The organism is Haloferax sp. S2CR25, assembly GCF_031624535.1.
GTDB lineage: Archaea > Halobacteriota > Halobacteria > Halobacteriales > Haloferacaceae > Haloferax > Haloferax massiliensis.
On sequence record NZ_JAMQOO010000004.1, the window covers coordinates 271020 to 327136 of the forward strand.

Sequence of the window (56117 nt, forward strand, 5' to 3'; positions counted from 1 at the left end):
GTCCCCACTCCTCGGAGGCCTACCGCGCCGAGATTCAGCAGTTGCTGTTGAAACTCGAAGAGAACCACCCCGGCACCCGCCACTCCATCATGGCGGGCTACGAGGAGTTGGCCGAACTGACCGCCCGCGAGTACCGCGGCGAGGGCCGCGTCGACCTCAACGACTGCGAGCGCTGCGGGTCGAAGACCGCCGGCGACGTCTGTCGGAAGTGCCGGCTCATCGAGTCGATAGAAGCGGTCTGAGCGGGACGGACCTCGTTTTCGGCGCGTGTCTTACGGGTCGGACAGCGCCGGGTGTGGAGTCGCATCGACCGAGTCGGCGGCAGCGCTCACGGTCGAAAACACCACGTCAGCAAAAAGAACCCACGAAACCCGACGGGCGCGGCGGCGTCCGCGCGGGTCGGACGGGGCGTTACCGGATGACGTCGAGACCGTTGTTCTTCTCGACTTCGTCGCGGCCGCCGTCGGACCACGTGCCGCTCTGCGCCGTCTGGGCTCGTTCCGAGCTATCGAACTCCGAACCCGAACCCGAGTGCTGTTGTTGTGACTCGCGCGACTGGATGCTCTGACGCGACTTGTCGGCCTGCTTCTGCGTCGTCGGGCCGAGGACCTGCGCGGACTGGACGCCCGTCATGATGGCCATGACGCGGACTTTCCCCTTGTACTCGTCCTGAATGCGAGCGCCCCAGATGACGTTCGCGGCGGCTTCCAGTCGTTCGGTGATGTTGCTCGCGATTCCCTCGGCCTCCTTCAGCGTGAGGTCGGGACCGCCCGTGATGTGGACGAGACCGCCGGACGCACCGCGGTAGTCCACGTCCAAAAGCGGGTGGTTCATCGCGTCGTTGACCACCTCTTGGGTCTTGTTCTTGTCTTGGGTCTCGCCGACGAGCATCACCGCGACGCCGCCCTGATTCATGATGGTCGACATGTCGGCGTAGTCGAGGTTGATGAGCGACGGTTGGGTGATGGTCTCCGAGATGCCCTTGACGGTCTCGGCGATGATCTGGTCCATGACCGAGAACGCCTTGCCGATGGGCAGGTTCGGGACGTAATCGAGGAGGCGGTTGTTGTCCAGCACGATGATGGAGTCGGCCTCGTTCCGGAGGTTTTCGAGTCCCTCCTCGGCCTTGACCGTCCGGGCGCGCTCGACGTTGAACGGAGTCGAGACCATGCCCACGACGATTGCGCCCTGCTCCTTTGCGATCTTCGCGACGACGGGGGCCGCACCGGTCCCGGTGCCGCCGCCCATCCCCGCGGTGACGAACACGAGGTCGGCGTCGCCGAGCACGTCCTTGATCGTGCCCTGTGCCATCTCGGTTGCACGTTCACCCATCGACGGGTCACCACCGGCACCGAGACCCTGCGTCAGGGACTTCCCGACGAGGATTTTCGTGTCCGCTTCGATCATCTTCAGGTGCTGCTTGTCGGTGTTGATGGCGACCGTGTCGGCCCCCTCGACACCGATGTTGTACAGGCGGTTGATGGTGTTGTTGCCGGCACCACCGGCGCCGACGATGACGATTCGCGGGTCACCGAACTGGTCGTCGCTGTCGTCGAGCGACGACTGCGTCTTGCGCTCGGCCTCGTCCCGTTCCATCGCCTCGCGAACGATATCCTGCATAGTTACACCTTTGCCCAGCCGCGCTTGCTGGTAGATTCGCGCTGTCGCTTGTCTGTCGTCTGTTCATTGAGCATCTCGCGAACGGCGGAACGGATTGCTTCGGATCGGTTCGGGAACTCTCCCGTCTCGACCATCCGCTCGACCTCCTCGATCTGCTGCTTCGGAATTCGTAGTGTCACACGCTCCATGTTTACATTCCCCCGGTAAGACGGCGCGCCGCACTCGTGTGCGTGTGTCTTACACCCGGAAACCGACGGACGACGCCGGGTTTCGGGCCGTCGTCGGGTGGCTGTAAGACAACCGTCTTACGCGATAATCACCACAGAGGGATAGAATATAAATGTAACGGCGATTGTAAGACAGGAGCTGAATATCCCGTATAGGGGGCTTTAATCGCCGGTTATGCTTGTTCCAGAACGTCGGCCGCGGGTGTCCGACGGCCGCAGTCGGGGCAGAACGCCCAGTCGGAGCGGAGCTCGTCCCCGCATTCACAGAACACGCGGTGGGACGTCTTCTCGCCGCAGTTCGGGCAGTACACGTGGTCTGGACCCACGGATTCGCCACATTGGCTACAGCTCATCTCGGAGCCGTCCGCGTCTGCAGACTCCAGTTCGTTCCGTGTCTTACGAACCGTATCCGGGGTCGATTCGCCGTCGACGCCCGCGTTTACGCGGGATTCGTCGCTCGAACCATCGACGTTGATGTTGACGTTCAACTCCGAGGGCGTCGGACGTTCGGCCTCGCGGGCCGCCGCGGCTTCCTCGACGAGCGACGGGAGGCGTTCGTCCAGTCGGTCGTCGACGAGTTCCTCGACCCGCGCCGAGAGCGCACCGTCCAGCCCGTCGTCCCCGGCGGCGGTGTCGGACGCGTCGCCCGCGGCGTCGTCACGTTCCAACTCGTCGAGGTACTGACGGAGCGCCTCGCGCATCACCTCGCTTTTCGAGGTGTCGAGGCGGTCCAGACGCTCGACGAGGGCGTCGTCGGCGCGGAACGTGATTTTACTCATTACTCGGGGATTATCTCGGCGGCATATCAATGTTCGCACGTGTCTGACACACAGCACACGCACGCGGCGGCGAGAATGATAATGGTTAAACGCGTCGACCGGATAGCAGTCGGTGACCGCTCTTAGCTCAGCCTGGCAGAGCAGCCGACTGTAGATCGGCTTGTCCCCCGTTCAAATCGGGGAGAGCGGATTGAATTTCAACACCCACGAGCGGAGCGAGCGGTGTTGTACGTGAAGGACGTCTCGACCCGATTTGAGCAGCGAGCAACGCGAAGCGTTGCGAGTGAGTTCAAATCGGGGAGCGCGGGCCATCGTCGAGAGGGGACACGGCCACACTCGTTTTCGATTCTCCGCCGCCAAATCCCTCACGAACAATCGGAGTATATCTCGCCGCGACCCCGTGATTTACTGCCGTCTACCCGCAACCCGACAGCATGAATCTTCGACCGCTCGGCACGACCGGATTCGACGTCTCTGAAATCGCGCTGGGTACGTGGCAACTCGGCGGAAGCTGGGGTTCGGTGACCGACGAGGAGGCGTACGACGCCATCGAGGCCGCCCTCGACGCGGGCATCAACTTCCTCGACACCGCGGACGTGTACGGCGACGGCGACAGCGAGCGCCGAATCGGAGACGTGCTCGCCGACCGCGACGACGACGTCACCGTCGCCACCAAGGCGGGGCGTCGGCTCGACCCGCACGAGGCCGACGGCTACAACCGCGAGAACCTCGAACGGTTCGTGGACCGAAGCCGGGACAACCTCGGCGTCGACTCGCTCGACCTCGTACAGCTTCACTGCCCGCCGCGGGACGTGTACTACCGACCCGAGGTGTTCGACGCGCTCTCGGAGCTCCGCGACGCCGGGAAGATAGACCACTACGGCGTGAGCGTGGAGAAGGTCGAAGACGGGCTCAAGGCCATCGAGTACGACGGCGTGGAGACGGTCCAGATTATCTTCAACCCGCTTCGACAGCGACCCGCGGAGCTGTTCTTCCGGGAGGCCGAGCGCCGGAACGTCGGCGTCATCGTTCGCGTCCCGCTCGCGTCGGGGCTGCTCACCGGTGCCCTCTCCGAGGACGCCGAGTTCGGCGAGGACGACCACCGGAACTTCAACCGACACGGCGAGGCGTTCGACGTGGGCGAGACCTTCGCCGGAATCCCGTTCGAAGACGGCCTCGCCGCCGCGGACGCGATACAGGAGGTCGTCCCCGAGGGGGTGTCTCTCGCGCAGTTCACGCTCCGCTGGATTCTCTCGTTCGACGCCGTGAGCACCGTCATCCCCGGGTCGAAGTCGCCCGAACACATCCGCGACAACGTCGCCGCGGCGTCGCTCCCGCCGCTGTCGGCCGACCAGTTCCAGCGCGTCGAAGAGGTCTACGACGCGTACGCGCGAGAGCACGTTCACCATCGGTGGTAAGCTAGCCCAGTCGCGGGCTCGGGGTGTGACTCCGCGGTTCCGTGGACGGACGGATAGTTGCTACCCTCCCACAGAAGACACTTACCACCCGACACGTTCGGTTCCGGTAGTGCCCTCCCGCAAGACGCTTCTTTTGGCAGTCGCCGTTGGGGTCGCGCTCGTCGGCGGGTCGGTTGCGCTCGACGCGACGACCCCCGACAGGACGTACACCTACGAGGCGAGAGAACTGTCTCCCGCTCCTGAGGACGCTGCCGAGGCCGTCGTGGACGACACCACGGTCGACCCGGCGGGGCCGTCGGCGGTGTTCGTCGCCAGCGACGGTCCCGGTGACCGACCGGAACGGACGGCACTCCGCGATGCCGCAAACGGGTCTCGAACGAAGGCAGAGTTCCCCGACTCGCTCGTCGACCGCCGGTACGCCGTCGTCGGGACTAGCGGCATCACCTCGGACGTCGATGAGGTCTACCGCCTCCACGAACGCGAGGACGATGGGACGGTGCGAGTCACCGCCGAGCGAGTCGCGTTGCACGCGTTCTACGACGAGCTCGCGGTCTCCGCCACCACCCCGCGACGACGCGAACTCGTTCGAACGGGGGAACTTCGGACACACGAACGCCTTACTGCGGTTCTCATCGCGTACGACGGGCGGTACTACCGCGTGACCCAGCCACCGCTATCAGTCCGATTCGAGGGTGTGAGAACCGACCTCCACAACGCGGGGTACGTGCTCGGAAACGGGATTGTACTCGTCGCGGGGGTGTGGTACGTCCTCGAACGGTGGGGGCGATACGTCTGGGGAGATGGCCCCGAGGTCCGTCGCTGACGGCCAGCGAGAAACCCGGCGAGACCGGGACGGCCGAACCCCCCGCTTCGCTATATTCAAGTACAGTTTCGCCAATGAAATTCTAGTGGCAGTCACGTTCGACCTCTTCGGTACGCTCGTCGACGCCGAGTACCCGTCAGACCCCGGTGCGGCGGTCGCAGACGCGCTCCGCGAGTACGGCGTCGCCGTCCCCGACGACTGGGACGACGCCTACCGCGAGGTCCACATCGACGCGCCCGAGGGCGCGGAAGTCCCGCTTCCGGCCCACGTCGCCGCGGCGCTCCGCTCTCGGGGCGTCGACTCGCCGGACAACGCCGCCCGACGAGCAGTCATCACGGCGTTCGACCCCGAGGTGACCACCCGTCCCGGCGCGGTCGACGCGGTCGCGGCTGCCCGCGAGGCCGGCGCGGTCGGCCTCCTCTCGAACTGCTCGGTCCCCGAACTCGTCGCTCGGACGCTCATCCGGTCGGACCTCGACCGGCGCGGCTTCGACGACATCACGACGAGCGTCGCCTGCGGGTGGCGAAAACCCCACCGGCAGGCGTTCGAGGCGGCCGCCCGCGGCCTCGGCGTCGACGCGGCCGAGCTGGTCCACGTCGGCGACGACCCGGACGCAGACGGCGGTATCGAGGCGGTCGGCGGCCGGTTCGTGAACCTGCGGGAGACGACGCTCGAATCGGTCGCGGCGAGACTGCGCGCCGGGGAGGACCCGTGCCCGTGACCGCCGCGGCCGCCGTCGTCGCCGCCGCGGCGCTGGACAGGGGCTTCGCCGAACCCCCAGCACGTATCCACCCGGTCGCGCTGTTCGGCCGACTCGTCTCGCCCGTCGACCGCGAGTGGTCCCGTCCGACGCTGGTCGGCGGGGTCGCCGCGGTCGCGCTTCCGGCGCTCGCCGCGGGCGTCACCGCGGGTGCGACGTGGGCCGCGACGCTCGCCTCGCCGTGGCTCGGCGCGGCCGTTGCCGCGCTCGCGCTGTTTTCGACCACGAGCCTTCGCATGTTGCTCGACGCGGCCGAGACGGTCGTCTCGGCGACGGCAGACGAGTCAGACCTCGACGCGGCCCGGTACGAACTCCGGGCGCTGGCCGGGCGCGACCCGTCGTCGCTCTCGGCGGCCGACATCCGGAGCGCCGCCGTCGAGAGCGCCGCGGAGAACCTCGCCGACGGCCTCGTCGCCCCCTTGCTCGCGTTTGCGCTCCTCGCGCCCGTCTCGCTCTCGCTCGCGGTCGGCGCGGCCGCGTGGGTGAAAGGCGTCAACACGCTCGATTCGATGCTCGGTTACCGACACAAGCCGGTCGGCCGCGTTCCGGCCCGCCTCGACGACGCGGTGATGTGGGTCCCGGCGCGCGTCTCGGCGGTCTTACTGGCCGTCGTCGCCGGCGCGCCGGCCGCGGTGACGCGGGTCGGCGAGCTGGCGCGGCGGCCGTCGTCGCCCAACTCGGGGTGGCCGATGGCGACGCTCGCGGTCCTCCTCCAAACGCGACTGGAAAAGCCCGGTCACTACCTGCTCGACGGGGGGCCGGAGGCTCCCGACGCGGCGACCGCCGCGCGGGGCGTCCGACTCGTCTCGCGGGCCGGCCTCCTCGCGTTCGCAGTCGCGGGGGTGGTCGCGTGGTTCTGACCGCCCTCCGCGGCGCGCTCGGCTTCCTCACCCGCCTCCCCGTCGGCGGCGACGAGTCCAACTGGGACGCGTTCAGGCGCGCGCCCGCGACGTTCCCGCTCGCCGGCTACGTCGTCGGCGCGCTGGCCGCGCTCCCGTTTTTGCTCCCCCTGCCGATACCGACCGCGGCCGCGCTGTACCTCGTGACGCTGTACCTCGTGACGGGCGTCACCCACGCCGACGGCCTCGCGGACCTCGGCGACGCCGCGGTCGTCCACGGCGACGCCGACCGCCGGCTGTCGGTCCTGAAAGACTCGCAGACGGGGGTCGGCGGCCTGCTCGCGTTCGGGCTGACGCTCGTCGTCCTCGCGCTCGGCGCGTTCGGCCTCGCGGGCGCGGGGGGTCGCGTCGGCCTCACGGCCGCCGTCGCAATCGCGCTCGCCGCCGAGGTCGGCGCGAAAGCCGGCATGGCGACGCTGGTGTGTCTCGGCGCGCCCGCCCACGAGGGACTCGGCTCGGCGCTCGTCGGCGAGAACAGCCCGTCGGGGCTCCTCGCCGTCGCCGTGGCCTGCCTCCCGGTCGTCGCGCTCGCGCCGGTCACGGGCGGTCCCGCCGTCGTCGCGGCGCTCTGCTGCGGGCCGGTCGTCGCGCTGCTCGTCCGCTCGTGGGGTCGCGCCCGACTCGGCGGCGTCTCGGGCGACCTGCTCGGCGCGACGAACGAACTGGCCCGCGCCGCGGCCGTCCACGCGGGGGTGGTGACGTGGACGCTCTCGTGATGTGCGGCGGCCGCGGCACCCGCCTCGACGCGCCGGTCGAAAAGCCGCTCGTGGACATCTGCGGGCGGCCCATGCTCGACCGAGTCGCCGCGGCGCTCCGCGATTCGAGCGTCGGGACCGTCCGCGCGGTCACCTCGCCGCACACGCCGAACACCCGCGACCGCGCCGCCGACCTCGGTCTCGACCCCATCGAGGCGCCCGGCGACGGCTACGTCTCGGACCTCGGATACGCGTTAGACCGCGTCTCTCGGCCGGTCGTCACCGTCGTCTCCGACCTGCCGCTCGTCGCTCCCGAACACGTCGACGCGGTCGTCGCGGCCGCGGACGGCGGGGCCGCCACCGCGTGCGTCCCCGTCGAACTGAAGCGCGACCTCGGAGCCAGCATAGACGACGCGCTCGTGTTCGACCACGAGGGGACCGCCGTCTGCCCGACTGGGCTGGGCGTCGTCGGTCCCGCGGGCGCAGACGCCGATATCGACGCCGAGACGAACGCCGGCACTGACACCGACGCAGACACAGACACCGATTCGACCATGTACCTCTCCGCAGATTCCAGACTGGCACTCAACGTGAACCGCCCGACAGACATCGCGCTCGCGGAGGACCGATGCGAGTAGTCCTCGTCGCCGGCACGACCGAGACGGCGAAGATTCCCGGCATCAGCGCCGCGGGCGCGGACCCGTCGCTCGTCGGCCACACGCCGAGCGCCGACGCCGAAATCATCGAGTACGGCGAGCCCGTCCGCTCGCCGGTGACGCCGGTCAGTCCGACGGGCTGTCCGACGCCCGCGGCCGTCACCCGCGCCGTCAAACAGCTCACCGGGTTCGACGTGCTCACCGTGGACGCCGGCCTCGCCAAGCCGAGCGCCGCGCCGACCATCGACGTGGGCGCGCGACCCGGCCGCGACATCCGCGAGAGCGAGCCGGTCCCGACCGCGCCCGGCGCGTTCGAGGCGGCCCGCCGGATGGGCCTCGCGCTCCCCGAAGACGAACTCGTCATCGGCGAGACCGTCCCCGGCGGGACGACCACCGCGCTCGCCGTGTTCCGCGCGCTCGGCGAGGAGTTCCCCGTCTCGTCGTCGCTCCCGGACAACCCGACGAGCCTGAAAGAGGATGTCGTCGCCGAGGCGTTCGAGGCCAGCGACGTCGAACCCGGCTTCGCGGCCCACAAACCCCGGCGCGCCGCCCGCTATCTCGGCGACCCGGTGCTCCCGGTCGTCGCCGGCCTCACCGTCGGCGCGCTCGAAAACGGCGTCGACGTGACGCTCGGCGGCGGGACCCAACTGCTCGCGGCCGCCGCGCTCGCCCGCCACGCCGGCGCGAGCGGCGACCTGACGCTCGCCACCACGTCGTACCTCGCCGAGGACGTGCCCGAACTGGCCGACGCCGCCGAGGCGTTCGACCTCGAACTGACCGTCACCGACCCCGGCTTCGAGACGCACCCGCTGGACCGCTACGCCGCGGGCGAGGCCAAGGAGGGCGCGGGCATGGGCGGCGCGCTCATGCTCGCCGACCGGATGGGCGTCCTCGACGACGTGGAGGCGGCCACGCTCGACGTGCTCTCGACGCTGGACCCCGAGGCAGTCGAGACCGGGACCGGAACCGGAACCGCGGCGGCCGACGCCGGCGGCGCCGACGCCGACATCGACGATGGACCCTGAATCCGTCCGCGCGGGGAGCCGCGTCCCCCACGGCGGGACCACCGACCCGACCGTCCTCGACTTCAGCGCGAACACCAACCCCGAGCGACCCGACGACGTCGAGGCCGTGTATCGGGAGGCGTTCGACGCCGCGACCCGCTACCCCGACGACGACTACGCCGACTTCCGGGCGGCCGCCGGCGACTACGTCGGCTGTGTCCCCGAAGCGGTCGTGCCGACCGCGGGCGGCCTCGAAGCCCTGCGGCTCGCGTTCGAGGTGACGCTCTCGCCGGGCGACACCGCGCTCGTCCCCGAACCGAGCTTCGGCGAGTACGACCGCGAGATTCGCCTGCAGGGGGCGGAGCCGGTGGCGGTCGCCCACGACGAACTCCTCGACGCCGACCCCGCGGGCCACGCGGTCGCGGTCGTCTGCACGCCCAACAACCCGACGGGTGAACTCGCGTCCGCGTCCGACCTCCGGGCGTTCGCGGCGCGCTGTCGCGAGGCCGACACAGTTCTCGTCGTCGACGAGGCGTTCCTCGACTTCACCGACGAGCCGAGTCTCGCGGGCACATCCGGCGTCGTCGTCGCCCGGTCGCTGACGAAGATGTTCGGCCTGCCGGGCATCCGCGCCGGGTTCGCCGTCGCCGTCGGCGACCTCGGCGACCGACTCGCCGTGGCCCGGCGGGCGTGGTCGCTCTCGACGCCCGCGGCCGCCGTCGGCGCGCACTGCATGCGGGACGAGGCGTTCGTCTCGCGCACCCGAGCGCGCGTCACAGACGAACGCGAGCGACTCCGCGAGACGCTGTCTGAGGCCTTCGACGTCTCCCCGTCGGACGCGCCGTTTCTCCTCGTGGACGTCGGCGACCGCGACGTCGACGCGGTGGTCGAGACCGCCCGCGACCGCGGCGTCGCCGTCCGGGACGCGACGACGTTTCCGACGCTCGACTCGCACGTCCGCGTCGCGGTGAAACGCCCGGACGAGAACGACGAACTGCTCCGGGCGCTCGCCGCTGTCGCCGACGATGTTTGAGGCGACGCGCCGCGACGGCGTCTGCCGGCTGGTTCGCCCGGAGACGCGCTGGCTCTCGACTGGCTACGCCGGCGGCGAGTCGCGGGCCGACGCCGCGTTCAACGTCACCGTCCCCGAGGGCTGGCCCGAGACCGACCTCGACGCGTATATCGAACGGCGGCTCTCGGCGGCCGGCTTCGACGAGCGCGGACCGACGCTCCTGACTGGCGTGGGGCAGGAACACGCCCGGCGCGCCCGGTTCGGCCCGGTCGAAGTCGTCGCCACCGCGGGCGTGTCGAACCCGGCGGAACTGCCGATAGACGGCGAGCCGAGCGACTGGGACGACGCGTCGCCCGCCTCGGACGCGGCGGCCGGCGACGACCGAGAGGAGCGGGACGACCCGGTCGGAACGGTCAACGTCCTCGTCGGGACGACGCGGTCGCTGGAGCCGGGCGCGCTCGCCAACCTCGTCGCCGTGGCCGCCGAGGCGAAGGCGGCGACGCTCCTCGCGCGCTGCGGCGCGCCGGGGACGACGACCGACGCGGTGGTCGCCGCGTGCGACCCCGCCGGCGACCCGGTGACGTTCTCGGGGAGCGCGACCGAGGTCGGCAACGCGGCGCGGGTCTGCGTCCGCGACGCGGTGCGCGCGAGCCTCGATTCGCGGTACGACGCCGACTCGATTCCGCGGGGCGTCGGCGAGGCGAGTTACGGCGTCGTCGCCGACGAGCGCGCGACCGTCTCTCCGATCTGAGAACTGCCGGCCAAACGCCTTCTCGGCCGAGAAATCGACGCTGGTAGCTAAGTGGTTCCCGCAGAAGCCTTGATTATGGTCGGTAGCTAGCACGTTGGTATGGACCCCGGTTCCGTTTCCGACGTCGGCCACGTGACCCACGGCGGGACCGCCGACCACTCGCTCGTCGATTTCAGCACCGGCTCGAACCCGGAGCGACCGTCCGGTCTCGCCGGCGTCTACGAGTCGGCGCTCTCCACGGCGCGGCGGGACTCGCTGGACGACTTCTCGCGGTTCCGCGTCGCCGCCGCGGAGTTCGTCGGCTGTAACCCCGACGAGGTCGTCCCCGCCGCGGGCGTCGTCGAGGCGATGCGGCTCGCGGTGGGCGTGACCGTCTCGCCGGGTGACAGCGTGGCGCTTCCGGCTCCCTGCTGTGGCGAGTACGCCCGCGAAATCCGGCTCCAAGGGGGCGAACCGGTCCACGTACCGCACGACAGACTCTTGGAGCGCGTCGACCCCGCCGCGCACGCGGCGGTGGTTCTCAGCTACCCCGCGAACCCCGTCGGGACGGCGTACCCGAGAGGCGAGCTTCGGGCGTTCATCGACGACTGTCGCCGGGCCGACACGCCCGTCGTCGTCGACGAGTCGTACCTCGGATTCACGCGCCTCCCGAGCACGGCCGGCCTCGACGGCGTTATCGCGCTCCACTCGGTGACGAACGTCTTCGGCGTCCCCTCGCTCCGAGCGGGCTTCGCGGCCGCGACCGGCGACCTCGGCGACCGGCTCTCGCGGGCGCGCTGTACGCGGGTGCTGTCGGCCCCCGCGGTGGAGGTGGCGACCTTCTGTCTCGAACAGGACGACTTCCTCGAAGCGACGCGCGACCGGGTCGAGCGGGAGCGCCCGCGGATACTCGCGGAGTTGGACCGACTCGGCTACGACCCCCACCCCGCCGACAGCGCGCTCGTGTTGTTCCGCGCCGCCGACGTCGACCGCGTGCTCCGCGAGACTCGGCGGCGCGGCTTCGCCGTCCGCGACGCCCGCGACTATCGGGGTCTCGACTCGCACGTCAGAATCAACGTCCGCCGCCCGGACGAAAACGACAGCCTGCTCGACGCGCTCGCCGAGGCGGCCTGAGCGCCGCGTCGACGCCGCCGACCCGACTCACGGGCGCGAGCCGCACCGACCGACGGTCTCAGCTTCGTTCCGGGCGGGGCGCGAGACTCGTTTGCACGCCGTGATTCGAACAGACGTCACCGATTCAGGTACACGATGAACGCGATGGCGAGGAGGGTCGCGTACACCGCGAACGTCGAGTCTTCGACCACGAAAGCGAACGATTGGATAACTATTCTGAACATCGGTGGTCGTTTCACACCATGATGTCCTCGCTATTAATGTTCGTTACCTATTGACACGATGTTCGTCGGCGCGCGTCCATCCCGTTCCGAACACTTATGCGAAATCGCCGGACACGTGGGGGCATGGTCGAGGCGTTCGCCGTCGCCAGCGGGAAGGGCGGCACCGGGAAGACGACGAGTACGCTCGCGCTGGGGATGGCGCTCGCCGAGGACTACGACGTGACCGTCATCGACGCGGACACGGGCATGGCGAACCTGCTTTTCCACGCCGGATTGGACGACGCCGACGTGACGCTCCACGACTTACTCGTCGACGAGCGCGACGCCGCGGTGTCCGACGCGGTGTACGAGCGATTCGGCATGTCGGTCGTCCCCTGCGGGACGAGCCTCGCGGCGTTCGAGGCCGCGGACCCCGGCCGTCTCCGCGACGTGGTCGCCGAACTCGCCGCCGGCACGGACGTGCTCCTCCTCGATTCGCCCGCCGCGCTCGGCTCGAAGAGCGCGGTGCTCCCCGTCGTCCTCGCGGACCGCATCGTCGTCGTCCTCCAACCCACCGTGCCGTCTCTGTCCGACGGGCTGAAAGTCCAGGAGTACGCCCACTCCTACGGCACCGACACGGCGGGCGTGGTGTTCAACCGCGTGCGCCCCGACGAGAACGTGGATACAATCGCCGAGCAGGCCGGCCGCTACTTCGGCGGGCAGACGCTCGCGTCGGTTCCCGAGAGCGACGCGGTCCGCGCGGCCCGCCGCGAGGGGAAACCCCTCCTCGCACACGCGCCCGACGGCCCGGCCGCTGACGCCTTCCGCGAGGCGGCCGCCCGACTCGACGTGCGCGACGGTGACGGCCGCGAGGTCGCAGAGCGGTTCAAAAGCGCCGTCGTCCCCGAGCGGATATGAGAATTCCACGGGGCGAACTCCGCCGGTCGCGCGTCGTCGACGACGCCGCGGCGGTGCTTCGGACGGTGCTCGACGAGGAACTCACCGGGTACGTCGTCTTCGAGCCGCAGGACGCGCTGCTCCTCGGCGAGGCCACCCGCGGCGTCGTCACGTTCGAAGACGGGGTCCCCGTCCTCGCCTACGACACGGAGCGCGAGGTCGGCGGCCGCGACGGGCTGGAGGGGTTCGCCGTCACCGGCCCGACCCGCGCCGCGGTCCACGCCGTCGACGCCGACGCCCTCGCGGACGCCCACGAGGTCGAGGCGTTCCGCGTCCCGCCGGGCGAGCCGGCCCGCGTCCTCGCCGGCGACGAGCGGTTGGCGGCGAAGACCCTCGACGCCGCCCCCGACGCCCGTCGCGAGGAGGGCCGCGACCAGAGCGCGGTCGAATCGTTCCTCGCCGACGCCGACGCCATCGAGGAGATTCGGTCCGAGGCCCGCGAGGAGGCTCGCGCGCGGGCGTCGGAGTGGGGACTCGACGACGTGCTGGCCGACGACGCCGGCGATGCCAACCCCGGCGACGACGCTGACGCCGCCGCGATAGACGCCGGCTCAGACAGTCGCTGACACGCTTCTCGACGGCTGAGAACCGTCTTCTGTGGCTATCGCTCTGCGGCGTCTCTACGGAAGTATGTCCGCCGAGAAATCCCAGACTCAGACCCTGACCTTCGCCGTCGCCGCGGCAGCCGAATCGCCGACCGAGACCCGCGTCTCCGCCCGCGACTTCGAGTTCGTCGTCGACGAGCCGCAGTCGCTCGGCGGGGAGAACGCCGGACCGAACCCCGTCGAGTACGTCCTCGGCGCGCTCGCCGGCTGTCTGAACGTCACGTCCCACGTCGTCGCCCGCGAGATGGACCTCGACGTTCGGGACCTCGAAATCGCCATCGAGGGCGACCTGGACCCCGGGAAGTTCATGGGCAAGCGCGAGGACGGCGCGCCGGCTACGAGGAGATCCGCGTCGCGGTCACCGCCGACGTCGACGCCGACGCCGAGACCATCGGCGCGTGGCTCTCCGCGGTCGAAGCGCGCTGTCCGGTCAGCGACAACCTGAACAACGCGACGCCGCTCGCGCTCTCGTTCGACCGGCGGGAGTGAGCGACGGTCGCCCCGCGGGGACAGAGCCAAACCGCCGTCCTCCGTAGTGCCCCTGTGACCGTCCTGCGCCTCCTCCGACTCCGCCGCCCGGCCGACTTCGCGGACTGGTACCGAATCGGTGCCGAGTACGTCCACGACGTGGCCGCGGGGATGGGGCTCCGCGTCGGCGACTTCGAGTCGCGGGTGGTCCGCGCGACGGACGCCATGCGGGCGGGGCGGACCGACCTGCCGCCGGACCTCGCCCGCTCCGTCGCCGCCGACCTGCTGGCCGACGCGGTGTTTTGCGACCCGTTCTGTCAGTGGATGCCGTTGTGGTACGAACTCGGCCTCGCGGCCCCGTGTGCCTACGCCGAGTACCGGCTCCGCCGGGTCGCCGAACAGTACGCCGACGACCTCCCGCACCTGTCGGTGCCGCGGTTTTCTCGCCCGGAAGACGTGTACGTCGACGGCCGGCCCGCGACGGCGTACGTCGACGGCTTCGCCGAGCGGTTCGTCCTCGCCGACGCCGTCCTCCACCTGGAGTGGTTCGCCTACGTCGCCCGCGAGTCGGGCATCTTCGTCCCCCCGATGTTGATCGAGCGGACCAGAGAGCAGACCGTCGCCTACTACGCCGGCCGACGGGCGGAACTCGACCCCGACGTGCGGACCTTCCAGCGACTGCTGTTTTCGGACGACGAGTGGGTCCGCCGCATCGCCGACGTGTACGACGTCGACAGCGTCCTGTTCGACTACTGGGCGCGAACCCTCGCGCGGGAGCGCCGCCGACTGTCGACGTTCGACGGCTGACCGACCGGTCGCCGAGGTGTGCGTTCAGTGCACACGCATCATATGACATTTAAAAAATGTTTTAACGGTGGAGGTAGTACGCGTCTACTGCAGGTAGATACCTGCACTTGGGTTGCGTATACCGGGGAGGTTTTTCCCCAGTGTCCGTGGAGTGCGGGCGGGTGCCCGGTCGTCCGCGCTCTTCCTTCTCATCCGTCGAGCCGCGCGTTCGTCGCGCAAACGGTATCGGCTTCGGCGTCGGTCACGCCTCGGGGAGTTCGACAGCGCCGAGTTGCGTGAGCATGCCGAGCATGTCCGGCTGGACCCACCGCTCGGCGATCACGCCGTCTTCGATGCGGGTGAACACCATGTTTCCCACCTCGATGGACTTCCCGGTCGGTTCGATGCCCATGAACGCGCCGTCGTGGGTCCCGCGGAGCGTGACGCGCATCGCGACCGTGTCGCCCGCCGAAACCGTGTCTTCGACCGTCGCCGAGAAGTCGCTGAACGACGCTTTGAGCCCCGAAATCTGGGCTTTGAGTTCGTCGCGTCCGCGGACCTCGCCGAGCGGACTGTGGTCGCGGACGTCCGCGGCGCAAATCTCGTCGACGAGGCCGATGTTCCCCTCGCTCGCGACTTCCTCCGGGAAGCGTCGAGCGAGTCGCTCGTTCCCGGTCGGCGTCGGTGTCGGTGTGCTTGCTGATGCCATCTCTGTGTTTCCTTCTGTCGCACCCGTCCACAGACGGCAACCCTCTCACTTCCCGTCGGCGGCGGATACACCAGCGTATACGCCGTGCGAGATGTTAACTATTATTCGTTGTAAATAGAGTGTCGCGGAAGCGTCTGTGTTTTGTTAATGCATGACTCGCGGCGCTCACGAACACGACCGACGAACGCTCAGCGAGTGGAAAATGAATAATACGATAGAAAATTCCCCAAACAGACGTAAATAAACCAATTCTGGATTAATACGGCGGTATTTGCACGATGTTCGAACACACACCCGAGTCGGGGGTGTTGCCCTCGATAGTGCTTGTGTGTAAAGCGAGCACAACTCGATTCGCGCACGGTATCCGGGTGCGGTAATCTTTGTAGCGAACCTGAGTACATTTCGGGCCGACGCACGTACGGCGAACCCTCAGTGATGACTCTCTCACAGCAGACGGGCCGACGGTCGCGGTCGGCGACCGACCCGTTCGAACGCAATACGTATATGGGTGTGCTCGCTCGATTTCCGACAATGAACGACACGGTAGTACGGTGTTGTGCGGATGAGTGAGGTCCGCAACGACGTTCAGGCGTACACGCTCCGACTCGAACTCGTCGACGAGCCCGGCGAACTCCTGCGCTCGTTGCAACCCATCGCCGAACACGGGGGGAACCTCCTCTCGATTTTCCACGAGCGCGGCAACGTCACCCCGCGCGGCTACATCCCGGTGGAAGTCGACATCGAGGCGACGCCCGACCGCTTCGACAACATCGTCGAGGGGCTGAGCGAGGCCGGCATCAACGTCATTCAGGCCGGAACCGAGCGCTACAGCGAGCGCCTGACCATCATCCTCTCGGGTCACCTCATCGAGACGGACCTCTCGGACACGCTGACGCAGATAGAGGCGACCCGGAACGCGACGGTCACCGACATCTCGCTGTCCGCGCCCGCGGGCTCCATCGACGTCTCCAGCGCCCGCCTGCAACTGGCCGCCGAATCGGGGTCCACCGAAGACGTCCTCTCGGCGATGCGCGACATCGCCGACGAGAAGGACCTCCAGCTCGTCGAGCCGCTGACGGTGGGGGGTCGCGCGTGAGGCTCTGCGTCCTCGGTGCCGGCGCGGTCGGCAGCGCCGTCGTCGAACTGGCCGCCGAGCACGGCCACGTCGTGACCGCGTTCGCGGACTCCGAGAGCGCCGTCGTCGACGCCGACGGCATCGACGCCGACGCGGTGCTCGCGAAGAAGCGGGAAGACGGCGTGGTCGGCGACGCGGACCCCGAGTCGGTGTTCGACGCCGACTACGACGTGTTGGTGGAGGCGACGCCGACGACGCTCGGCGACGCCGAACCCGGCTTCTCGCACGTCGAGCGCGCGCTGGGCGACGACCGCCACGTCGTCTTGGCGAACAAAGGTCCGGTCGCCGAGCGCTACGCCGACGTGCGCGCGCTCGAAGCCGAGAGCGAAGGGACCGTCCGCTTCGGCGCGACCGTCGGCGGCGCGCTTCCCATCCTCTCGACTATCGAGGACGTGGGCCCGTCGCGCGTGTCGGCTGTCTATGGCGTGCTGAACGGGACGGCGAACTTCGTCCTCTCGCGGATGGCCGCCGAGGGCCTCGACTACGAGCACGTGCTCGCGGAGGCACAGGACCTCGGCGTCGCCGAGGCCGACCCGACCTTCGACGTCGACGGCACGGACACGGCGCTCAAGGGCGTCATCGTCGCCAATGTCCTCTCGGACGGCGAGACGGAGTACGCGCTCGACGACGCCGAAGTCGAGGGGATTCAGGAGCTTTCGGGCAGTATGCTCGACCTCGCCGCCGAGGACGGCCAGACGATTCGACTCATCGTCGAAGTCGCGGACGGCGCGGTTCGCGTCGGCCCGCGGTTAGTGCCCGAGCACGGGGCGGTCGCCCCGTCGGGAACGGAAAACGCCGTCCAAATCGAAGCCGACTACTGCGGTCGACTGGGTATCACCGGCCAAGGTGCCGGCGGTCCCGAGACGGCGAGCGCGGTGCTGACGGACGTCGAGCGGCTTGCCGACTGACGCCGGCGGTCGAGTCCGCGGCGAGAAGAGATGAAACGAGTCTGCTGACGGCGGGCGGCCGCAGGGTCGCCGGCGTCAGTCCGAGAGCGTCAGTTCCTTCGGCACCGACACCTCGCTCCGGATGGTGTCGATGACCTGTCCGTCGACGCGCTCGTTTTTCGTGAGTTCGATGAGCGAGGCGAGCTTTTCGAGCGGAATCTGCCCCGGCGCGTAGTCATTGTCGTCCGCGAGGAGGGGCGCGTATCCGAGCTTCGACCCGTAGAGGTGGCCGATGACGCGCGTGTGGCTCCCGATTTCGCCCATCGAGATGCCGGCGACGTCGATGCCGCGGTTGGTCGCGTCGTTGACGGCCTCCAAGAGCGTGAGCGTGTCACCTTGATTCTGGGGGAAGACGGCCACCTTGGCGACGTCACCGAACTCCGCGCACTGCTCGATGATGGCGTCGAGCACGTCGCGGTCGGGCGTCTCCTCGAAGTCGTGATGCGAGATGATGAGCTGCACGTCGTTCTCGCGGAACTCGTGGGCCAGCCACTCCTTGGCGCGGACGGTTTCGAGTTCGATGTCGACGAACTCCACGGCGTCGTACCGAGATGCGGAAAACAGGTCGTCCAGCCGGCCGGTGTCGCTCGCCTTTCCCCCGAACCAGCGAGCGCGATTGGTCGCGATTATCGGGAGTTCGCCGTCGTACGCGGCGAGTTGTTCGAGCGGGTCGTCCGCTTGGTCCATTCGGAATTCGATGAGGTCTGCCACCCCTCGCGCGTCCACCTCTCGTGTGAGGTCGTTTGTTGTCGCCGCCAGTGCAGACTCGTCGAGTTTCATGTGAACGCCTATCACCCCGCCGCCTATAAATGTTAGCTGTCGACGCAAGAGTTCTCACCTCCTCGTAGACGGTGAGAGACGCCGTTTTCGGCGGATTTTCAGGAACGTTCATCGATGATGTCGAGTTTGAGCCGAACAGTTATCAGTCCCAACTTGAATGTAGCCGAGAAATCGTCGATATTCGGGAGTCAGAGTCGGCCATCTGTTCTTCGACGGGGCGAACGGGCACCGGCAGTCGGCGTCCGTCGGCGACGCGATGCCTCCGTGAGCGGCCGGCCGTCCGGTCGTCCGGGACCCTCGGTTCGAACGGCGTTCGCTCGGGCCAAAACGGCTCTGTTTGAGCCGAATATGACTGTTCTCATTGAATATACTATATCTGATATAATTGGCGGATTATCGAGCACGACGCTCCCGAACCGAGACGCTTCTCGCTGTCGACGGTCGCGGGCGGTCCTCGGACGCACTCGCCGGCTCGGCGCGAACTGTCGCGTCGATGCGCCACGCGTGTTTCTTCAGGGCTCACCTCGCCGAAGCGACCCATTCGAGGAGGTTCGACAGCGTTCCGAGGTCGATGTCGTCCTGAGCGCGCTCGTCACTCACGATGGGCGCATAGGCGATAGACGCGCCGTAGAAAACCCCGATAACGCGGGTGTGGCGGCCGATATCTCCCAGCGCGTAGCCGGTGACTCGCACCCCCCGCTCGGAGGCGGCGTTGAACGACTGTAACAGCGCGAGCGAGTCCGACTTCTCCTCGGCGGCGACGACGAGCTTCGCCACGTCGCCGTAGTCACTACATTCTGATATTATCGTCGATAACTCCGATTTCTGAGGAGTCCTCTGTCGGTCGTAGTGGGAGACGATTAGTTCGACGTCATGCTCGCGCAGTTCGTCCCGAAGCCACTCGCACTCGCGGATCGTCCGCAGCTCCACGTCGACCATCTCGACGGCGTCGAACGCGGCGGCGGCCGCGAGGGTCTCCAGTCGGTCGGACTCGCCGGCGGTGCCGCCGGCCCACTCCGGCCGGTTCGAGACGATGAGCGGGAGCGTCCCGTCGTAGTCGTCGAGCGCGTCGAGCGGGCGGGTCGCCCCGTCCATCCGGAACTCGACGTAGTCCGCGATGCCCTCCGCGGCCGCCGCTTCGGTCAGCGTCTCGGTCACTCCGGCCAACGCGTATGCGTCCGCTGCCATGGAACTCGATACCGAACACTCGCATAAAACAGTTCCCCGCCGAGCGCTCCTCGGCGTCATCTGTCAGTCCCCCGAAACCCGACGCTCAGTCACGCACGTCCGCGTTTCGATACTGTTGGAACGGTACGAGAGTCACGGAATCCCCGTCGTCGACGCCGCTCCCCCGACTACAATTACAACATTAATTCTGTAATCATCATGGTCTTACAGGCCAAATTCGTTTCAACGATGTCGAAACGAGAGGCGTCTGTGGCGGCGGGTTTCCGACCGAGACGAACTTACCGCCGCCACCAAGATTTAAATCGGGGAGTTCCGTATCCCTCAGTATCGATGGTTACGCAGCAAGTCCTAGTCACGGGTCCGTTCGGTGAGGCGGGCGAAGCGATTCTCAACCACCTCGCAGAACGCGACGAGTACGAGTTCACGTATCTCGACCGGACCGAACATCCGGAGTACGAGACGTTCGTCGCCGACATCGCGGATTACGAGGCCATCCGCCCGGCGTTCGACGGGCAGGACGCCGTCATCCACCTCGCCGCGCAGTCCGACGCGGGCGCGGCCTTCGAGGACATCGTCGAGCCGAACATCATGGGGACGTACAACGTCCTCAAGGCGATGGAGGACGCCGGCGTCGAGAAGCTCATCTACGCCTCCTCCCAGCGCGTGATGGGGCTGTACGAGGAGGACCTCGCGCCCGACCTCTACGAGGAGGACTACCCCAGCGAGTACGACCCGCTCCGACTCACCCACGAGACGCTCCCGAAGCCCGACGGCTACTACGGGGCCTCGAAGGTGTTCGGCGAGCACATCTGTCGGACGCACGCCCGCCGCGACGGCGCGCCGAGTCAGGTCTACTCGATTCGCATCTCCAGCGTCCGGACCGAGCGGTACGACCACCCCTACGGCGACGCGGAGCGCGGCGTCGACCGCGGCGACGAGCACAAAGTCGAGGAGGGCGAGGTGTGGGACCAGTCGCAGACGGGGTCGTGGGAGCGCGGGAGTCCCGAGTACGAGGAGATGGTCAAGCGGCTCAAGGCGACGTGGACTTCCCAGCGGGACTTCGCGCACCTGCTCGAATGCTGTCTCGAAGACGAGTCGGTCACCTACGACACGTTCTACGCCGTGAGCGGCAACAAGGCCCGCTGGTTCGATATCGACCACGCGAAGGCGGTCCTCGACTACGAACCGGCCGACGACGGCTCCGAGTGGGACAGCCCGCCCGAGTGAGACGACGAAAAACCGTCACCGCGAGCGACGGCCACGCCCGGCGGCGGTGAGATACCTCGCTCAGTACTGCTTGATTTTCAGCTCGATGATGTTCTTCTTGTTCAGGAGCGCCGGCCCGAGTTCCTCTTCGATGCGGCCGTCCTCGATGCGGCTCATCGGGCCGCTGATGCTTATCGCACCGACGGCGTCGTCCGGTTCGGAGACGATGGCGGTCCCGACGGCGCAGACACCGGGGTAGTGTTCCCCGCGATTGATGGAGTAGCCTCGGTCGCGAATCGCTTCGAGTTCCTCGTGGAGCGCCTCGCGGTCGGTGATGGTGTCGTCGGTCAGGGCCGGGAGGCCGCGGCGGTCGACGATGCGGTCGACCTCGTCCCGCGAGCGCTCCGCGAGCATCGCCTTCCCCGTCGCCGTCGAGTGGAGATAGAGGTGGTCGCCGAGCGGCGCGTCGTCGTCGATGGACTCCGGGCTCTGGGCCTTGTAGAGCTGGACGGCGAACCCGTTTTGCTCGACCGTGACGTTGGTGTGCTCGCCGGTCTGTTCTTTCAGTTCGTCGAGCTCCGGCTTGGCGACCCGGTACAGCGCCATCCCGTCGCGCATCGCCCCGCCCATCTCAAGAAACCGGAGGCTACAGCGGTACTCGCTTCCGACCTTGGCGACGTAGTCGGTGTCGACGAGCGTCGCCAGGTGGATGTGCGCCGTGCTGACCGGCATCTCCATGTCCTCGGCGGTCTCCGACAGCGTCGCGCCGTCGACCTCGCGGAGGTATCTGATGATGTCGAACGCCTGCTCGACGCTCTGTATCCGCCGCGAGCCCGACCCGGTGGAGTTCGTCATGTCCCGACCATGGGCCACCGCGTCCCTAATAGCACCGATTCGTTTCAACGATGTTGGATTTCGAGGTGGCGAACGCTTCGGCCACCGGCGTCACGTGCCGAGGCGTCGCTCGTCGTCGGTCGGGTTCTCGGGAAAAAACGCGGGCCGCGCGGATGGCATGACTGTCGGTGGGCGGACTGTTCGGAGCGTTCGCAGTCGCTGTCCGCCGCGTCTTCGGTGGCGTTACTGAATCGAGTCCTCGGGACCGACGATGGTCAGGTTCTCGAACAGTTCGTCGTAGCCGTTGAGTTCGTAGAGATACTCGCCCTCAAGGACTTCCTCGCGGACGGAGTCCTCGGCGCTGAGCTTCTCGTGGGCGCGTTCGAGGACCTCGTCGGCCCCCTCGCGGGGGATGACCGCCAGCCCGTCGTCGTCGCCGATGACGATGTCGCCGGGGTCGACGCTGACGCCGCCGACGGAGACGGTGACGTTGATGGAGCCGGGGTCCTGCTTGAGCGGTCCCTGCGGGTTGACGCCGCGGCCGTACACCGGGAACTCCATCTCGGCGATTTCCCGGCTGTCGCGGTACGCGCCGTCGATGACCAGTCCGGCGAGGCCGTTGGCCTGACACGAGGTGCACATCAGTTCGCCGACGTGGCCGGTGTCGGTGTAGCCGTCGCAGTCGATGATGAGCACGTCGCCCGGCTCGGTCAGCGTAATCGCCTTGTGGATGATGAGGTTGTCGCCGGGCGCGGCCTTCACCGTGACCGCGGTCCCGGCCATCTCGACGCCGTCGTAGGCGGGGCGAAGGCCGGCGTCCATGGTCAGTCCGATGTTGCCGGTCACGTCGGAGACGATGGTGCTCGGAATCTCCTCGAACGCCTCGACGAGTTCGCGGTCCGGTCGCTCTACGTCGGGCTCTATCGTGTGCATACCCGACCCGATGCGGACGATTCACGTTAAACTATCGGTCGGTCGAACGCTTGCGGTCCGCGTCGCGCCTCGCGGGCGCGCTTCGGGCCGGACTGCCGTCGCTCGCGGTGACGTGAGAGCCGGCGAAAGGGAGAAGGGCGCAGGTACGTGTCGCGTGGTGAGTCGGTCAGTCGCGGGGCTCGGAATTCGACTGCGGCGTTACTGCTTTTCGATGCCGAGTTCGTCGACGAGGTTGCCGTAGAACTCGTACTGCTGGTCGAGGAAGTCCTGGAGCTCGTCGGGGCCGCGTTCGACGCGGATGAAGTTGTTGTTCTCCATGAACTCCACGAACGAGTCGTCCTCGTAGACGGCGCTGTACACGTCGGCGAGCTGTTGTTTCAGCTCGTCGTCGATGCCGGCGGGCGCGAAGTGCGCGAGCCACGAACCGATGGAGATGTCGAGGCCCTGGTCAGCGAGCGTCGGCGTGTTCGGCAGCGCCTCGACCTGCTGGTCGAACGCCACGCCGAGGGCGGACAGCCCGCCGTCTTGGACCTGCGGGGCGACCTCGGCCGCGCCGACCGCGGTACAGTCGACCTCGCCGTTCACGACGGCCGTCATGGCCGGGGCGGCTCCCTCGTAGGAGATGTGCTCGACGTTGACGCCCGCCTCGCTGGCGATGCCGGCGGCCGCCATGTGCCACGACGAGCCGAACCCGGAGTTCGCCATCTGCAGGGTGTTGTCCTGCCCGTAGGTAATCCACTCGTCGAGCGTGGAGAACTCGGCGTCCTCGCTGACGACGAGCGCCGCGGGGAACTCGGTGTACTGCATGATGGGCGTGATGTCGTCGGGGCTGAGGTCGGCGATTCCGAGGTGCTCGAACAGCGCGATTTCGGGGGCCGTACAGCCGATGGTGTGGCCGTCGGGGTCGGCGTTGGCCGCCGCGTTCATCCCGACCGAGCCGGAGCCGCCGGTCTGGTTGCTGACGTTCCACGAGACTTCGGTGTGGTTCTCGGCCGCGTCGGCGACCGCGCGGCTCGTTCGGTCGGCCCCGCCCCCGGCGGACCACGGCGAGATAATCTCGACCGGGCGGGAGGGCCACTCTTGCTCTCCCGAGAGGCTGCCGAGACAGCCGGCCGAGAGCGCAACCCCACCGACGCCGGCGGCCTTGATGAAGTTCCGTCTGTTCAGCGCGCTGCGTCCACTCCGATTGCTAATGGTGTCGTCTCCCATTGTACCCGAATGTTTGAACAATCCATACAATAAGCATTGTGGTCGCTCCGAATATGGCGCGGCGGTCGATATCGCGTGCGGTCGGACGGTTCGCGCCGCCGCGAGCGCCGGGTCTGCATAGAGAGTCGCGCTCGACGGCGCGCGAGCAGACTCCGCGAGCCGCGGGTCCCCGTCGACCGACCCCGCAAGCTTCTCCCCCAAGAACGTAGATTTATACCCCGGCGGTTTTCAAGGAGATGTATGCGCGGGTTAGCCAAAACGAGCCGAGAGCCCGGAGCTATGGAACTCGTCGACGTCGAGACGCCCGAGCCGGCGTCGAACGAGGTCCTCATCGAGGTCGACTACGCCGGGCTCTGCGGGAGCGACGCGGGAATCTACAAGTTCAAGTCCGCCTTCGAGCGGATGGAGATGCCGACCATCATCGGCCACGAGTACACCGGCCGCGTGGTCGAACGCGGCGACGACGCCACCCGGTTTTCCGTCGGTGAGCGCGTGGTCGAGCGGCCGATTCGCGGCTGCGGCGAGTGTTTCCAGTGCCAACTCGGCGAGGAGAGCATCTGTCAGGACGCGGTACTGACCGGCATCGACCTCGACGGGGCGTACGCCGGCTACATCGCCGTCCCCGAGTCGGCGCTCCAGACGGTCCCGTCGAACGTCGAACCGAGACACGCGGCGCTCGTCGAGCCGACGGCGATCTGCACGCGCGCGGTCATCCGGAACTCTCGCGTCAAGGCCGGCGACCGAGTGCTCGTCGCCGGCCCGGGGCCCATCGGATTGCTCTGCGCGCAGGTGGCTGCCTCGCAGGGCGCGGAAGTCGTCGTCGCGGGCGTGGGTCGGGACACGAACTACCGACTGCCGCTCGCGGAGGAGCTCGGCTACCCCGCGGTCAACATCGAAGAAGACGGCCTGACCGCCACCCAGCGCGACCTGACCGGCGGCGTCGGCTTCGACGTGGTGTTCGACACGACCGGCCACCCGTCGGGACTGCCGATGGCGGTCGAGCAGGTCCGCAAGGGCGGCCAGATCGTCCTCGTCGGCCAGACCGGCGAGACCACGATGGAGTACACGCCGCTCGTCCGCGCGGAGGTCGACCTCCAGTGTACCTACGGCGCGACCTTCGAGGACTTCGAGCGGGCGTTCCGACTCATCGGCTCGGGCGACGTGGACCACGCCACGTTCCTCGACGACCGGTTCCGGCTCACCGAGTCCGAAGACGCCTTCGAGGCGTTCCTCGCCGGCGAGACCTGCAAGCCGGTGTTCGACGTTTCGGTCCTTCGGGACTGACGCGACCGATACCGTCTGGTTCGCATCTCGCTCCTCTCAGTCACCGTTCCGTCACCCCCGTCCGCGTTCCGGTCGACATCTGCGTTCGGAGCGGCCGCTCCGCGGTCGGTCGTCTGAAAAGCATGCCGTTGGTGGGCTATCGAGGGAGGTGACGCCGCCGGTGCCGCTCGGTTCGACGGGGCGGGGTCACTCCGGGCGGGGGTCCCACTCGCGCTCGACGAGGAAGTCGTCGAGTTTGCCCTTGGGGTCCTCGAAGACGTGCGAGCCGTGGAAGACGAGAAGCGTCTCGAAGTCGTACTGCAGGAGGTCGTAGAGGTTGATTTCGGCGGCCTCGTGGTCGTCGTTGAACAGCGCCGGCGGCGGGAGGAGATACCCCGCGGGGAGGCCCGCGCGGTCGGCCCCGTCGAGGGCGTCCCCGGAGATGAGGATGCCGCGGTCTTCGAGCAGGAGCGCCGACGTCGCCTTCGTGTGGCCCGGCACCTCGATGACGCGGATGTTCCCGTCGAGCACGTCGCCGTCGGTGAACGTCACGTCCGGTTCGTAGTCGATGGCCTCGTGGAGCTTCGACTCGTTGGCCGACGCGACGAGTTCGGGGTCGAACGCCTCCATCACCGACGGGAGGCCGCCGTGGTGGCCGTGGTCGCCGTGGGTGATGATGACGCGGTCGACGCCGCCGTACTCCCGCTCCAGAACCTCGACTAACTCGTCGCCGTCCTCGTCGAAGCCCGTGTCGACGAGCGTCGTCTTCCCCGCCGGCGTGTCCTTCAGGACGAGGACCCGGACGTGTTCGAACTGAATCTGGTCGATACCCTCGGTGACGCTGCTAACACTCATTCCGGTGGAACAGTAGTTCGCAGCGCTGGTTAATTCTATCGATGGACGCGAAACGCGGCGTCGCCGTCGACGAACGTATCTGATTCGTGACTGTTCCGGCCGGCGGCCGCGACCCGTCCGTTGGCGGCTTTCCGTCGGTGGGAGCCGGTCCCGAGCGTAACGGGATGGTCACTTCGACCACAGCTCGTCGTTCGTGTCGAAATCGTGACTTTCAGCGCCGAACGGGCGCGGAAAGACCAATATGTTTATTACACACGATTGCTTGGTATCATACCACGAGGCAGAACAAATAATGGTGATTCAGAAAGTCGGGGCCGCCCTTGATAGAATCGGCTTGGAGAGCGTTCGTTCAAGTCCGCTGTCAGTCTTCTTCATCCTGTTTTCGGTCGTCGTCATTTTCTTCGCGAGCCGGTTCCCGTCGGGGGACGGCGTCGGGCCGTCGTTCTTCCCGATAGCGGTGTCGGTCGGCATCATCTTGTTCGCGGGTATCGACGTACTGACCGGTTCCGAGACGGAACTCGAAATCTCGGAGTTCGACTTCAGGCCGGCGGCCGCCGTCGCGGCGTTCCTCGTCGGATACGTCCTGTTGATGCCGGTTTTGGGGTTCCTCGTGTCGACCATGCTGTTCATGCCGGTCGTCCTCTACTACTCGAACATCCGGTCGAAACTGCTGGGTGCGGCGCTATCGATTGGATTCCCGATCGCGCTGTTCTACATCTTCGCCCGGATTTTCCTCGTGCGCCTGCCTGAAGGGGTTATCCCGGTGTCACGGCTGCTGCCGCAGCTTCCGCTGGTGGTGACCTTCTGATGGTCGTCGAATACATCACCCAGGCGCTCGTCAACCTCGCCGACCCGTTCGTCCTCCTGCTCATGGTCGGCGGGATACTCCTCGGCATCCTCATGGGCTCGATTCCGGGGATGACCGCGACGATGACCATCGCGGTCCTGCTGTCGTTCACCTTCACGATGGAGCCGAGTCAGGGGATGATTCTCCTGTTGGGCATCTACGGCGGCGCGGTCTACGCGGGGTCGATTCCGGCGATTCTCATCCGCACGCCGGGCACCCCGTCCGCGGCGGCGACCATCTTCGACGGCCACCCGCTCTCCCAGAAGGGCGAGGCGGGTCGTGCGATTCGCGTGAGCACCATCGCGTCGTTCGTCGGCGGCGTCATCAGCGTCTTCGCGCTGATGTTCTTCTCGCCGGTCATCGCCGACGCCGCCCTCCGGTTCCGGTCCCCGGAGTTCTTCGCGCTCGCCTTCTTCGGACTGACCATCATCGCCAGCGTGAGCGGCGACTCGCTCACGAAGGGCATGGTCTCGGGGCTGCTCGGGATGCTCGTCGCGACGGTCGGTATCGACCCCGTGACCGGCTTCCACCGCTTCACGTTCGACGTCCCCGAACTGCTCACCGGCGTCGAGTTCATCGCGGTCATGATCGGCCTGTTCGGCATCGCCGAGGGGCTCCGCAAGTACTCCCAAGGCATCAACAGCGGGAACGACCGCGTCGACCAGGAGATAACCGGCGTGTTCCCCTCGCTTTCCGACCTGCGGTCCATCGCGCCGGTCAGCGTCGGGTCGGGCATTCTCGGCTCGTTCATCGGCGCGATTCCCGGTGCGGGCGGCGACATCGCGGCGTTCATCACGTACAACGAGGCCACCCGCTGGCTCAAAGACAGCGTCCCGTCGTTCGGCGAGGGGAACATCCGCGGCGTCGCGGCCGCCGAGTCCGGGAACAACGCGAGCACCGGCGGCGCGCTGATTCCGACGCTGACGCTCGGCATCCCGGGCGACTCCGTCTCCGCCATCCTCATCGGCGCGCTGTTGGTCCACGACGTGAACCCCGGTCCGGGCCTGTACCAAGAGGAGCCGGTCCTGCTGTACACTATCTTCGTCGGGTTCCTCCTCATCTACGTGTTCATCCTCATCTTCGGCATGCTCGGCGCGAACTACTGGGCGCGGCTCATCAACATCCCGAAGTCCCACATCTGGCCCGTCATCCTCGTGCTGTGTGTCATCGGAGCCATCGCCCTCCGCGGCAACGTGTTCGACGCGTGGATTATGCTCGGCGCGGGCGTGTTGGGCTACGCGATGCGGCTCCGTGGCTACCCGCTGGCCCCGATGGTGCTCGGGCTCATCCTCGCACCCATCGCGGAGGAGAATCTCCGTCGGTCACTCGTCCTCTCGGGCGGCTCGCCGACCATCTTCCTCACGAGCCCCATCGCCCTCGTCATCATCCTGCTCGGTCTGGGCGCGATTGCGCTGCCCGCCGTGCGCTCGATTCGCGCTAACGCGTAACGCCGCTTCCGTCCCCGCCGCTTTTCTCACGCCGCGTTCGGTCCGCCGTCTGGTTTCCTCTCGTAGTTCTCACCCGAGTTGGGAACCGACTGCCCGGCGTTATCGACGCTCACGGCGCTTCGACGGCTAGCAACGCGAGCGCTCGGAGTCGATACCGGAGCGGGCCACTCGAACTGAGCGGCTGTGTTCCGAGGATGTTGAAATACAGTGATAATTTTCTACTAGTGGGATGCGAAATTACAGACATAGAGATGTAACGAAAATGGGGCGATTTCGGTCGAATTACGACATCATTGAAAGGTGTGCCCGTCCGACGGTCGACGCCGCGTGTTGGCGGGGGGGACGGCCGTCGAAACGGCGAATCGCGTCGACGCGGCGCTCGGCGGTCGCTTCGAGTGGGATTCGGCGAAACGATATTATATCCCACCGTGGTACACACGGGTATGGTCGTTGTTGCAGCGGTCGACCGTTCAGGTCGGTCATCACACGTTGTCGCGGAAGCCGCATCGCTGGCGGCGGCGTTCGACGAACCGGTCCACGTCGTCCACGCGCTGACCCGCTCGGAGTTCGTCGACCTCGGGCTGACGAGCGCGCAGGCCGAAGCGCCGAAGGACATGGAACAGATTCGGTCGGCCGCCGCCGAGATGGCCGAAGACTCGGTATCGGGGCTGGACGTCCCGTCCGAGACGGTGGGGCTGGTCGGCAGCCCGGCCGACGAAGTCATCGAGTACGCCGAAGCCCAGGACGCGAGCTACATCGTGGTGAGCCCGCGACGCCGCTCGCGCACCGGAAAGATGCTGTTCGGGAGCGTCGCCCAGTCGATTCTCCTGAACGCGCCGTGTCCGGTCGTTTCGACGCTCGCCGACGAGGAGTAGCGTCGCTCCGGGGCGATTCGCCGACCGGCCGCCGCTCGGTGCCGACTGTCGGACGCCCGTTACACGCGGCTGAGAACGCGCGTTTCCCTTTTTAACGCCGCTCGTCGTAGCGTCGACCGCACATGACCGTGACAGCAGTCGCAGACGGAGTGTACACGATACAGTTCGACCACGTCCGCGTGTTCGTCATCGAAGACCGGCCGACCGGCACGACCACGCTGGTCGACGCGGCGTTCCCCGACGACGCCGAGGAGTTGGTGTCCGCGCTGGACTCGGAGTTCGGCGGCGTCGACCGACTCGTCGTCACCCACGGCGACGAGGGACACTTCGGCGGGACCCCCGCCGTGCTGGACGCGTTCGACCCCGAACTGCTCGTCCCCGGCGGCGCGAAGGGATTCTACGACGCGCTCGACGTCGAGGCCGACCGCCACTTCCGCCACGACGACGCGCTCGACGGCGGGATTCGAATCGTGCAGGTCCCGGGGCACACGGTCGCAAACAGCGGCCTGCTCTTGGAGGACGACGGCGTGTTCATCGCCGGCGACGTGGTCGAGGGGTCGGACCGCCGCGGCCTCCCGCCGGGGTACCTCGTCCCGCCGGCGGCGCAGTTCAACGACCTGAGCCACGAGGAAGCCGAGCGAAACCTCGTCAAACTGTTCGACTACGACATCGAGACGGTCCTCGTGAGCCACGGCACGCACGTCGAGGAGGACCCGCTCGGGAAGTTGGACGACTGGCTCATCGACCGCCAGTGGACGCTGTCGTACTGAGCCGTTTCGAGTCGGTTGGCGACGCGCCCGACGGGCCGCCGCGGAGACGCACAGCTAGCGGCGATTCGAGAGCCGGCACTGTCTGGTTAAGTCAGTTTGAGAAACGGGCCGGTCGTTGAGATAATTCGGGATGAAGTCCGCAGACCCGCTCAGCCAGCGCTTTGCGGCAGGTTCTGAAGAAACCGAGCGCGTGAGTTGACGGCGACGCGACGAGACGCGCAGCGTCTCGTTTGCCCACCAGAAATCAAAGATTTCTGGGGACGTCCCAGACTCGCAGAGCGGGTTTGTGGGCTCGAAAGACGCACTGCGTCTTTCGGACGTTCACGAGCGCAAAGCTCTCGTGCGCCCGTTAGGGCGTTCGACGCCCGGCTCCGGACGACTAACTGTCCGCTTAAAGAACAACAGAGACTCTCCGGATACTTGGCGTTCAACGCTCTCACCAAGTCGTCTGGAAGTTCACATGTCGGCTGGCTGTTAGTGGTCACAACCCGCCTGAGACGAAACCGAAACGGATTGCGGTCGACGAGGCCGCTGTCAAAATCAGTGGCGAGTGGTATTGTTCATTTAACACAATAAAAATCGGGACAACCCCGATTTTTGACGTCGAATCGTTCGGACGAACTAGTGCTGATCCGACTGCAGCGTTTCTCCATCGGTTCTCTGAGAAATACGGCCTCTAAGGCGCTGTACTCTCCGTTGACGGCTACGGTTATCCGACTGTGATCTCTCGATTAGGATTGAGCGGTCGGCTTGACGACGTTGAGCGAAACCTCGCCGGAACGTGGTTTCACACCCGCTAAATCCGAGTCGAACGCTTCTGTGATACCTCGGTGGTCAGTCGCGCGGTCGCCTGCGGTGTTCTTGTCTTATATATTCAATACTGTGTGTCCAACGACCGCATCAATCGCTCGACGGAAGAACACCGGTCGAAGGTCACAACTAGACAGTGCCAGCGGGCGAAACGTGTTAGGTTTCTCATTGACATCCCCCCGCCCTGAAGGACGGGGTTTTAGCCTCGAATCTTTCATAACCACAGTGGGACTCCGACGAGCGCGCCGACGCTCGACCACGCCACCAGCGGCGCGAAATTGTGACCGTCGTTCGTCCGCTTTACATCGCTGGACGGAGACGCGCCAACAGGTCGAGATCCCATTGCTGTGTTCGTTCCCAGAGCAACACTGCGGGCGGGAGTGCGATCACCGCCGCCAGGAACGAATAGGTGACACTCAGGCCGATTAGGACGCCGAAGTTGCCGAGAATCGGGGTGATGGCGAGCGCGAGCGCGCCGGTCCCCAGCGCGGTCGTCAGCATACTGCCGAACAGCGCGCCTCCCGTTCCGGTCAGCGTGATCATCATCGCTTCGTGCGCGCCCGTCGTCGCGTCGTACTCGTCGATGAAGCGATGGGTCGTGTGTACCGAATAGGCGATACCGACCCCGACCGAGATGGAGAGAATCGTCGCGGTCAGCGCGTTCAGCGTGATGTCCAGATACCGCATCGTCCCGAGCAAGAACGCGATGGCGATCAGTATCGGGAAGACGTTAACCACGCCGAGGAGCGGTTTGCGCTCCAGGATTCCGTATATCGCCACGAGGAATGCGGCGGTCAGCACGACTGCGAGGACGAGTCCCTGAATCGCCGACTGGAAGATGCGGTCCATCACCGCCGCACGGACGACGATATCTCCCGTGGACGTCGCTTTAAACTGGAACGTGTCTGCCAACTCGTCCCCACCGGTCGTCACCGCTGTCTGTGAGGCATCGGAGTCGGTCTGATATTCGACCAGCCCGGACCGGTAGTCTTCAGTGAGGTACTGTTCGGCCCGCCCGCTCGCCGAGGATGCGAACAGTTCGTCGTAAATTCGTTCGAGATTCTGGTCGGGTATCCCGTTATCGTTCTGGTCGTTCCGAGCGACTAAGGCGGCGAACTCTTCGTCTTGATCCGCGTGGGATTGAATGACGGTCACGATGCTCTGTGCCTGTGCTTGCCCACCGGGTCCAACTGCGAACGACTCCGGGGGGTTGTCGTTCGGAGCTACGAGGGTTTCGAGCGCGTGATCTTCCTTGAAGTTTCCTTCGGCATATATTTTCACGGTACTCCCCTGACTGCTCCCGAACTTATCATCGAGCAAGTTGATCGTTGACGTGATCGTGTACTCGCCTGGCGCGAACGGTTCAGGCAAGCCCGTGACGTAGGCCGGGAGCTCCTCGGGCGGGAGGAAGTCCTCGTTTTCGAACGAGGTGCCGACGCCGGCCCCGTACGCGCCCATGGCGACACTTGACAGGACTAGTCCCAAGACGATTACCGTCGGTGCGTGCTGGCTCACCCGTGCGGGGAACGCTAACACCCGTCCGAGGGCTGAGTCCTCGGACGCTATCGGGGACGAGTTGAACTCCGGGACGCCGAGACGCGTGCGCACGTTATCGCACACCAACTTGGCTGCGGGTAGAAACAGCCCGAAGATGAAGAACGTAAACAGGATACCGACCGCTGACGCGATGCCCAAATTCCGAATCGGCGTCAGGTCAGAGATGACGTTTGCACCGAATCCGAACACCGCAGTCACGGTGACGATGACGAACGCGATCAGGAGCTGGGCGTTCGCTTCTCGCATCGCTTCGACCGCTTCGAACCCGCGTTCCGTCTCCTCTCGGTAGCGGTTGATGATGTGGATCCCGAAGTCGACGCCGACCGCAAGCAGTAACACCGGGACCGAAATCATCTGCTGGCTGAACGGAATCCCCGAATACCCGAGGAACCCAAACGTCCAGATGATCGTCATCACGAGCGCGACCAGTCCCAACAGGACGTCTATCGGGTCACGGTATGCGACCACCAAGAAGAACAGTAACAGTAGAATCACGACGGGCATCACAATCAGGAGCGAGTCCTGCACAGACTGCGAGATCTCTGTTTCGGTCGTCCCTGACCCGAACGCACGAACGTCGCCCGGCGTATCGTCAGCGACCGCTTGAAGGTCCGTCTGGACGGCAGTCAGGTCGTCATCACCGAAGCTCCCGGGGAAGTCATGCGAAATCGTCGTAATTGACGCAGACGCGGAGACGCTGGTCGGATTGAAATCGTTCGACACTACTCCGGCAAATCGGGGTCCATCTCGGAGTTCTCGAACTGCCTGTCTGATTTCGGACGGAGTCGCACGTTCGAGCGTTCGCCGATGTTCTGCCGGCGTCGTCGCCGACGGGTTGAGATGCTGCGCAATGATTGGAGCCGGGCCACGAGCCGATTCCATCCGGAACTCGTCGCGTTCGGCAACGCGTTCGAGCAGGCGAGCGTCACGGACGAGTGCCTCCTTCGTCAGGACGTTGCTGTTCGTCCGAATGAGTTGCGTCGTCGTCTGGGCATCCGTCTGGAACGGCTCCTCGAAGTTCTGCTCGACCTCTTCGAGGGTCGCCTGTTCGGGTAAGTCATCCGTGAACGCGTCAAGCCCGCCCGCGCTCATCTGTACAGACCCTAACCCGCCGATGAACACGCCCGTGAGCAGCAAAAAGGCGATGACAACTACGCGCGGGCGGTCCACGATTGTCGTGTTGAGTCGTTCTGTCGCCGTTTCAATCCTCTCAGCCAGTGGCATTACTTACGCCTCCAGTAGACGACTGCGACACCGCCTGCGACAACCACCCCCAATCCTACGATGAGCGTGATGGGCGACACGCCGCTGTTCTGCGGTTTGACAGCGTCCAGCGGCTTTCTGAACGTGTCGGTGAGATGGGTGCTGCCGTCGCTGTCCGTATACCGGAAGTCGAACGAAATCGGATACGTGCTTCCCGCCGTTGCAGCGGACGCCGCAGTCACTTCGAACGCCAGCGTCGTGGACTCACCGGGCTCTAAGGTCTCGATATAACTCGTGTCCGAGGCCCCGGCGCTGAGGGGGTCGTCGGCGAACAGCCGCGCTTCGACGTCGGTGACCGTCTCGTTGAGGTTGTTCGTCACTTCGACGGTGACGACCCGCGATTTACCCACGGTGATCGTCCGGTCGGAAACCGCGAGTCCGAATTCGTCTCGGTCCGGGCCGATAGTCGCCAGGAGGTCGAGTTTGTCGTAGGTCCGCCGATCTCCGTCGCCGTCACGATACCGAACCTCGACGTTGAGTAATTTGTCGCCGACCTCTGCCTCACTCGTAACTTCCATCGGGAGTCGGAAGGACTTGGATTCGCCCGGAGCGAGCGACCCGACGGCGGTGGAATCCTCGCTCGGGACGACGGATGCCGGATTGTCCACCGGCCGAATCGTCACGCTTCGTACCGTGTTGGGGCCGGTGTTCTCGACTGTGCCGACGATCTCTCCGTCTTCGCCCACTCGGAGCGACGAGGACACGTCCGAGAAGGCGAACGACTGTGCGGGGAGCGATTCGACAGTGGTCGTGATCGGGTCGGACGTACGACTAATGCCGTCGGTGTCGTCGTAATTGACCACCAGATCCACCGCGTATGCGCGCACTGCCGAGTTGGACTCTAGCGCGGCACTGTACGTGACCGTCCGGTTTTCGCCCGGCTCCCAGTCGCCGACGGACGCCGTCGAGGACGTGTCGCCGGACTCGAACGTCAGGGAGCTACTCTTTGACTCTGCGTTCACACTCGCGGCTTTCGCAACTTCCGAGCCGGTGTTCCTAAGCGTGACCGAGATATCGTTATCGTCGCCGACTTGGGCCGTCGCGTTTGTCTCGATGACCTCGAACCGAGCGTCGTCCTTGATCTGAATCGTTATCGAGCCGGTCTGCGTTCGCGTGGAATCGGTTCCTTCGGTGGTTCCGCTGGGACCGTACCGAAGTTGGCGGGTGTACGAGTACTCGTAGGTGACGGGAATCTGATAGGTCCCCGGCTCGGCGTCTTCCGGAACCGTGACCGAGACTGTCTTCTCCGTGCTTCCAGTCGGGAAGTTCCCGATAGAAACCTGTCCGGTTTGGACGTTGATTGGTGCGTCTTCGTCGTCTACTTCGAACGTCAATCCCCTCGCAGTCATCACCTCCTCTTCGTACTGCGATGGACCGTGTTCGATAATCAGTCCGCGGTTGACAACCGAGATTGTGAGCTCGTCAGTCGTGCCAGCTGAAAGCGTCCCAGACGAAGTTGCAAACGTGATATCCGGGTTCCCAACGATGTCTCCGGACTGTGATGTCTGAGCGGTCGCAACAGTGGGGACCGCACCAGCGATGAACCCCACGACGAGAACGGCGGTGAGCGCGATGGCCAGCGGCCGCGAGCTACGAAGTGTATCCTGTATCATTCTGACCCTTATTGAGTACTTAGTCAAATCCGTGGCGGGGAGATTAATGTGTCGGTTCAGGTCAACAGCGTGCGTGACTCTGACGCGGAGACCCCGCGTAGATGGCAGATAGATAGTCTTCAGCGACCATCATTCGAAGAGGGTAACCGCTAATTAGGTGGAGGGGCAACTCGACAGCATGGACAAACGGGCCCCTCTTTTTGTCGACGAGCCTGACGATACCAAGACGGAGATATTGAAAGCGACGTTTGACGCCCTTGCCGAGCACGGATATGCCAATCTGACGATCGACCGAATCAGTCAGCACTTTTCCAAGTCAGAGGGGTTGGTCTTCTACCATTACGATGGAAAAGACGACGTTCTTTTGGACCTTCTCAACTACTTACTTTCTCGATTTAGACAGGTCGGGATGCCCGTCTCTGACGATGGAGACCCGGAAACCAGACTTCGGAGCCTCTTTGACCAAGTTATCCCCGAGCCCGACGAGCAACAAATCCGAGATTACGAAACGGTACTGACGGAGTTGCGAATGCGGGCCGCACAAGACGAAGCGTTCCAAGAGTGCTTCAATCAGTCTCAAGACATTTTCCGCGAAACGATACGGGAGATACTGCAGGACGGTATCGAATCTGGCGATTTCAGGGAGATGGATCCGGAGTTAGTCGCGAATTTTCTGGTAACGCTCGTGAGCGGGCGGACGTTTGAACGGGTGACGACAGGTATCTCTCGCCCCATCCAGTCAGAGCTGGATAACTATATCAAATACAGGCTCTTGGCAGACGCGGAAGACAACGTCTGAGAACGTGGGAAGACAGCTCTCCCACTGTTCACCCCTTAACTAGACGGTGCCCCGAGAACCCGATAGATAATAATCGCAGATATACTAGAAAATGGATAGTTCCGTATCGCGGAATTGGCCCGATTAACGGTTCGAAAACGGAATGTTCCCACTACACACGGTCGAAATGGCTAACTTCGCGTATTACTCGGTCGCAAGTGTTCTCGTAGTTTGGCGATGACTCATCACTGCTAATATCTACACGAATCGCTGATTTAGCCATCCTATGGGGTGGTTCGCTCCTACAGTCTCTCTCCGCTGTACGAATCGCCGGAACGTATCTCTCGAAGGTAATTCGTGGGTTTAGTCTGATCGTTGTCGTTAACGAGAGTCCCCGACGGACCGGCCGTTTCTCCGGCCGCGCGACGCCCGCCCCGGCCCTCAGTTCGGACGCACGGCGACCGTCAGGTCCGTCCGCGACCGCGGCGTGGCGATGCGCACGTCCACGAGGACGGCGACGACGGCCGTCTCGCCCGCGCGCTCTTGCACGACGACGCCGCCGTCGGCGACGCAGGTTCCGAACTCCCGGTACGGACCGTTGGGGCAGTTCCTGAACGCCCAGGTCCCGGCCGCCGAGTCGTTCGTCGTCAGCGCGACGCCGCCGGGCCGCGCGCGTTCGACGTTCGCCAGAGCGGGGTCGAGCCGAGAGCGAAAGTCGGCGACTGCGGCGTCTCTCTCTGCCCAGTCGTACCGACCCGCGACGCCCGCGGTCGCAAGTTCGACCGCGTCCTCGGTCGTCTCGACGACGTCGTCCAGCGGCGGTGCCTCCGTCGTCTCGGTCGCGCCGGCGAACCCGAGTTGCGCGTGGACGACGAGGAGCGCGAACAGGGCGACGACGACGACGGCCCCGGAGACGAGCACCAGTTGCCCGCGGTCGCCGGTCGGTGCGGCGGCGCGGTCGCCCGAACCGCGGCTGGGTCGGCTCACGGATACCACACCTCCAGCGTCGCGGTACAACGCGGGGCCACGGCGGTCGCGGTCCGAACCCGCGCGGTCTCCGGCGGCGGCCTGCCGACCGACCCGACGTCGGTTCGGAGCGAGACGAACGCCCCGTCCGGGAGGCCCACCGAGGCGGCCTCGTGAAGTCGCGTCGCACGGGCGTCGAAGTCGCTCGGCGAAGCGCAGGCCTCACCGAGAAGCGTTCCCGACCCGGCCGCCGGGACCGACGCTACGAGCGACGCGGCGTCCGCCGCCTGCCGCGCCAGCGAGTCCGACTCGGGGGCCGCCGCGGGCGGTGCGAGCGCGAACCCCGTCGTGACGGCGAGGACGAGCAGCGTGGCGACGGTCGCCTCGATGACCGTCAACGAGAGCTGTCCGCGGTCGGCCGCGCGGGCGGGTGCGTCGTCCGCGCGTTTGCGGTGCCGTCGGCGCGAGCGCTCCCGGCGACCCTCACGCATCGACGGTCACCTCGATTCGCACGACCGTCGAGTCGAACGCCGTCGCCGACACGTCGACGGTCCCGTACGGGTCGGAGCCGGCGGTCTCGACGCGAATCACGGGGTCGGTGCGGGACGGCACTCCGACGACGCGTCGCCCCTCGATTCCGCCCGGCCGGTGGAGGACGACCCTGTCTCCGACCCGAATCGTCTGTACCGTCGTGTTCGGGGCGGGGTCCACGTCGAGCTGGGTGCGGTTCGTCCGCCCGGTGAGCGTCGTGTTGGTCTCCGCGGAGAGGTTAATCGACCCGCGGACGTTCCGCCGGGTGACGGCGACAGCGCCGCGGCTGACCGTGGCTCCGCCCGACGGGTCGCCCCGCTCGGCCACCGTTCGACCGTCGATTCGGACGCGGAACGCGGCGTCGCGGAGCGGCGGGACGGCGGCGGCGAGCACGGTCGCGTTCGTGTCGTTGGCGAGCGCGAGGTCGATGGCGTCGCTCCCGTTGTCGGACCAGGTGATGGGCGAGTCCGTGAGGAGTGCCGCGGCGGCGCGCTCGGCGCGCTGCTGTTCGAGCGAGTCGCCGGTCGCACCAGCGAGGGCTCGGTCGGCGGCGGCGACGGCTCCGACCGTGACCGCGGTCACGAGCACGAGCGCCACCGCGAGGCCGGCGAGCGTCGTCTGTGCGCGCGTCGTGCGGCGACTACGCATCCGCCCCTCCGTTCGCGAGTTCGAGCGTCGTGCCGTCGTCGCCGACGGCGACGCGAACCACGCAGTCGTTGCCGCTGTCCCACTCGCCGGAGACGGTCACGGAGTCGGGGAGCGTCACCGGGAGCCGCCGGTCGAACGCGTCGTTCGGGTGGTCGAGGACGAGCGCCGGCGCGGTCACGTTCGGGTCGGTCGCGAGCGTGGCGTTCGGGACGTACGCGATTCGGTAGGACTGCCCGCGAATCGCTCGGGGGAGGTCCGCGTCGGTCCGTCTGGTCCCGCGGACCGCCGACTCGGGGACGACGGCGGTCGTCTCGACCCGCTCCGTCGCCGCCGCGAGCGTCCTGTCGGCGAGTTCGTCGCCGACCGCGGCGCGGTGGTCGGGGACGACGCCGCCGAACAGCACGGTCGTCAACAGCCCGATGAACAGCACGGCGATGGCCGCTTCGAGCGCCTTCCCGACGACGGGGACCACGGCGCGCTCGGCGGCTCGAACGCCGGTCGCGGGCGTCGCCGGCCCGGACGCGTCGGACGCGGTCGGCCGCGGGTCGGGCGCGTCAGCCACGGTCGATCACCACCGAGACGTCGTACCGGGCGACCGTGAGCGTCCGCTCGTCGGGGACGGCCGCGACGACGCTCTCGGTGCCGTCGCCGTCGAAGTCGTCCCTGCTCGTCTCGAAGCCGCGGCGCTCGAACGCCCGCTCCCACGCCTCGGGGGTCGCCGTCTCGACGGCGACCGCGTAGCCGTCGGCCGGGCGGTCGGTCACGGTTCGCGTCGTTCGCGCTCGGAGCGCCGCACCCGACCCGAGGCCGCCGCCGTCGGTGGCGTCGGCGGTCAGGGCGGGAAGCGCGAGAAACGCCGCGTCGCCGGCGACCGACACCGGGACGGGGGTGACGAGCGAGGCCGCGTCGCCGGTGCCGCGGACGACCGCGCCGCCGACGAACGCGACCCGTCGGCCGCCGAGGTCGGCGACGTAGCCGTCGGCGTCGTAGGTATCGGTCGCCCCCGTCTCCGAGACGACTCGGACCGTCCTGTTCACCCGCGAGAGGTCGCCGTCGGTGACGCGAATCGGGTAGCTGTCGTTCGCGGCGGCGACGACGCCGTCCCGGAGCGACGAGAAGCCGTCCGCGGCGGCGTCGGCGTCCGCGGTCGCTATCTGGGCGTCCACGAGCCCGCCGACGCTGGCGGTCAGGAGGCCGATGGCGACGACGCCGACGCCGAGCAGGAGCGCGACGCCGACGACGTTCGCCTGCCCCCGTTTCGCGCTCATATCAGCCCCACCCCGGCGTAGACGAGGTAACACGCGACGACGAGCGCGCCCGAATGGAGGAGCGCCTCGTAGCGCCCCCGACTCGCCGTGCCGGCGAACCAGCCGGAGGCGAGCATCGTCGCCTGCGTGACGACGTACAGCTGGTAGCGGTCGCGGTCGAGGTCGACCGCGCCGGCGTTGATGGCGAACGACCCGCCGGTCGAGAGCGTCGAGAGCTGGGCGAAGCCGTCGAAGACGTGGACGTTGACGGCGACGGTGATGCCGACGACGAGGAGTGCGGTCGTCCAGCCGACCGCGACGTAGACGAGCAGTCCCGACCGAAGCGCGCGCTTTTCGTGGTAGAGGCGGCCGATTTCGGTCTGGAGCGTGTCGAAGACGGTCCCCGTGTCGCTGCCGCCGTCGAGCGCGCCGACGACGAGGCCGATGGTCTGTTCGGCCATGGGCGTCCCGACGCGGTCGACGAACCGGGCCAACGCGGCCGTCCGGAGGTTCACGTCGGTCCCGGAGCTCGGCGCGGTAAAGCGGAGGTTGAGCGCGAGGTCGGCCACGTCCGAGTCCAGCGGGCCGAGGTCCACGTCGCGGCCGACGCGCTCGACGGCGTCCCCGAAGGGTCGCCCGAGGCTGACGTGGCCCGAGACGGCGTGGACGAAGTCCTTCAGTTCGCGGTCCTTCGCGTCATCGAGGCGGGCGCGGCGGACGCCGACGAGTCCGACCGGGACCGCGTAGGCGACGTAGCCGGCGAGCGCGACGCCGACGGCGTCAGCGCCGACGAGCGCCGCGATACCGGCGCAGGCGAGCGCCGGGAGGCCGAAGACGACGGCCGCGCTGGCCGGGTTCGACAGCGCCGAGTCGAGGACGCCGAGCGCGTCGCCCGGGCGGTCGTACTCGACGGACTGGTCCGGCGGGCGGAGGCCCGCGACGAGCACGCTCGCGCCGAGGCCGACGCCGACGATGAACGCGGCGCTCGCGTAGACGACGACGCCGCGGGTGGTCGTCTGTCCGAGCGGCGTGACCACGGGCGCGGAGAGGCCGGGCGCGATGACGCTCATCACCGTGAGGACGATGACGAGCAGCGACGGGAGCACGAGGAGCACGATGAACAGCTCGGCGAGCAGTTCGAGGAAGCCCTCGGCGCGCTCGCGGGCGCGGTCCTGCCGGTGGCCGAGCATCCGGCTCTCCATCCGCAGGTAGTTCCGGAGCGCGTCGTCGCCCTGTCCGGCGTGCTCGCGGAACTTCAGGAGGAACGGCGAGAGCATCCCCTCGGAGGGCGTGTCGCGGGCGACCCGCCGCAGGCCCTCGTTGACGTTGCCGGTCAGCGAGGCGGTGTTGAGGACGCCCCGGAAGGCGACCGCCGTCTCGCCGTAGGCGTCGGTCTCGGCGACGCGCCGGAGCATCTCGCGGGGGCCGTCGCTCCCCGACGAGAGGACGTGCAGGTAGCGGACCGCGCCGGGCAGGGTCCGCTCGATGTTCTCCCGCCGGGCGGTCGCCCGCCAGCCGAGGTACCGGCCGGCGACGGCGAGGACGACCTGCCGAATCGCCACCGCGACCGCGAGCGCGACCGCCCCGGCCACGGGGAGCCGCGGAACGACGGGTATCGGGACGTGTTCGAAAAGCGGGAGCGCCGCCCGAAGGACGGAGAGCGCAGCGTCGACCGTCGAGTCGGGAACCGCGAGCGCGACGAGCGCCGTCGGCAACGCGACGAACAGGCCGGTCGCCCACGCGAGGCCGTAGGCGCGGGCGAGGTAGAGGTCGAAGCTCATCCGCAGGTCGGTGCCGCGGTAGCGGCGGCGGTCCCGGTCGTGTTTGGCGGCGTCGACGTGGCGGGCGAACAGCGCGTACAGCGCCCTGTCGAGGACCGAAAGCGAGCGGACGCGGCCTACTCGCCGCTCGCCGCGGCCGGCGTCGAACCCGGTCACGGGTCGGCCTCGTCGCCGCGGTCGCGGCCGTGGACGCCGTCGTCGGTCCCGTCGCGGGCGGCGCTGTCGCCGTCGGACGCCTGCTCGGCCATCCGCCGGCGGACCCGCTCGACCGTCGCGGCCTCGTCGGTTCGGAGGTCAGAGAGGAAGCCGAACAGCCGGTCCACGTCGGTCACCTGCTCGCGGACGAGATACTCCACGTAGCGGTGCTTCCGGTGGAACTCGCGCTCGACGGCCTCCACGTCGCGGTCGGTCGCCTCGGCGATGCGGTGGAACAGCCGGACGCCGACGCGCCGGCGGTCGTCGCCCAACTGCGGGTGCTCGTACGAGAGGTCGAACGAGCCGTCCGGCGTCCGCCGGGCGACCGTGTTCCAGTGGAGCGTGCGCCCGTCCTTCTCGATGACGCCGCGTCGCCCCCACGTCTCGTCGTACTCGGACTCGGGGACGAGTTCGACCACCTCGGAGACGTACCGCTCGCCGTCGACCTTGTGCGGGAAGACGACGAGGTCGAGTTCGCGGAGGAGGTACGGCGGGAGCCCCTGTTCGATGACGCGGTTGACGAGCGTCTCGATGTCGGCGGCGTGGGTCGTGCCGATGACGCCGTGGCCGGTGTTGAGCGTCTCCGCGAAGGTGGCGAACGACTCGGGCGTGTTGATTTCGGCGATGACCTCCACGTCGGGGTTGAGGTAGTTCGCCTCCGTCATCAGGTCGGCCATCGTGACGCGCTTGAACTCGGACTCGTGGTCGCGCGTCGTCAGTGAGACGCCCGTCTCGTGGGGGAGATGGACCTCCCGAGACCCCTCGTCGATGCTGATGGGCCGGTGGTCGTAGGGGACGAACGGCATGCAGGCGTTCATCAGAGTGGTCTTCCCGACGCCGGTCGCGCCGGAGTAGAGGACGACGCGGTGGTGTTCGTAGCAGAGCCACAGCAGCGTGACGAGCTCGGTCGACAGCGACCCGCTTTCGACGAGGTCGACCGGCGTGAGCACGTCGCCGGTCTGCTTGCGAATCGAGACGTGCGGCCCGCCCTCGGAGATGACGGGGAGGGCGACGGCGCAGCGAATCGTCTCGTCGGTGGCGGCCGACTCGGGGTCGCCGCCGACCGCGCCGGGCCGGAGGTTCACCTTCGCGCTCGGGTTCGAGGCGTTCAGCTCCACGCCGTCGGCCGCGGCGAGTTGGGTGACGACGTTCGTGAACTCGGTCTCGTCCTCGAAGACGAGGTTCGTCGGCACGCGCAGGCCGCCGCGGCCGGTCACGCCGGCCCGCGGGATGACTTTCACCCGCTCGCCGACGCGGTTCGCCTCCACGTCTTCGAGGTGCGGGTCGCGGATGGGGACGGTGAGGACGCCCTCGCCGACGTAGTCGCGGAGGACGTAGTAGACGAGGTCGTCGAGGCGGTCTTCGGCGAACCGGCGGTCGACCGGCGGGAGCGCGAGACCGTACTCAGAGAGCGCGGCGCGGACCCGGAACGTCGTGGCGTCGACCCACGCACGCGTGTTGCGGGCGGTGAGCCGCCGCGAGAGGAACTCGCGGGCGCGGTCGCGGACGAACTCGATGCGGTCGGCGACCACGTCGTCGACGTTCGCCTCCCAGATTCGCTCTTTGCACTCCTCGATGAGCTCGGCGTCGCCGGGGACGAGGTCCGGTTCGAGGACGGCGTACTTGGTGGCGAAGCGGTCGTCGCCGAGGAGTCGGTCGCGGTAGACCACCACGTCGACGTCGTAGCCGGCGAAGGGGACGGTGTAGTGGTCGACCCGCTCGGCGGCGATGCGGTCGGCGAACGGCACGTCGGAGTCGAACGCCGTCGTCGCCGGCGCGAAGTCCTCGGTGTGGACGACGAGCCGCTCGGAGCCGTCGCCGCGGCCGGCGTCGACGACCTCGATTCGCTCGTCGAGCGCCAACGGCGTGACCTCCCCGAGGAGCCGCAGTTCCGAGAGGGCGTGGCGCTCGACGCGCCTGCGAGCGGTCGGCGTCAGGTCGAGCAGGCGGTCGAAGATGCGACGGTACTTCGACGAGAGGCCGGTCTCTGCGCGGGTGACGGTTCCCTCGCGGGTGAGCGGCCGTCGGCGGACGACCGTCGAGAAGTGGTCGCGGACGGTCTCCAGCGCGTCGGTCTCGCGCCCCCCGAGCGTCGCCTCTCGGACCGCGTAGTCGAAACCGTGGTCCGCGTCGCTGATGGTGACGACGGTGTCGGGGGCGACCTCGTACTGCGAGCGGACGGTCGGCGCGTACCACGCGCGCGGGTCGTCCGGGGGGACGGGCGCCGGGACTGCACCCGTCGCTGCGGGGGTCGAGGTAGCACCGAATTCGAGGGTCGGAGCGGACGGCCCCGCCCCGTCGTTATCGCCTTGGGTAGGCATACACCGTGGTTTGCCGAGTGTTCATATTTAAGAATTTACTGCGCCGTGTCACTGACATGGGTGTTTCTGAAACCACTGGATTCGAGGAATTGGGGCACTGTATGGCGATATTGGCGAACCGAAGAATCCGATAATGGGTGCGAGATTGAACTGTAGGGCCGGCGTAAATTATCAAAAATGGAATCGAACGTGCGTTCGGAGGCGGTTCTCGGTTCGCGTTACTCGGCCCGCACCGCCTGAATGCGAAGCACCACCTCGGTCCCGCCCTCCTCGCGGCGGTGGTACGCGACAGTGCCGCCGAGCTGGTCGACGCCCCACTTCACCAGCCAGAGGCCGAGGCCGCTCGCGTGTCTGAGCTGCGTCTCGCCGTGAGCGTTGATTGCGGCGAGTTCGCTCGCGTTGATTCCGGGCCCGTTGTCCTCGATTCGAATCACGAGTGCGTCGCCTTCCCAACTCGCCGCCACGGAGACGACCGGCGTCGACGACCCGTTGTGCTGGACGCCGTTTTCGACGAGTTCGCGGACGATGGGTTCGAGCGTGGGCGCACAGATCACGTCGTTGTCGGGGAGTTCGAGGAGCCGAACGTTCGCACAGGTGAAATCGGCGCGGACGGCGTCCGTGGCGGCGCGTATCTGGACGGCCGCGGGGTGCAGTCGTGGATCGCCGTTCCCGTCGCTGCCGCGGGTCGCGCCGAGCTTTCGCGCTTTCTGACTGATGTTGACGAGCGTCTTCGCGCGGTCTTGGAGCGTCTTCGCGTGGTCCCGCGCGTCGTCGAACTCGCCGCCGTCGATGTCGTCCAAGACGAGGTTGGCGTAGCCTTCGAGGAGGTTCGCCTCGGTTCGGAGGTTGTGGCGGAGGACGCGGTTCATCACTTCGAGTTGCTGGAGGTTCAGCCGGCGGTCGGTCACGTCGCGGAAGACGAGCGCGTGGCCGATGTCGCGGCCGTGGTGGTCGCTGAAGGCGCTCGTCCGGAGCTCGAAGTATCGCTGGCTCGACCCGAGCCTGACCGTGACCTGGTCCGTGTCCCGCTGGTCGGGCGAGAACTCCTCGACGACGTCGCCGACGGGGCGGCCTTTGAGTTCGGCCGCGGTGTCGTTCAGAATCCGCTCGGCCGCCCGGTTGACGTCGGTGACGCGCCACTTGGTGTCGGTGACGACCACCGCGTCGGCCATCGTCTCGACGACGCGATCGCGGGCGACCCACCGGGGGACCGGCCGGGATTCGAGGAGTTCGTAGCGGCTGATAGCGACGGTGCAGGCGAGTCCCGCAAACGTGAACGCCGCGGGGGTCATGTCGATCGCCGCGCCGTAGAGTTCCAGGAGGGTCGTGGCGAAGTTCCCGAGCACGGGCATCAGCGTCCCGAGGATGAGTGTGGTCGCCTGGACTCGGTAGATGTTCGGCATGTCGAGCGCCGTCCGGAAGATGACGACCGCGCCGGCGAGCCACAGCAGGTAGCTGTATCCCAGTACGATCCAGTACAGCGGGCCCCACTCCGTCTGGAGGACGGTGATGGTCCGCCCCACGGCGGGAACGACGGTGACCGAGGTCCACATCAGGTGGTGTGCGGAGTTGGTCCAGACGGCGACGAGGCCGACCGCCGGGAGCAGCGAGAGGGCGCTAATCGCCGGCGACGAGGTAAAGCGGTCCCGGCCGGCGTAGGAGAACGCGAAGAAGAACCAGGCGATGGGGGCCGCGAGGACGCCGACCCACTGGAGTTTGGCGAGCGTGAGCTTGAGTGCGACGTCCGCGACGACGAGTTCGAGGAGATAGCCCGACGACCACCAGCCGCTGGCGAACGCGAGTACGGCCAGCCCGCTGGCACCGGGCATCGACCGCCGCCGCCACGCGAACAGGGCGACGTAGCCGCTTACGACCCCGGTGGTGACCATCAATCCGACGACGACGACCACGAGGGCGGTCGGCTGCGCGAGGAGTTGGGAACCCACGATTCCTCCGAACACCAACTGTTCGACGGTTCCCCACTCAAGGTTCGGAGTCACTACAGTGGTAATTTACATCATGTGACAAAAGAGTATTCGAGAATTTCGGTGGCTGTCTCGACGCAGTGCCGGCTCCCCGCGGGTCTCTGGAGCCTCGGCTCCGGCCGGCGGGTCACCCGAGCGTCCCGCCGGTTCCGGCGACCGCGGCGACGACCACGATGCCGGCGGCCATCAACGCGCCCTCGGCGTCGCGGAGCGTACAGAGCCGTTCGACCGAGCGGTCCGACCCGGTGAGCGCGTGGGTTATCAACGTCGAGTAGGCGACCGCGGGCAAGAGCGCGAACGGTGCCCACGCGGGGACCACACCGACTCGGGCCGCGGCCCACACGAGTCCGAGCGACACCAGCTCCAGCGCGTAGAGGCTCAGTTGCGTGCGGCGGACGCCGAGGACCGTCGGCAGGGTCTCGACGCCGTTTCGCGCGTCGCCCGTCACGTCTCGGACGTTGTGGACCTCGACGGAGATGGCCGAGCGGAGGAAGAACCAGACCGCCGCGACGGTCGCGCCGGCGGCGTACTCGGGGGTCGTCGCGGCGACCGCGAGCGGGGCGAATCCGACGAGGACCGCCCACGCGAGCGACACCGAGGCGGTGTTGACGAGGAAGACGTCCTTGAGCCGGTCGACCGAGGGAAGCGGCACGAGCGGGGCGCTGTAGAACACCGCGACGACGCCCGGGAACAGCGTCAGCCCGAGTCCGTAGACGCCGCCGTGCCGGACGGCGAGCCAGAGTGCACCGACGATTGCGAGCGCGGAGAAGCCGGCGTACATCCGCGGGTGGGCGGCGACGAACGCGGTCCGCTCCGCGTAGTTCTCTTCGTCGGCGTCGAGGTCCGCGAGCTTGTCGAAGTTGTAGATGCCGACGGTGATGAGAAAGCCGACGACGAGGGCGGCGTTCGGCGGGATGCCGGCGAGCGAGGACGCGACGAACACTTCGGCGATGGTCGACGCGCCGAGGAACACTGAACTGTGGACGACCGCACCGTACAGGCGGGGTGGAACGATTCGCATTGCACCTTCGAATCGGTTCGCCGACGAATTAGATGTGCGGCAGGCAACAGTTCTTCCCGGTTGTTCGCTTCGCGCTCGCGGTCGAACGTGTTCGGGGCCCCGCTCATTCTCCCTCGGCGCGTATGTGGACGCATGAAGACGCCGACAGCCGAGCGGGAGGAGACGACGGCGACAGGAGAGGCGTCGTCGACGACCGAGCCGGCGGAGACGACTGTCGAGGTCAAACTGACCGGCCACGTCAGGTCGGCCGCGGGCACCCACCGGACGGAGTTCACCTTCGAGGGCGAGACGCTCCGGGCGTTCCTCGACGCGTTCTTCGCGGCGTACGACGTGCGCGACCTCGTCATCGCCGAGCGGGAGGCGGACGCGACGACGCGGGGGTGGGCGCGAGTCGACCGCCCGCCGGGGACGTGGCGGAAGAACCCCGAAGGGGAGCAGACGCGGCCCTACGCCCGCGTGCTCGTCAACGGCGTGTTCAACGAGAACCTCGACGGCTTCGACACGCGACTCGAAGACGGCGACCGCGTCGCGCTGATGAAGCCGTTTCTGTTCTGCCTGTGAGCGGGGTACCCGAGGAGGCGTCCCCTCGGGCGCGGCCGCGAGTCGTCCCGACGCTTGACAGCCGCAGGACTGACGTTCGCGGCCGACAGATAGCCGGTATGGAATCGCCCTCCACGGACGACTCGACTCGCGACCGCGGCCCGGACGAGGCCTTCTGCCGCGACTGCGGCGCGGTCATCGACGCGCGCGCCGAAATCTGCCCCGAGTGCGGGGTCCGCCAGCGCGACCCGCCGAAGTCGTCGGTCGACTCGGCGCTCGACGACCTCCTCGAAGGCGGCAACCCCTTCGTCGCGGCGGTGCTGTCGGCGATTTTCCCCGGCCTCGGACAGCTGTACAACCGCGAACTCGAACGCGGCCTCGTCTTCGCGGTCGGCTTTATCATCGCCTCCGTCTCGGTGATGGTCTTCGTCGGCTTCCTCCTCGCGCCCGCCGTGTGGCTCTACGCGGTGTACGACGCCTACACGCGCGCCGAACTCCGGGCCGAGGAGTTACGGCGGGAGTCGGAGCGGGACCGCGAGACGGAGATTTCGGTCGACGAGGAGCAGGGCGACGAGGCGGCGGACGACGAGCGCGAGGAGTAGACCAGGACCACAGGGCCACGGGCCGAGTGCGCCACTCAGCGGGTGACCAAGACGATACCGAGCACGGCGAACGCGATACCCGTGAGTTTCGTCAGTGTGAGGTTCTCTCCGAGAACGACGATTCCGATGACGGCCGCGACGACGAAGTACATGGCTCCGAGGGTCGAGACGACGGTCGTCGAGCCGTGGGTGAACCCGATGTACATCGAGATGAGGCCGATTCCGGTGAACAGCCCGGCCACCCCGGCGAGCAGTCCGCCCCTCGCCGTCACTGCGAGCGACGCGTCCGAAACGACGATGAAGCCGAACGCGAGAAGCGCCGCGACGAGATACGAGATGGCGGCGGCGGTCCGCGGGTCCATGGACTCGGAGGCGGCGTTGCCCACGACTATCCAAATCCCCCACGTCACCATCGTAATCAGGCCGAACAAGACGGCCGAGTCCACCTCAGCGAATCCCATCGGTGACGCCTCGCGTCGCTATTCAAAAGAAACCGGACCTCCATTATCATCGGTGTATATACGGGGCGGCTACCTGCGTGTGGGACTCGGTTCGGCGAGCCGACGACTACGCGAACTCGTCCGAGAGGTCGGCGTCCCAGTCCGGCGGGAGGAGCGGGTCGGGGTCCTCGTGGACGAACTCAACGCCCTTGTCGGGGTCGAGCGGGTGGACCTTCGTTCGCATCGTCTCGCCCGCGTCGAGGAGCGAGAACATGCGTTCGGACTCCGCGAGCCGGTAGTACAAGGGGAGACAGACGGCGACTTCGTCGTCGGTGGCGCGGACGACGAGCGCGAGGTAGACGAGACCGCCGGAGACCGCGCGGAACGCCTCGTACTCGTCGAACGTCGCGCCCTCGACGGCGGCTTCGAGGTCGGGGTAGACGTCGTCGCCGACGACCACGTCGAGTCCGACGTGTTCGACCACCTCGTCGCCCGTGCCGGGGACCGGAACCACGTCCCCCGGGAGGGCGACGACGACGGTCCAGTCTCGCTCCCGATAGTCGTCGGCGAGCGCCTCGCACTCTTCGACCACCGTCTCCCACGTGCCCGACTCGTCCGAGAGCGGATGTTCTTCCATGCGGCATGGTGTCGGAGTCCGGTACCTAAACTTTGGCTTCTCCCGCTCCCGCCGCCGTCACCCCCGTTCGCACGCCGCGCGGGCGGTCGCGGGAAACGAAAACGAACTGTCAACTCCCCCGCATCAACTGGCAAAAATTGAAAAGGTATTTCACGCCATGCAGGTCATTCCCAGTCAATGAGGAATCTACTCTCTCTTTCGGACCTCCGCACGCAGTTCTCGACCGGCCGGGGTCAGGTCAAGGCCGTCGATGGCCTCGACCTCACGGTCGGCGAGGGCGAGACGGTCGGACTGGTCGGCGAGTCCGGGTCCGGAAAGAGTGTGACGGCGCTGTCGGCGATGGGGCTCGTCGACGACCCCGGAGAAATCGTCTCGGGGTCGGTCGAACTCGAAAGCGCCCGGCTCGCAGACGAGTTCCGCGAGGAGTACAACAACCCCGCCTTCGTCGACGGCGACGTGGTCAACCTCGTCGACGCGCCCGAGGAGGCGCTTCGGGCCGTCCGCGGGCGCGAACTCGGGATGATTTTCCAGGACCCGATGACCTCGCTGAACCCCTCGCTGACGGTGGGCGAGCAGGTCGCAGAGAGCCTCCGACTCCACCAGTACGGCGGCCGCCGAAAGGACTCGTGGTTCAACGCGGTCCGCGAACTGCTCCCCCGAATCAGCCGCGACATCGACGACGAAATCGTCGAGCGGACCATCGAGGTGCTCGAATCGGTCGGCATCCCCGAACCCGGCGCGCGGGTCGACGAGTTCCCCCACGAGTTCTCCGGCGGGATGCGCCAGCGCGTCCTCATCGCCATCGCGCTCGCCTGCCAGCCGCGCGTGCTCGTCGCCGACGAACCCACGACGGCGCTCGACGTGACCATTCAGGCGCAGATTCTCGACCTCATCGACGGCCTCCAAGAGGACCTCGGCATGTCGGTGCTCATGATTACCCACGACCTCGGCGTCGTCGCCGAGACCTGCGACCGGGTCGCGGTCATGTACGCCGGCGAAATCGTCGAGGAGGGACCGGTCGAGGAGATTTTCAACAACCCCTCGCACCCCTACACGTACACGCTCCTCGAATCGCTCCCGAGCGAGGAAAAAGAGCGCCTGACGCCCATCGAGGGCAACGTGCCGGACCTCATCGACATGCCCGAGGGCTGTCACTTCGCGCCCCGGTGTCCGTGGGCCCAGCCGGAGTGTACCTCCGGTGAGATACCGTACAAGCAACACGGCGACGACGCGGTCGACCACCGCTCGAAGTGCGTCCTCGACGACTTCGACACGAGCGAGTACGGCGGCGACGCCATCGAGTCGTCGACGGGCACCGAGCCGACCGACAGGCCGCTTCTCGAAGTCGACGGCATGCAGAAGTACTACGAGCAGGCCGACGGCATCCTCGACCGGTTCCTCGGGGCGGACGACCGGAGCGTGAAGGCGGTCGACGGCATCGACTTCACCGTCTACGAGGGCGAGACGCTCGGTCTGGTCGGCGAGTCGGGCTGTGGGAAGTCCACCGCCGGGCGGAGCCTCCTGCATCTGACGCCGCCGACCGGCGGGCGCGTCGTCTTCTCGGGGACCGACCTCTCGGGCCTCGACAGCGACGAGCTCCGGGCGATGCGCCGCGACATGCAGATGATCTTCCAGGACCCGATGTCGTCGCTCGACCCCCGGATGACCGTCGGCCAGACCATCCGCGAGCCGCTCGACGTCCACGACCTCCCCGTGTCCGACCCGGACGTGCGCGGCGAGGTCGACGTCACCGTGACCGGCATCGATGCCGACCGCGTCTCGGTCACCGCGAGCGACGAAATCGACGCCATCGTCGGCTCCTCGAACGGCGTCGCCACCGCCACCGTGACCGTGACCGTCGCCGACGGCGAGGTGGACGTGGCCGTCGAAGAGCGCCTCCGCGCCGAGGTCGAAGTCGAGCGCGAGGGAGACGTCGTCTCGGGCGTCACCGTCCGCGTCACGCCGGGTGACTCGACCAGCGAGCGCCGCCGTCGCCGGGTCCACCAACTGCTCGACGCGGTCGGACTCGAAGTCGGCCAGTACGACCGCTACCCCCACGAACTCTCCGGCGGCCAGCGCCAGCGCGTCGGCATCGCCCGCGCGCTCGCGGTCGACCCGGACTTCATCGTCGCCGACGAGCCCGTCTCCGCGCTCGACGTGTCCGTGCAGGCGCAGATTCTCAACCTGCTCGAAGACCTCCAGGAGCGCTTCGGGCTGACGTACCTGTTTATCGCCCACGACCTCTCGGTCGTCCGGCACATCTCCGACCGCGTGGCCGTGATGTACCTCGGCGAAATCGTCGAGGTCGCGCAGACCGACGAGCTGTTCGACGACCCGCGACACCCCTACACGCAGGCGTTGCTGTCGGCGATTCCCGAGCCGGACCCGACCGCCGAGACCGGCGACCGCATCATCCTCGAAGGCGACGTGCCGAGCCCCATCAACCCCCCGTCTGGCTGTCACTTCCGGACGCGGTGTCCGCAGGTCATCCCGCCGGCGGACCTCGACATCGAGCAGGCGGCCTACCGCGAGGTGATGGACCTCCGCCAGCGCGTCGAGCGCGAGGCGCTGGACGTCGAGACCGCCCGCGACGCGGCGCTCGATGCGGGCGATCCGAGCGCCGAAGCCGCGGTGAGCGCCGACGGCGGCACCACCGACGCCGACGCCGTCGTGGACGAACTCCGCGAGTCGCACCTGTCGCACTCGCTGTCGCCCGAACTCCGGGGCGTCGTCGACCGCGCGCTCGAACGCGTTGTCGCCGACGACTGGGAAGAAGCGGCCGAGATTCTCCGCGAGCGATTCGAGAGCGTCTGCGAGCGTGACGCGCCCGCACTGGGTGAACAGACGCATCCCGCTGCGTGTCACCTCGTCGACGAGTAGACGGAGATCGGGGGCCGAAACGGCCGTTCGTCACGTGTCCGACGTTTTTTGATTGTCTCGTATTTTTACCGGATCAGGTCGGTTGTGTCGTTCGTTCACGTGCATAGACCTTCGTTATTTTTATAGGGGTTCATCGATAGGTACACGTATGTCACAAGATGGCAATAACGTCTCTCGGCGTCGGTTTCTGACGGCCGCAGGGACCGCTGCAGCGACGGCCGCGCTCGCGGGTTGTTCCGGCGGCGGCGGCGAGGACACCACCAGCGAATCCGGCGAGACGACCGGAGAGGGCGAGACGGACCAGACCGAGCAGACCGAAGACGACGGTTCGGCGCAGGTCCTTCGCTACGGCCGCGGCAGCCACTCGCCGACGCTCGACTTCCAGAACAGCACGAGCGGTGAGGTCGCCAAGGTGACCGAGCAGCTCTACGACACGCTCATCAACTTCGAGCCGGGCCAGTCCACGCTGACGCAGGGACTCGCCACCGAGTACTCGCTGGAGGGCCAGTCGGCGTCCATCACGCTCCGCGAGGGCGTGACGTTCCACAACGGCGAGGAGTTCACGGCGGAGGACTTCGTGGCGACCTATCGCCGCTTCGTCGACAGCGACTACGAGTACTACGCCGGCGACGACTACGTCTCGGCGTACGGGCCGTTCACCCTCGGCTCGTGGATCGACGAGATTCAGGTCGACGGCGACTACTCGATGACGATTCAGCTGACCCAGTCGTACGCGCCGTTCCTGCGTAACCTGGCGATGTTCGCGGCGGCGGTCCACTCCCTCGCCGCGATCGAGGAGTACGGCACTGACCTCAGTTCGAACCCCGTCGGCACGGGTCCGTTCCAACTGAGCAACCTCGACGACGCGAACGAACTCATCCGCCTCGAAGCCAACCCCGACTACTGGGGCGAGGTGCCGAAGGTGGACGAGGTCGTCTTCGTCACCATCGGCCAGAACTCGACGCGCGCCCAGTCGCTCGCGTCGGGCGAACTCGACATCATCGACGGGCTCGGCGCGCAGTCGTCCGTCCAGGTCGAAAACGCCAGCAACGCGAGCCTCGTCCGGACCGAGGGCATCAACATCGGCTACATGGCGTTCAACATGGCGAGCCGCGAGGAGTTCCGCGACCGCCGCGTCCGGCAGGCCGTCAGCCACGCCATCAACACCGAGGCCATCGTCAACGAGATCTACTCGGGCTTCGCGACGCAGGCGAGCCAGCCGCTCCCGCCGAACGTCCTCGGTCACAACGACGACATCGACCCGTACCCGTACGACCCCGAGGAGGCCCAGCGCCTCCTCGAAGAGGCCGGCTACGGCGACGGCTTCTCCTTCGAACTGGCGACGTTCCAGAACCCCCGCGGCTACAACCCGTCGCCGATTCAGACCGCCGAGACCGTCGCGTCCAACCTCGGCGACGTCGGCATCGAAGTCGACATCAACCAGCAGTCGTTCGGGCCGTTCCTCGAATACACCGCCCAGGGCCGCCACGACGCGTGTTTCCTCGGCTGGTACACCGACAACGCCGACCCGGACAACTTCATGTACGTCCTCCTGCACCCGCAGGTAGAGGAGGGCGAACTCACGGAGGGACAGGACTGGGTCAGCTTCGAAGCCGAAGGCTACAACACCAGTAACCGCTCGGCGTGGGCGAACCGCGAGTACATGGACCTCGTCGAGCAGGGCCAGAGCACCTACGACGAGGCCGAACGCGAGTCGCTGTACAACGAGGCGAACCAGATTGCACACGACGAGGCCCCGTGGGTCTACCTCGACTACGCGGACGAGCTTCGCGGTGTCTCCAACCGCGTCAGCGGGTTCCAGATCGCCGCCATCAGCGGTCCGTACCTCAACCTCGTCAGCCTGAACTGAGGCACTGACCGCGCTTCGACTTTCATGATTTCCACACGATTCGTACTCAAGCGGCTGCTGTTGCTCGTCCCCGTACTGGTGGGAGTGGCGTCGCTCGTCTTCTCCATCCTGCATCTCTCCCCGGGCGACCCGGCGCTCACCATCGCGGGCGAGCGCGCCAGCGAGGAGTTCGTCCGGCAGATCGAAGAGAGCCTCGGCCTGAACGACCCCATCTGGGTGCAGTACGGGCGGTTCCTCGCCGACGCCGCGCAGTTCCAGTTCGGCGAGTCCTTCATCATCCAGCGGAACACCGCGGTCCGCGAGGTGCTCGCCAACAAGCTGCCGGTCACGCTCGAACTCGCCATCTACGGCCAGCTTATCGGCATCTCGCTGGGCATCCCGCTCGGTATCCTGAGCGCCGTCAAGCAGGACAGCATCACGGACCACCTGACCCGCATCGGCGCGCTCGCCGGCATCAGCGTGCCCATCTTCTGGAGCGGTCCGCTTCTCATCTTGCTGTTCGCACAGATGCTCGGCTGGCTCCCGACGAGCGGCCGTATCTCGGTGCTGTACAACGTCGAGGCCATCCGGGTGACGGGGCTCGTCACGGTCGACACCCTCATCGCGGGCAACTGGGACATGTTCGTCTCCGCGGTCCGCCACATGATTCTCCCGGCGTCGGTCATCGGCGTCTACTCGATGGCGCTCATCTCCCGGATGATGCGCTCGTCGATGCTGGAGGTCATCCGGCAGGACTACATGCGCACCGCCCGCGCGAAGGGCCAAGGCTCGAAGATAACGGTCCTGAAACACGGCTTCCGCAACGCGATGATTCCCGTCATCACGGTCATCGGTATCCAGTTCGGTGGCCTGCTCGGCGGCGCAGTGCTGACGGAGACGGTGTTCGCCATCGGCGGCATCGGGACGCTCCTGGTCGAGGCCATCAAGGTCGGCGACTATCCCATCGTGCAGGGGACGGTCCTGACGTTCGCGTTCCTGTTCACGCTTGTCAACCTCGGCGTCGACATCACCTACTCCATCCTTGACCCGAGGATCGAACAATGAGCACGGAAACCACGACCACGAACGAGACAGCGGCGGACGTCGACCAGCGCGGGCTCATCGACCGCCTGACCGCGTCGCAGTTCGTCTCTCGACTGCTGTCGAACCGCCTCGCACTCGCCGGCATCGCCATCATCGTGGCGATGGTGGTCATCGCGCTGTACGCGCGGCTGTTCTTGGACCTCGACGTCATCACGCAGTCGCAGCTCGGAACGAACCCGAACCGCGCCGCGCCGAGTCTCGACTTCCCGTTCGGCACCGACGGACAGGCCCGGAGCCTCCTGCCGCGAGTGGCGTACGGCGCGTGGTACGCGATGCTGTTCGGAACCGTCACGGTCGCCGCCTCGACCGTCCTCGGCGTCGGTCTCGGCATCGTCGCGGCCTACTACGGCGACGTGACCGACAACGTCATCATGCGGACGATGGACGTGCTGCTCGCGTTCCCGTCGCTGTTGTTGGCGCTGGCGCTCGTCGCCATCTTCCCCGACGACCTCGGGCTGTGGCGGGCGGTCGCCGCGCTGACGCTCGTCTACACGCCGCGGTTCGCCCGCGTCGTCCGCGGGGCCGCGCTGACCGTGCTCGAAAACGAGTACATCGACGCGACGGTCGCGCTCGGCGCGGCCGACCCGCGGGTGCTGGTTCGGCACGTCCTGCCGAACTGCCTCGCGCCCATCACGGTCCAGAGCACGCTCAACTTCGGGCTGGCCATCATCGACCTCGCGGCGCTGTCGTTCCTCGGCTTCGGTGCCGAGGCCGGCACGCCCTCGTGGGGCCTCATGCTCTCGAACGGCGTGAGTCAGGGCCTGCTCACGGGCGTCTGGTGGTGGTCGTTCTTCCCCGGGTTCTTCCTCGCGCTCACCGTGCTGGGGTTCAACCTCCTCGGCGACGGCATGCGCGACGCGCTCGACCCGCGAATGCGCGAAGCGGTCGACTGACCGCCCGTGTCAGCGCCACCGGAGCCGGGGGACGCAGACGCGCGTCCCGCGCTCGAACGGGCGGCGGTTCGGTTCCGCCTCGTCGGCACCGCGGCCCTCGCGGGCGCGCTCGTCGCCGCCGTCTGGCTGGCCGCTCGGCTGGTCGTCGGTGACTTCTCGGCGAGCGTCGAGACGACGTTCGCGCTCGGCTCGCTCGCGTTCGGGTTCGGCCTCCTCGGGTGGTCCGGGGCGGTCGCACTCGGCCGCGGCATCGAGTCGATGCAGGCGCACCTCGACACCGGAACGGGCTGGACGGAAGCGGACGCTCGGCGGGCGATGGCCCGGATTCTCGGGTTCGGACTCGGCGTGATGCTCGGGGCGACGGCGGTCGGTTCCGCCGTCGCTGTGTTCGTCGCCGCCGCCTGAGTCGGCCGAACGAAGACTCGGCGTCAGGCCTTCGGCAGTCGAAGCTCGATAACCGTCCCGTGCGGCTCGTTGTCCACGATTTCCATCGAGCCGTTGCTGTTCGTCACGGCCCAGCGGACGAACCAGAGCCCGAGCCCGTTCGTGTGCCGAAGCGGCGACTCCCGACCGGAGTTGAGCGATTCGCGTTCGAGCGACGGAATCCCCGGTCCGTCGTCGGCGACGCGGATGACGACCTGCTCCGGGCCGTCGTCCTCGCTGACCGAGAGCTCGATTTGG

Annotated in this window: 55 protein-coding genes, 1 tRNA gene and 1 pseudogene (2 of these 57 cut by a window edge); 32 read left to right on the forward strand and 25 right to left on the reverse strand. The window is 67.2% G+C overall.

The window, feature by feature from the left end; all coding sequences use genetic code 11:
- Positions 1-242 carry the 3' end of a TIGR00269 family protein gene (locus NDI65_RS12340; RefSeq protein ID WP_004970384.1) on the forward strand. Its footprint begins 724 nt before the window's first position, so 242 of the gene's 966 nt are visible here — the last part of the coding sequence; the start codon falls outside the window, past its left edge; it ends in the stop codon at positions 240-242.
- Between the two features lie 169 nt (positions 243-411).
- Here NDI65_RS12340 and ftsZ read toward each other — a convergent pair whose 3' ends face one another.
- From ftsZ to NDI65_RS12355, 3 genes are all read right to left on the reverse strand, one after another.
- Positions 412-1620: a cell division protein FtsZ gene (ftsZ, locus tag NDI65_RS12345; protein ID WP_007274830.1), complete on the reverse strand. Its 1209-nt coding sequence runs from the start codon at positions 1618-1620 to the stop codon at positions 412-414.
- Positions 1621-1622: 2 nt separating this feature from the next.
- Positions 1623-1808, reverse strand: a complete 186-nt coding sequence (locus NDI65_RS12350) for a ribbon-helix-helix domain-containing protein (RefSeq protein WP_004970382.1) — start codon at positions 1806-1808, stop codon at positions 1623-1625.
- 212 nt (positions 1809-2020) lie between these two features.
- Positions 2021-2626: a zinc ribbon domain-containing protein gene (locus NDI65_RS12355; protein WP_089779293.1), complete on the reverse strand. Its 606-nt coding sequence runs from the start codon at positions 2624-2626 to the stop codon at positions 2021-2023.
- Positions 2627-2742: 116 nt separating this feature from the next.
- Between NDI65_RS12355 and NDI65_RS12360 the strand changes: the two genes are divergently transcribed.
- The 11 genes from NDI65_RS12360 (at position 2743) to NDI65_RS12410 (ending at position 11757) form a co-directional block, all read left to right on the forward strand.
- Positions 2743-2816, forward strand: a tRNA-Tyr gene (locus NDI65_RS12360).
- Between the two features lie 244 nt (positions 2817-3060).
- Positions 3061-4044 (forward strand): aldo/keto reductase, encoded by a 984-nt coding sequence (locus NDI65_RS12365; RefSeq protein WP_089779291.1) that lies wholly within the window; start codon positions 3061-3063, stop codon positions 4042-4044.
- A 109-nt stretch (positions 4045-4153) separates the two neighbouring features.
- A complete protein-coding gene (locus NDI65_RS12370) occupies positions 4154-4867 on the forward strand; it encodes a hypothetical protein (protein WP_089779289.1) in 714 nt (237 codons plus the stop codon).
- Between the two features lie 85 nt (positions 4868-4952).
- Positions 4953-5588: an HAD family hydrolase gene (locus NDI65_RS12375; protein ID WP_089779286.1), complete on the forward strand. Its 636-nt coding sequence runs from the start codon at positions 4953-4955 to the stop codon at positions 5586-5588.
- Positions 5579-6487, forward strand: a complete 909-nt coding sequence (locus NDI65_RS12380) for a CobD/CbiB family cobalamin biosynthesis protein (RefSeq protein WP_310893695.1) — start codon at positions 5579-5581, stop codon at positions 6485-6487. The genes NDI65_RS12375 and NDI65_RS12380 overlap by 10 nt, the downstream gene beginning before the upstream one ends.
- Complete coding sequence (gene cobS / locus NDI65_RS12385; RefSeq protein ID WP_089779282.1) at positions 6478-7242, forward strand: adenosylcobinamide-GDP ribazoletransferase; 765 nt, start codon at positions 6478-6480, stop codon at positions 7240-7242. The genes NDI65_RS12380 and cobS overlap by 10 nt, the downstream gene beginning before the upstream one ends.
- Positions 7242-7859, forward strand: coding sequence for an NTP transferase domain-containing protein (locus NDI65_RS12390; protein ID WP_310893719.1), 618 nt, complete (start codon positions 7242-7244; stop codon positions 7857-7859). Before cobS ends, NDI65_RS12390 begins: the two co-directional genes overlap by 1 nt.
- Entirely contained in the window at positions 7850-8902 is a 1053-nt protein-coding gene (locus NDI65_RS12395) for a nicotinate-nucleotide--dimethylbenzimidazole phosphoribosyltransferase (RefSeq protein ID WP_089779278.1), read from the forward strand. Before NDI65_RS12390 ends, NDI65_RS12395 begins: the two co-directional genes overlap by 10 nt.
- On the forward strand, positions 8892-9914 hold the full coding sequence (cobD, locus tag NDI65_RS12400) for a threonine-phosphate decarboxylase CobD (RefSeq protein WP_310893696.1): 1023 nt from the start codon (positions 8892-8894) through the stop codon (positions 9912-9914). The genes NDI65_RS12395 and cobD overlap by 11 nt, the downstream gene beginning before the upstream one ends.
- Positions 9907-10644 carry an adenosylcobinamide amidohydrolase gene (locus tag NDI65_RS12405; RefSeq protein WP_089779276.1) on the forward strand — a complete coding sequence of 246 codons (738 nt, stop codon included), beginning with the start codon at positions 9907-9909 and terminating at the stop codon, positions 10642-10644. The genes cobD and NDI65_RS12405 overlap by 8 nt, the downstream gene beginning before the upstream one ends.
- A 99-nt stretch (positions 10645-10743) precedes the next feature.
- Positions 10744-11757 carry a histidinol-phosphate transaminase gene (locus NDI65_RS12410; protein ID WP_089779274.1) on the forward strand — a complete coding sequence of 338 codons (1014 nt, stop codon included), beginning with the start codon at positions 10744-10746 and terminating at the stop codon, positions 11755-11757.
- Positions 11758-11873: 116 nt separating this feature from the next.
- Here the strand turns inward: NDI65_RS12410 and NDI65_RS12415 are convergent, their stop codons facing one another.
- Positions 11874-11996: a hypothetical protein gene (locus NDI65_RS12415; RefSeq protein ID WP_255516715.1), complete on the reverse strand. Its 123-nt coding sequence runs from the start codon at positions 11994-11996 to the stop codon at positions 11874-11876.
- A gap of 108 nt (positions 11997-12104) precedes the next feature.
- Here NDI65_RS12415 and NDI65_RS12420 point away from each other — a divergent pair, with 108 nt between their 5' ends.
- From NDI65_RS12420 to NDI65_RS12435, 4 genes and pseudogenes are all read left to right on the forward strand, one after another.
- Positions 12105-12878, forward strand: coding sequence for a P-loop NTPase (locus NDI65_RS12420; RefSeq protein ID WP_089779272.1), 774 nt, complete (start codon positions 12105-12107; stop codon positions 12876-12878).
- Positions 12875-13483 (forward strand): hypothetical protein, encoded by a 609-nt coding sequence (locus tag NDI65_RS12425; protein WP_089779270.1) that lies wholly within the window; start codon positions 12875-12877, stop codon positions 13481-13483. Before NDI65_RS12420 ends, NDI65_RS12425 begins: the two co-directional genes overlap by 4 nt.
- A 64-nt stretch (positions 13484-13547) precedes the next feature.
- Positions 13548-14011 (forward strand): annotated as a pseudogene (locus NDI65_RS12430) (OsmC family protein).
- A gap of 54 nt (positions 14012-14065) precedes the next feature.
- Positions 14066-14797, forward strand: coding sequence for a hypothetical protein (locus tag NDI65_RS12435; protein WP_089779266.1), 732 nt, complete (start codon positions 14066-14068; stop codon positions 14795-14797).
- A gap of 241 nt (positions 14798-15038) precedes the next feature.
- Here NDI65_RS12435 and NDI65_RS12440 read toward each other — a convergent pair whose 3' ends face one another.
- The gene (locus tag NDI65_RS12440; protein WP_007274815.1) at positions 15039-15485 is read right to left on the reverse strand and encodes an ester cyclase; all 447 of its coding nucleotides are present in this window, start codon (positions 15483-15485) and stop codon (positions 15039-15041) included.
- Positions 15486-16047: 562 nt separating this feature from the next.
- On the opposite strand from NDI65_RS12440, the gene NDI65_RS12445 reads away from it, so the two are divergent.
- Positions 16048-16581 carry a hypothetical protein gene (locus NDI65_RS12445; protein WP_004970351.1) on the forward strand — a complete coding sequence of 178 codons (534 nt, stop codon included), beginning with the start codon at positions 16048-16050 and terminating at the stop codon, positions 16579-16581.
- On the forward strand, positions 16578-17528 hold the full coding sequence (locus NDI65_RS12450) for a homoserine dehydrogenase (RefSeq protein WP_089779264.1): 951 nt from the start codon (positions 16578-16580) through the stop codon (positions 17526-17528). The genes NDI65_RS12445 and NDI65_RS12450 overlap by 4 nt, the downstream gene beginning before the upstream one ends.
- 75 nt (positions 17529-17603) lie before the next feature.
- Here NDI65_RS12450 and NDI65_RS12455 read toward each other — a convergent pair whose 3' ends face one another.
- A complete protein-coding gene (locus tag NDI65_RS12455) occupies positions 17604-18347 on the reverse strand; it encodes a type I 3-dehydroquinate dehydratase (RefSeq protein ID WP_042662963.1) in 744 nt (247 codons plus the stop codon).
- A gap of 519 nt (positions 18348-18866) precedes the next feature.
- Positions 18867-19535 (reverse strand): type I 3-dehydroquinate dehydratase, encoded by a 669-nt coding sequence (locus NDI65_RS12460; RefSeq protein ID WP_089779262.1) that lies wholly within the window; start codon positions 19533-19535, stop codon positions 18867-18869.
- A gap of 330 nt (positions 19536-19865) precedes the next feature.
- Here NDI65_RS12460 and NDI65_RS12465 point away from each other — a divergent pair, with 330 nt between their 5' ends.
- A complete protein-coding gene (locus NDI65_RS12465) occupies positions 19866-20762 on the forward strand; it encodes an NAD(P)-dependent oxidoreductase (RefSeq protein WP_042662942.1) in 897 nt (298 codons plus the stop codon).
- 60 nt (positions 20763-20822) lie between these two features.
- Here NDI65_RS12465 and NDI65_RS12470 read toward each other — a convergent pair whose 3' ends face one another.
- The 3 genes from NDI65_RS12470 to NDI65_RS12480 all read right to left on the reverse strand — a co-directional run bounded on the left by NDI65_RS12470 (position 20823) and on the right by NDI65_RS12480 (position 23717).
- A complete protein-coding gene (locus NDI65_RS12470) occupies positions 20823-21596 on the reverse strand; it encodes an IclR family transcriptional regulator (protein ID WP_089779260.1) in 774 nt (257 codons plus the stop codon).
- A 222-nt stretch (positions 21597-21818) separates the two neighbouring features.
- Positions 21819-22508, reverse strand: coding sequence for a 4-carboxy-4-hydroxy-2-oxoadipate aldolase/oxaloacetate decarboxylase (locus NDI65_RS12475; RefSeq protein ID WP_089779258.1), 690 nt, complete (start codon positions 22506-22508; stop codon positions 21819-21821).
- A 198-nt stretch (positions 22509-22706) separates the two neighbouring features.
- A complete protein-coding gene (locus NDI65_RS12480) occupies positions 22707-23717 on the reverse strand; it encodes a tripartite tricarboxylate transporter substrate binding protein (protein ID WP_042662945.1) in 1011 nt (336 codons plus the stop codon).
- 240 nt (positions 23718-23957) lie between these two features.
- On the opposite strand from NDI65_RS12480, the gene NDI65_RS12485 reads away from it, so the two are divergent.
- Positions 23958-25001 (forward strand): alcohol dehydrogenase catalytic domain-containing protein, encoded by a 1044-nt coding sequence (locus tag NDI65_RS12485; protein ID WP_310893697.1) that lies wholly within the window; start codon positions 23958-23960, stop codon positions 24999-25001.
- A 186-nt stretch (positions 25002-25187) separates the two neighbouring features.
- Here the strand turns inward: NDI65_RS12485 and NDI65_RS12490 are convergent, their stop codons facing one another.
- Positions 25188-25835 carry an MBL fold metallo-hydrolase gene (locus NDI65_RS12490; RefSeq protein WP_089779251.1) on the reverse strand — a complete coding sequence of 216 codons (648 nt, stop codon included), beginning with the start codon at positions 25833-25835 and terminating at the stop codon, positions 25188-25190.
- 292 nt (positions 25836-26127) lie between these two features.
- Here NDI65_RS12490 and NDI65_RS12495 point away from each other — a divergent pair, with 292 nt between their 5' ends.
- From NDI65_RS12495 to NDI65_RS12510, 4 genes are all read left to right on the forward strand, one after another.
- The gene (locus tag NDI65_RS12495) at positions 26128-26643 is read left to right on the forward strand and encodes a tripartite tricarboxylate transporter TctB family protein (protein ID WP_089779933.1); all 516 of its coding nucleotides are present in this window, start codon (positions 26128-26130) and stop codon (positions 26641-26643) included.
- A complete protein-coding gene (locus tag NDI65_RS12500) occupies positions 26643-28130 on the forward strand; it encodes a tripartite tricarboxylate transporter permease (RefSeq protein ID WP_042662953.1) in 1488 nt (495 codons plus the stop codon). Before NDI65_RS12495 ends, NDI65_RS12500 begins: the two co-directional genes overlap by 1 nt.
- A 443-nt stretch (positions 28131-28573) precedes the next feature.
- Positions 28574-29005 carry a universal stress protein gene (locus NDI65_RS12505; RefSeq protein ID WP_089779250.1) on the forward strand — a complete coding sequence of 144 codons (432 nt, stop codon included), beginning with the start codon at positions 28574-28576 and terminating at the stop codon, positions 29003-29005.
- A 122-nt stretch (positions 29006-29127) separates the two neighbouring features.
- Positions 29128-29775, forward strand: a complete 648-nt coding sequence (locus tag NDI65_RS12510; protein WP_042662955.1) for an MBL fold metallo-hydrolase — start codon at positions 29128-29130, stop codon at positions 29773-29775.
- A 1110-nt stretch (positions 29776-30885) separates the two neighbouring features.
- Here NDI65_RS12510 and NDI65_RS12515 read toward each other — a convergent pair.
- Positions 30886-33366 carry an MMPL family transporter gene (locus NDI65_RS12515; protein ID WP_089779248.1) on the reverse strand — a complete coding sequence of 827 codons (2481 nt, stop codon included), beginning with the start codon at positions 33364-33366 and terminating at the stop codon, positions 30886-30888.
- The gene (locus tag NDI65_RS12520; protein WP_089779246.1) at positions 33366-34754 is read right to left on the reverse strand and encodes a COG1361 S-layer family protein; all 1389 of its coding nucleotides are present in this window, start codon (positions 34752-34754) and stop codon (positions 33366-33368) included. The genes NDI65_RS12515 and NDI65_RS12520 overlap by 1 nt, the downstream gene beginning before the upstream one ends.
- 421 nt (positions 34755-35175) lie before the next feature.
- Here NDI65_RS12520 and NDI65_RS12525 point away from each other — a divergent pair, with 421 nt between their 5' ends.
- Entirely contained in the window at positions 35176-35817 is a 642-nt protein-coding gene (locus NDI65_RS12525) for a TetR family transcriptional regulator C-terminal domain-containing protein (RefSeq protein WP_226908741.1), read from the forward strand.
- A 420-nt stretch (positions 35818-36237) separates the two neighbouring features.
- Here NDI65_RS12525 and NDI65_RS12530 read toward each other — a convergent pair whose 3' ends face one another.
- From NDI65_RS12530 to NDI65_RS12570, 9 genes are all read right to left on the reverse strand, one after another.
- Positions 36238-36783, reverse strand: a complete 546-nt coding sequence (locus NDI65_RS12530) for a hypothetical protein (protein ID WP_310893698.1) — start codon at positions 36781-36783, stop codon at positions 36238-36240.
- On the reverse strand, positions 36780-37253 hold the full coding sequence (locus NDI65_RS12535; RefSeq protein WP_310893699.1) for a hypothetical protein: 474 nt from the start codon (positions 37251-37253) through the stop codon (positions 36780-36782). Before NDI65_RS12535 ends, NDI65_RS12530 begins: the two co-directional genes overlap by 4 nt.
- A complete protein-coding gene (locus tag NDI65_RS12540; RefSeq protein ID WP_310893700.1) occupies positions 37246-37941 on the reverse strand; it encodes a hypothetical protein in 696 nt (231 codons plus the stop codon). The genes NDI65_RS12535 and NDI65_RS12540 overlap by 8 nt, the downstream gene beginning before the upstream one ends.
- On the reverse strand, positions 37934-38503 hold the full coding sequence (locus NDI65_RS12545) for a hypothetical protein (protein ID WP_310893701.1): 570 nt from the start codon (positions 38501-38503) through the stop codon (positions 37934-37936). The genes NDI65_RS12540 and NDI65_RS12545 overlap by 8 nt, the downstream gene beginning before the upstream one ends.
- Positions 38496-39209 (reverse strand): hypothetical protein, encoded by a 714-nt coding sequence (locus NDI65_RS12550; RefSeq protein ID WP_310893702.1) that lies wholly within the window; start codon positions 39207-39209, stop codon positions 38496-38498. Before NDI65_RS12550 ends, NDI65_RS12545 begins: the two co-directional genes overlap by 8 nt.
- Positions 39206-41125 carry a type II secretion system F family protein gene (locus NDI65_RS12555; RefSeq protein WP_310893703.1) on the reverse strand — a complete coding sequence of 640 codons (1920 nt, stop codon included), beginning with the start codon at positions 41123-41125 and terminating at the stop codon, positions 39206-39208. Before NDI65_RS12555 ends, NDI65_RS12550 begins: the two co-directional genes overlap by 4 nt.
- On the reverse strand, positions 41122-43485 hold the full coding sequence (locus NDI65_RS12560; protein ID WP_310893704.1) for a type II/IV secretion system ATPase subunit: 2364 nt from the start codon (positions 43483-43485) through the stop codon (positions 41122-41124). Before NDI65_RS12560 ends, NDI65_RS12555 begins: the two co-directional genes overlap by 4 nt.
- Positions 43486-43703: 218 nt before the next feature.
- Positions 43704-45485: a histidine kinase N-terminal 7TM domain-containing protein gene (locus NDI65_RS12565; RefSeq protein ID WP_310893705.1), complete on the reverse strand. Its 1782-nt coding sequence runs from the start codon at positions 45483-45485 to the stop codon at positions 43704-43706.
- Positions 45486-45597: 112 nt separating this feature from the next.
- The gene (locus NDI65_RS12570) at positions 45598-46491 is read right to left on the reverse strand and encodes a UbiA family prenyltransferase (protein WP_310893706.1); all 894 of its coding nucleotides are present in this window, start codon (positions 46489-46491) and stop codon (positions 45598-45600) included.
- Positions 46492-46623: 132 nt separating this feature from the next.
- Between NDI65_RS12570 and NDI65_RS12575 the strand changes: the two genes are divergently transcribed.
- Together NDI65_RS12575 and NDI65_RS12580 are read left to right on the forward strand one after the other, a co-directional pair.
- The gene (locus tag NDI65_RS12575) at positions 46624-47052 is read left to right on the forward strand and encodes a MoaD/ThiS family protein (protein ID WP_310893707.1); all 429 of its coding nucleotides are present in this window, start codon (positions 46624-46626) and stop codon (positions 47050-47052) included.
- A 98-nt stretch (positions 47053-47150) separates the two neighbouring features.
- Positions 47151-47633, forward strand: coding sequence for a maltose:maltodextrin transporter permease (locus NDI65_RS12580; RefSeq protein WP_042664266.1), 483 nt, complete (start codon positions 47151-47153; stop codon positions 47631-47633).
- 35 nt (positions 47634-47668) lie between these two features.
- Here NDI65_RS12580 and NDI65_RS12585 read toward each other — a convergent pair whose 3' ends face one another.
- Positions 47669-48094, reverse strand: coding sequence for a DMT family transporter (locus NDI65_RS12585; RefSeq protein ID WP_007275770.1), 426 nt, complete (start codon positions 48092-48094; stop codon positions 47669-47671).
- Positions 48095-48200: 106 nt separating this feature from the next.
- Positions 48201-48710 (reverse strand): hypothetical protein, encoded by a 510-nt coding sequence (locus NDI65_RS12590; protein WP_310893708.1) that lies wholly within the window; start codon positions 48708-48710, stop codon positions 48201-48203.
- Positions 48711-48887: 177 nt separating this feature from the next.
- Between NDI65_RS12590 and NDI65_RS12595 the strand changes: the two genes are divergently transcribed.
- From NDI65_RS12595 to NDI65_RS12615, 5 genes are all read left to right on the forward strand, one after another.
- Positions 48888-51590 carry an ABC transporter ATP-binding protein gene (locus NDI65_RS12595; protein WP_310893709.1) on the forward strand — a complete coding sequence of 901 codons (2703 nt, stop codon included), beginning with the start codon at positions 48888-48890 and terminating at the stop codon, positions 51588-51590.
- Positions 51591-51738: 148 nt separating this feature from the next.
- Entirely contained in the window at positions 51739-53460 is a 1722-nt protein-coding gene (locus NDI65_RS12600) for an ABC transporter substrate-binding protein (protein ID WP_310893710.1), read from the forward strand.
- A 24-nt stretch (positions 53461-53484) separates the two neighbouring features.
- Positions 53485-54504 carry an ABC transporter permease gene (locus NDI65_RS12605; RefSeq protein ID WP_089779189.1) on the forward strand — a complete coding sequence of 340 codons (1020 nt, stop codon included), beginning with the start codon at positions 53485-53487 and terminating at the stop codon, positions 54502-54504.
- A complete protein-coding gene (locus NDI65_RS12610; protein WP_089779187.1) occupies positions 54501-55436 on the forward strand; it encodes an ABC transporter permease in 936 nt (311 codons plus the stop codon). Before NDI65_RS12605 ends, NDI65_RS12610 begins: the two co-directional genes overlap by 4 nt.
- 6 nt (positions 55437-55442) lie before the next feature.
- The gene (locus tag NDI65_RS12615) at positions 55443-55841 is read left to right on the forward strand and encodes a hypothetical protein (RefSeq protein WP_007275765.1); all 399 of its coding nucleotides are present in this window, start codon (positions 55443-55445) and stop codon (positions 55839-55841) included.
- Positions 55842-55864: 23 nt separating this feature from the next.
- Here NDI65_RS12615 and NDI65_RS12620 read toward each other — a convergent pair whose 3' ends face one another.
- Positions 55865-56117 carry the final stretch of a PAS domain S-box protein gene (locus NDI65_RS12620; RefSeq protein ID WP_089779186.1) on the reverse strand. Its footprint extends 2324 nt past the window's final position, so the window shows 253 of its 2577 coding nt (coding positions 2325-2577); the start codon falls outside the window, past its right edge; its stop codon occupies positions 55865-55867.

Excerpts from the sequence above, each read along its gene's own strand:
- NDI65_RS12405 (WP_089779276.1), top strand. The coding sequence starts at position 9,907 with ATGTTTGAGGCGACGCGCCGCGACGGCGTCTGCCGGCTGGTTCGCCCG.
- NDI65_RS12420 (WP_089779272.1), top strand. The coding sequence starts at position 12,105 with ATGGTCGAGGCGTTCGCCGTCGCCAGCGGGAAGGGCGGCACCGGGAAG.
- NDI65_RS12580 (WP_042664266.1), top strand. The coding sequence starts at position 47,151 with ATGGAATCGCCCTCCACGGACGACTCGACTCGCGACCGCGGCCCGGAC.
- NDI65_RS12490 (WP_089779251.1), bottom strand. The coding sequence starts at position 25,835 with ATGAGTGTTAGCAGCGTCACCGAGGGTATCGACCAGATTCAGTTCGAA.
- NDI65_RS12365 (WP_089779291.1), top strand. The coding sequence starts at position 3,061 with ATGAATCTTCGACCGCTCGGCACGACCGGATTCGACGTCTCTGAAATC.
- NDI65_RS12390 (WP_310893719.1), top strand. The coding sequence starts at position 7,242 with ATGTGCGGCGGCCGCGGCACCCGCCTCGACGCGCCGGTCGAAAAGCCG.
- NDI65_RS12355 (WP_089779293.1), bottom strand. The coding sequence starts at position 2,626 with ATGAGTAAAATCACGTTCCGCGCCGACGACGCCCTCGTCGAGCGTCTG.
- NDI65_RS12470 (WP_089779260.1), bottom strand. The coding sequence starts at position 21,596 with ATGACGAACTCCACCGGGTCGGGCTCGCGGCGGATACAGAGCGTCGAG.
- NDI65_RS12440 (WP_007274815.1), bottom strand. The coding sequence starts at position 15,485 with ATGGCATCAGCAAGCACACCGACACCGACGCCGACCGGGAACGAGCGA.
- NDI65_RS12520 (WP_089779246.1), bottom strand. The coding sequence starts at position 34,754 with ATGACTGCGAGGGGATTGACGTTCGAAGTAGACGACGAAGACGCACCA.
- NDI65_RS12455 (WP_042662963.1), bottom strand. The coding sequence starts at position 18,347 with ATGAAACTCGACGAGTCTGCACTGGCGGCGACAACAAACGACCTCACA.
- ftsZ (WP_007274830.1), bottom strand. The coding sequence starts at position 1,620 with ATGCAGGATATCGTTCGCGAGGCGATGGAACGGGACGAGGCCGAGCGC.
- NDI65_RS12600 (WP_310893710.1), top strand. The coding sequence starts at position 51,739 with ATGTCACAAGATGGCAATAACGTCTCTCGGCGTCGGTTTCTGACGGCC.
- NDI65_RS12485 (WP_310893697.1), top strand. The coding sequence starts at position 23,958 with ATGCGCGGGTTAGCCAAAACGAGCCGAGAGCCCGGAGCTATGGAACTC.
- NDI65_RS12480 (WP_042662945.1), bottom strand. The coding sequence starts at position 23,717 with ATGGGAGACGACACCATTAGCAATCGGAGTGGACGCAGCGCGCTGAAC.
- NDI65_RS12575 (WP_310893707.1), top strand. The coding sequence starts at position 46,624 with ATGAAGACGCCGACAGCCGAGCGGGAGGAGACGACGGCGACAGGAGAG.
- NDI65_RS12535 (WP_310893699.1), bottom strand. The coding sequence starts at position 37,253 with ATGCGTGAGGGTCGCCGGGAGCGCTCGCGCCGACGGCACCGCAAACGC.
- NDI65_RS12495 (WP_089779933.1), top strand. The coding sequence starts at position 26,128 with ATGGTGATTCAGAAAGTCGGGGCCGCCCTTGATAGAATCGGCTTGGAG.
- cobD (WP_310893696.1), top strand. The coding sequence starts at position 8,892 with ATGGACCCTGAATCCGTCCGCGCGGGGAGCCGCGTCCCCCACGGCGGG.
- NDI65_RS12585 (WP_007275770.1), bottom strand. The coding sequence starts at position 48,094 with ATGGGATTCGCTGAGGTGGACTCGGCCGTCTTGTTCGGCCTGATTACG.
- NDI65_RS12540 (WP_310893700.1), bottom strand. The coding sequence starts at position 37,941 with ATGCGTAGTCGCCGCACGACGCGCGCACAGACGACGCTCGCCGGCCTC.
- NDI65_RS12425 (WP_089779270.1), top strand. The coding sequence starts at position 12,875 with ATGAGAATTCCACGGGGCGAACTCCGCCGGTCGCGCGTCGTCGACGAC.
- NDI65_RS12550 (WP_310893702.1), bottom strand. The coding sequence starts at position 39,209 with ATGAGCGCGAAACGGGGGCAGGCGAACGTCGTCGGCGTCGCGCTCCTG.
- NDI65_RS12410 (WP_089779274.1), top strand. The coding sequence starts at position 10,744 with ATGGACCCCGGTTCCGTTTCCGACGTCGGCCACGTGACCCACGGCGGG.
- NDI65_RS12515 (WP_089779248.1), bottom strand. The coding sequence starts at position 33,366 with ATGCCACTGGCTGAGAGGATTGAAACGGCGACAGAACGACTCAACACG.
- NDI65_RS12590 (WP_310893708.1), bottom strand. The coding sequence starts at position 48,710 with ATGGAAGAACATCCGCTCTCGGACGAGTCGGGCACGTGGGAGACGGTG.
- NDI65_RS12510 (WP_042662955.1), top strand. The coding sequence starts at position 29,128 with ATGACCGTGACAGCAGTCGCAGACGGAGTGTACACGATACAGTTCGAC.
- NDI65_RS12610 (WP_089779187.1), top strand. The coding sequence starts at position 54,501 with ATGAGCACGGAAACCACGACCACGAACGAGACAGCGGCGGACGTCGAC.
- NDI65_RS12460 (WP_089779262.1), bottom strand. The coding sequence starts at position 19,535 with ATGGCAGCGGACGCATACGCGTTGGCCGGAGTGACCGAGACGCTGACC.
- NDI65_RS12445 (WP_004970351.1), top strand. The coding sequence starts at position 16,048 with ATGAGTGAGGTCCGCAACGACGTTCAGGCGTACACGCTCCGACTCGAA.
- NDI65_RS12350 (WP_004970382.1), bottom strand. The coding sequence starts at position 1,808 with ATGGAGCGTGTGACACTACGAATTCCGAAGCAGCAGATCGAGGAGGTC.
- NDI65_RS12560 (WP_310893704.1), bottom strand. The coding sequence starts at position 43,485 with ATGCCTACCCAAGGCGATAACGACGGGGCGGGGCCGTCCGCTCCGACC.
- NDI65_RS12475 (WP_089779258.1), bottom strand. The coding sequence starts at position 22,508 with ATGCACACGATAGAGCCCGACGTAGAGCGACCGGACCGCGAACTCGTC.
- NDI65_RS12505 (WP_089779250.1), top strand. The coding sequence starts at position 28,574 with ATGGTCGTTGTTGCAGCGGTCGACCGTTCAGGTCGGTCATCACACGTT.
- NDI65_RS12500 (WP_042662953.1), top strand. The coding sequence starts at position 26,643 with ATGGTCGTCGAATACATCACCCAGGCGCTCGTCAACCTCGCCGACCCG.
- NDI65_RS12605 (WP_089779189.1), top strand. The coding sequence starts at position 53,485 with ATGATTTCCACACGATTCGTACTCAAGCGGCTGCTGTTGCTCGTCCCC.
- NDI65_RS12595 (WP_310893709.1), top strand. The coding sequence starts at position 48,888 with ATGAGGAATCTACTCTCTCTTTCGGACCTCCGCACGCAGTTCTCGACC.
- NDI65_RS12570 (WP_310893706.1), bottom strand. The coding sequence starts at position 46,491 with ATGCGAATCGTTCCACCCCGCCTGTACGGTGCGGTCGTCCACAGTTCA.
- NDI65_RS12395 (WP_089779278.1), top strand. The coding sequence starts at position 7,850 with ATGCGAGTAGTCCTCGTCGCCGGCACGACCGAGACGGCGAAGATTCCC.
- NDI65_RS12465 (WP_042662942.1), top strand. The coding sequence starts at position 19,866 with ATGGTTACGCAGCAAGTCCTAGTCACGGGTCCGTTCGGTGAGGCGGGC.